The following is a 57,671-nucleotide window of genomic DNA, read 5'->3' as shown; positions in this document are numbered from 1 at the left end:
TAGCGCGCCACGTTCTGCTGCTGCCGCGGCAGCGCATCGAACTGCTCGGCAATGCGTTGCATCAGTTGTTCCACACCGCTGGTTTTTGTCATGTGTCCTTACCCAAGAGCCACCGCGTCGCGTCGCGGCAAGGTGCCTGTTATGCATCGAATGGAATATTTATTCCACTTTTTTTTATTGTGCAATGCAAATTGCAAATTGAAAAAAGGGGGTTCATCCTCGCCCCAGCTTCGCACCGCCTCGCCTGTCAACAGGCATGGCCCGATCTGAACCGAGCCGGCTAACCCGGCCCACGCGACTGGAGAGTGGTATGCAACTTCGGAAAATTTCCCTCTGTTTGGCAACCCTGCTGGCCGGCGTCACCCTGGCGCCGGCGCTGATGGCAGCCGATGGCCCGCACGCCAACGAGCGCTATGTGATGGTCAGCCACGGCGCCGATTCCGATTCGTGGTGGAACACGATCAAGAATTCCGTGAAACAGGCGGGCGAAGACTTCGGCGTGCAGGTCGACTATCGCAACCCGCCAAACGGCGACCTCGCCGATATGGCCCGCCTGCTTGAGCAGGCCGCTGCGCGCAACTACGACGGCGTCGCCTACGACATCGCCGATTACGACGTGCTGGCCAAACCCGCGGCGCGAATCACCGCCAAAGGCATTCCAACCGTTACGTTCAACTCCGGCACGATTGAAGAGAGCAAGAAGCTCGGCGCCATCATGCATATCGGCCAGCCCGAATATGCCGCAGGCAAGGCTGCTGGCGAACGCGCCAAGGCGCTGGGCATCAAGTCCTTCGTCTGCGTCAACCACTACGCCACCAACCAGGCCTCGTTCCAGCGCTGCAAAGGCTTTGCCGATGCGATCGGGGCGGACTTCAAAAGCTCGATGATCGACAGCGGCATGGACCCGACCGTGGTCAACAGCAAGGTCACCGCCTACCTGCGCAATCATCCGAAGACTCAGGCCATTCTCGCGCTGGGACCGAACGCCGCCGAGCCGACCGTGCAGGCCCTCAAGGCGATGCATTTGAACGGCAAGATCTACTTCGGCACCTTCGATCTGTCGCCGGGCATCATCAATGCGATCAAGGACGGCACGATCAATTTCGCCATCGATCAGCAGCCGTACCTGCAGGGCTATATGTCGATCGCCGCCGTGGTCATCGCGCACGAAGACAAGACGATGGACAAGGACAAGATCATCGCCACGCTGAAGGCCAATCCGAAGTTTCAGATGCGCCTGAAGATGTATGGCCTGTCGCCGGTCTATAACGCCGACGGCGTCAGCTCAGGCCCGGCTTTCGTGACCAAGGACAACGTGGCCACCGTCGAGAAATACGCCGGCCAGTACCGCTAAAGCGCTTCGACCGGCCGATCGTCTTGCGGCGATCGGTCGGTCAATAGCCGCACACATCATCCCTCGCGCAAGCGCCGGAGACTTCATGAGCACCACGACTTCCGATATGGCCATGACCCTCGCCAAACCTATTCCCTCGAACGCCAGTCTGAAGCCGCCTGGCGCCGATCATTCCGCGCCCAGCGACGAGCGCGTGCGCCGCATCTCGCCCTGGCGGGCCTTGTTGAATCGGCCCGAGCTGGGCTCGATCGCCGCCACCATTCTGGTGTTCATATTTTTCGGCGTTTTCGCCGGCAACTCGGGCATGTTCAACCTCGACGGCATCATGAACTGGTCGCAGGTTGCCGCGTATCTGGGCATCATCGCCGTCGGCGCCTGCCTGCTGATGATCGCCGGCGAATTCGACCTTTCGCTGGGCTCCATGATCGGCTTCGCCGGCATGATGATGGCGGTGCCCTCGATGTTTTTCGGCTGGCCGATGTGGCTGGCCGTGCTGTTCGCGTTCGGCGGCTGCATGGCGCTGGGTTGGTTGAACGGCTATCTGGTGATGCGCACCAAGCTGCCCAGCTTTATCGTCACGCTGGCTTTCATGTTTATCCTGCGCGGTCTCACCATCGTGCTGTCGACGCAGTTCGCGGGCAGCACCATCGTCAGCGGCGTGGGTGACAAGATTGCGCAGGATCCGATCACGCATGCCCTGTTCCAGGGCACTGCGCTGCAGGGCCTGTTCACCTGGATGGCGCACGCCGGCATCATCGACAAACTGCCCAGCGGCGAGCCGGTGGTTGCCGGTCTGCCGAAGGTGCTGCTGTGGTGGGCGCTGGTGGCCTGCGGCGCCGGCTTCGTGCTGTCCAAGACGCGTTTCGGCAACTGGATCTTCACCGTCGGCGGCGACGCCAACGCGGCGAAAAACGTCGGCGTGCCGGTGCGTCGGGTCAAGATCAGCCTGTTTGTATTGACCGCGTTCTGTGCCTGCCTGTTCGCGGTGCTGCAGGTCTCCGACGTGGGCTCGGCCGCATCCGATCGCGGCCTGCAGAAAGAGTTCGAGGCGATCATCGCCGCGGTCATCGGTGGCGCCCTGCTCACCGGCGGCTATGGCTCGGTGCTCGGCGCCTGCTTTGGTGCACTCATCTTCGGCGTGGTGCAGATCGGCATTTCCTACACCAACGTCAATTCCGATTGGTACCGCGTGGTGCTGGGCGCGATGCTGCTGCTCGCGGTGCTGTTCAACCATTACATCCGCTCGCGCGCAACGACCGGCAAGTGAGGATCGACTGATGGATACCGCAATCAAAAACGCCAGCGGCAGCGACGATTACATCCTGCAGCTCGAGGGCGTCAGCAAATTCTTCGGCACCGTGATTTCGCTGAAGGACGTGACGCTGCGCCTGCGCCGAGGCGAAGTGCACTGCCTGCTCGGCGACAACGGTGCCGGCAAGTCCACGCTGATCAAGACCCTCGCCGGCGTGCACAAGCCCAGCGAAGGCCGTTATCTGATCGAAGGCGAAGAGGTCAGCTTCAAGTCACCGCGCGAGGCGCTCGATTGCGGTATCGCCACCGTGTATCAAGATCTGGCCCTGGTGCCGCTGATGAGCGTGGCGCGCAATTTCTTTGCCGGACGCGAGCCGACCAAGAAGCTGTTCGGCATGATTCCCGTGCTCGATATGCAGCTGGCGGCCAGCACCGCGGTGGACAAGCTGGCCGAGATGGGCATCCACGTGCGCTCGCCGCACCAGCCGGTGGGCACGATGTCCGGCGGCGAACGCCAGTGCCTGGCGATTGCGCGCGCGATCCATTTCGGCGCGAAGGTGCTGATTCTCGATGAGCCGACCGCCGCGCTCGGCGTCAAGCAGAGCTGCAACGTGCTCAAGCTGGTGCATAAGGCGCGCGAGCGCGGCATCTCAGTGATCTTCATCACCCATAACGTGCATCACGCCTATCCCATCGCCGACAGCTTCACCGTGCTCAATCGCGGACAGTCGATGGGCACCTTCGCCAAGAGCGACATCAGCAAGGAGGAAGTGCTCGACATGATGGCCGGCGGCACCGAGATCCAGAGTCTCGTTGACGAGCTCGAAGGCCGTCAGGCCGCCTGAGCCAGCGTCGTACTGCCCTCCCCTATCGCCACCCCGAGTTTTTGCACCATGACCGAACATCGCTACGATCTGATTTGCCTGGGCCGACTCGCTGTCGACCTCTATGCCCAGCAGCACGGCGCACGGCTGGAAGATGCGTCCAGCTTCGCCAAATATCTCGGCGGCTCCTCCGGCAATGCCGCGTTTGGCGCCGCGCGCCTGGGCCTGCGTTCGGCCATGCTGACGCGCGTGGGCAACGACCATATGGGCCGGTTCCTCACCGAAACCCTGAGCAAGGAAGGCTGCGATGTCAGCCATGTCGTCGTCGACCCGGCGCGCCTCACCGGCATGGTGCTGCTCGGCATCAAGGATCGCGAAACCTTTCCGCTGATTTTCTATCGCGAAAACTGCGCCGACATGGCGCTGTGCGAAGACGATATCGATGAGAATTTCATCGCCTCGAGCAAGGCCCTGGCGATCACCGGCACGCATCTGTCCACACCAGGCACGCTGGCCGCCAGCCGCAAAGCGCTGGCGTTCGCGCGGCAGCATGGCGTACGCACCGTGCTCGATATCGACTACCGCCCCGTGCTGTGGGGACTGACGAATCGCGGCGACGGCGAAACGCGCTTCATCGCCGACGACGGCGTCACGGCGCACCTCCAGCGCGAGCTGGGCCAGTTCGACCTGATCGTCGGCACCGAGGAAGAATTCCATATCGCCGGCGGCAGCAAGGATTTGATCGCAGCACTGAATGCCGTTCGCGCGGTGAGCAACGCCGCGCTGGTGGTGAAGCGCGGCGCACAGGGCTGCAGCGTGATCGAGGCCGCCATACCCGCAAAGATCGACGATGCGCCAACCTTTCTCGGCACGCGGGTCGAGGTGCTCAACGTGCTGGGCGCCGGTGATGCGTTTATCGCGGGCTTTCTCTCCGGCTGGCTGCGCGACGAGCCGATCGAGCGCTGCTGCGCCTATGCCAACGCCTGCGGTGCCATTGTGGTGTCCCGCCACGGCTGTGCGCCGGCGATGCCGAGTCGCGCCGAACTCGACTATTTCCTCGCCCACGCCGAGCGGCTGCAGCGCCCGGATCGCGACGAGCAGTTGGCCCATCTGCATCGTGTCAGCGTGGCGCGCACGCACTGGGACGATTTGCATATCTTCGCGTTCGACCATCGCAGCCAGCTGTTCGAGCTGGCGCGCGAAGCGGGCGCCGACGAGTCGCGTATTCCGCCGCTGAAGCAGCTGCTGGTGCAGGCGGTGGCGCGCACGGAGAAAAATCTCGGGCTGACGCAGCGCATCGGCATGCTGTGCGACGGTCGTTACGGCCAGGATGCGCTCAACGATGCCACCGGCCGCGGCTGGTGGGTGGGGCGTCCGGTCGAACTGCCCGGCTCGCTGCCGCTGGAATTCGAAGCCGGCCGCGCCCTGGGCAGCGAGCTGATCCAGTGGCCGCTCGAACAGGTAGTCAAATGCCTGGTGCCGTTCGATCCCGACGGCACGCCGGAGCAGCGGCTGGAGCAGGAAACCCAGCTGCATGCCCTGTATACCGCAACCCGCGCCAGCGGACACGAGCTGCTGCTGGAGGTGATTCCGCCGGCCAACCCGTCGGTGCAGGCGAGCCAGGGCGAGCGCGTGCTGCGTTCCCTCAAGCGTATCTACAACCTCGGCATCCGACCCGAGTGGTGGAAGCTTGCGCCGCTGCCGGCGCAGGACTGGACCGCACTCGACGCGCTGATCGCCGAACGTGATCCGCATTGCCGCGGCGTGCTGCTGCTCGGCCTCAACGCGCCGTTTGCCGAACTGGCCGCGGGCTTCGCCGCCGCCGCGCACAGCCACAGCTGCCGCGGCTTCGCCGTCGGCCGCAGCATTTTTGTCGAGCCGGCGCGCGCCTGGCTTCGCGGCGACATCGACGATGCGACCCTGGTCGAACGAGCCAGCCACCACTTCGCCGAACTGGCCGCGCTGTGGCGACAGGCTCGCGGTGAGCGCGTCACGAGTCCACCTGCCGTCGAAAAAACGCATGGGGTGGAGGCCACCGCATGAGCAACACCGTTCGACTGACGATGGCGCAGGCGCTGGTGCGCTATCTCGCGGCACAGCAGGTTCTCGATGACGATGGCCGAACCGTTCCGCTGTTCGGCGGCGTGTTCGCGATTTTCGGTCACGGCAACGTCGCTGGCCTGGGCGAAGCGCTGTACGCGCAACGCGACAGCCTGCCGACCTATCGCGCGCACAGCGAACAGGGCATGGCCAATGCGGCGGTCGCCTATGCCAAGGCGCATATGCGTCGGCGCATGATGGCCGTGACGAGCTCGATCGGACCGGGTGCGACCAACCTGGTGACCTCCGCCGCGCTGGCCCACGTGAATCGGCTTCCGGTACTTTTGCTGCCTGGCGATATCTTCGTCTCGCGCGCGCCCGATCCGGTGCTGCAGCAGCTGGAGGATTTTTCCGACGGCACGGCCAGCGTCAACGACTGCCTGCGTCCGGTATCGCGCTATTTCGATCGCATCGTGAAACCCGAGCAGCTGCTGAGCGCACTGCCGCGGGCGCTGCGCGTGCTGACCGATCCCGCCCTGTGCGGCCCGGTAACCCTAGCGCTTCCGCAAGATGTGCAGACCGAGGCCTACGACTGGCCGGAACGTTTTTTTGCGCCGCGTATCCACAGTTTCCGCGCGTTGCCCGCCGCGGAGGACGACATCGCCGCGGCAGCCTCCGCGCTGCGTGCAGCAATGCGTCCCGTCATCATTGCCGGCGGCGGCGTGCTTTACAGCAAGGCCAGCGCGGCGCTGCGGCGCTTCGCGGAAGCCCACGGCATACCCGTGGCCGAGACGCAGGCCGGCAAAGGCGCGATGGCCTGGGATCATCCGCTGCAGCTGGGACCGGCTGGCGTCTGCGGCTCCACCGCGGCCAATGCGCTGCTGGCCGAGGCCGATGTCGTACTTGCCGTCGGCACGCGCCTGCAGGATTTCACCACCGGCTCCAATGCGCTGTTCAACGATGCCCAGATGATCGCCCTGAACGTCAACGGCTACGACACGCTGAAAGGCGGCGGCCTCGACATTCTTGCTGACGCCAGCCTTGGGCTGGATGCGCTGTCCCTCGCATTGCAGGACTGGAGCGCTGGCCGCGATTGGCAGGAAAACGCCAAGCGCCAGGCCAACGAATGGCGCGACATCGTCAGCCAAGTCACCGGGCAACGCGAGTTGCCCAGCGGCACCCTGCCCTACGATGGCGAAATCATCGGCGCGGTGCAGCGCTCCGATCCGCAGTCGATGCAGAACGATATTGTGGTCTGCGCCGCCGGCACACTGCCTGCCGAGCTGGAAAAACTCTGGCGCACGTCTACGCCGGGCGGCTACCACATGGAATACGGCTACTCCTGCATGGGTTACGAGATTGCCGGCGGTCTGGGCGTCAAGATGGCCAAACCCGATCGCGACGTGATCGTGATGCTGGGCGACGGCAGCTATCTGATGCTCAACGCCGAGATCGCCACGTCGGTGATGCTGGGCCTGAAGCTGATCATCGTGGTGCTGGACAATCGCGGCTACGGCTGCATCAACCGACTGCAGCAGGCCTGCGGCGGCGCCCCGTTCAACAATATGTGGGACGACTGCCTGCAAGGTGCCGACGGCGCACCGGCCATCGACTTCGCCGCGCACGCGCGTGCGATGGGTGCCGAAGCGGAGCACGTCGGCAGCATCGCCGAGCTGGAGCAGGCGCTGACACGCGCACGCTCGGCGAAGCGCACGTACCTGATTTCCATCGATACCGATCATCGTCGTACCACCGAACACGGCGGCACGTGGTGGGAAGTCGCGGTGCCCGAAGTCTCGACTCGCGCTAGCGTGCTTGACTCTCGACGCGATTACGAAACAGCCAAACAGCGGCAGCGGTCGACCACCGCGCCCGTCCATTCAACGCAGGTGAAATCCGATGTCTAACCGTCTGGAAGTAAAGATCGGCATCAATCCGATCAGCTGGAGCAACGACGACCTGCCCTCGCTTGGCGGGGAAACGCCGTTGTCCACCGCCTTGAGCGAAGGCCGCGAGATCGGCTATCAGGGTTTCGAGCTGGGCAACAAGTTTCCCAAGGACCCCGCCGCGCTGCGTGAGCTGATGGCCGGCTACCAGCTCGACGTGGTGTCGGGCTGGTATTCCGGCCGACTGGCCACGCGATCGGTGGAAGAGGAAATCGCGTCGGTGGAATCGCACCTCGATCTGCTGGCAAAGAACGGCTGCAAGGTGATGGTCTACGGCGAAGTGGCCAACGCCATCCAGGGCGAACGCAGCGTGCCGCTGTACAAGCGTCCGCGCTTCGACGACGAGTCGTTCAAGCGCTACGGCGAACGGCTGACCGCTTTCGGCAAACATCTGCTGACGCGCGGCGTGCGGCTGGCCTACCACCACCATATGGGCGCCTATGTGGAATCGCCGGACGATATCGACCGCGTGATGGCCTACACCGGCGAGGATGTGGGGCTGCTGTTCGATTCCGGCCATGCGTATTTCGGCGGCGGCGACCCGCTGACGATTCTGGGCAAGCACATCGGCCGCGTCTGCCACGTGCACTGCAAAGATGTCAGGCCGTCGATCATTCGCCACGCGCGCAACCGCCAGTGGAGCTTTCTGGATTCCGTGTTGAACGGCGTGTTCACCGTGCCCGGCGACGGTGCGATCGATTTCGCCGGCATCGTCGAACTGCTGCGTGAGAACCACTACAAGGGCTGGCTGATCGTCGAGGCCGAGCAGGATCCGGCCGTCGCGCCCAGCTATGCCTACGCCAGCCTCGGCTACCGCACCTTACGCGGACTGGTCGACAACGTGCGTACGAAGGAGGCCGCATGAGCCTGCTAGTCAAAGCTGCCCCTAAGGGACGCGCCATCGTCAAAGTGACGCCGGAGTCGGCCGGCTGGAAGCACGTCGGTTTTGAAGGCGTGCGGGTCGGCGCCGGCGAGTCGCTGCATCTCGATCTGCCGTCCGATCGCGAAGGCTGTCTGGTGGTGCTGACCGGCAACGTCGACGTCAGCATCGGTGACGAATCCTGGAAAAGCCTCGGCGGCCGCGCCAGCGTGTTCGAGGATCGCTCGACCGACGCGGTGTACGCACCGCCGGGATCGACGTTCGTCATCCACGCGCATGATGAGGCAGAGCTCGCGCTGGCCAGCGCACCGGCCACCGGAAAATATCCCGCGCGGCTGATACCCGCCGCCAGCATGAAGCGCATGGTCCGCGGCCAGGGCAGCAACACGCGCTACGTCTGCGACGTGTTGCCAGAGACGGAAAACGCCGAGTCGTTGCTCGTGGTCGAAGTGGTCACGCCGGCGGCCAACTCCTCCAGCTATCCGCCGCACAAGCACGACACCGACAACCTGCCGGTCGAGAGCTCGCTGGAAGAAACTTATTACCACCGCATCGATCCGCCGCAGGGCTTTGCCTTCCAGCGCGTGTACACCGACGAGCGCGACCTCGATGAATCGATGGCCGTAGGCGACCACGACGTGGTGATGGTGCCGCGCGGCTATCACCCGGTGGTGATGCCGCACGGCTATCGCGGCTACTACCTCAACGTGATGGCCGGCCCGCATCGCGAATGGCATTTCAAGAACGATCCGGCACACGACTGGCTGATGCCGCGCTGAGCGATTCGCGCGTCGACACCAGCCCCGATCCAACTTTTCGATTGATACGGAACCACCGACCATGTCTGCACAACTCTCTCGCTCCCCTGCTCCGGTCAATATCGGCCACTACATCGGCGGCCGCCATCAGGCCGGCAAAGGTTCCTCCGCGCCCAGCTACAACCCGGCCACGGGTGACGTGATCGGCGCCGTGGCGCTGGCCGACGCGAAAGAAGTCGACCTCGCCGTGCAGTCGGCACTGGCGGCATTTCCTGCCTGGTCACAGACGCCGCCGCTGAAGCGCGCACGCGTGATGTTCCGTTTCAAGGAGCTGCTCGAGCGCGACATGGACAAGCTCGCCGCCGCCATCACGCGCGAGCACGGCAAGGTCGTATCCGATGCCAAGGGCGAACTGGTGCGCGGCCTGGAAGTGGTGGAATACGCCTGCGGCATTCCCGAACTGCTCAAGGGCGACTACACCGAACAGATTGCTAACGGCATCGACGCCTGGACCATGCGCCAGGCGCTGGGCGTTTGCGCGGGGATCACGCCGTTCAATTTCCCCGCGATGGTGCCGATGTGGATGTTTCCGATGGCGATCGCCTGCGGCAATACCTTCGTACTGAAGCCATCCGAGCGCGATCCCTCCACCGCGCTGCTGCTCGCCGAGTTGCTGACCGAAGCGGGCCTGCCCGACGGCGTATTCAATGTCGTGCAGGGCGACAAAGGCGCGGTCGACGCATTGCTCGATCATAAGGACGTTCGCGCCATCAGCTTTGTCGGCTCCACGCCGATCGCCGAATACATCTACGCGCGCGGCACCTCGCAAGGCAAGCGCGTGCAGGCGCTGGGCGGCGCGAAGAACCATATGATCGTGATGCCCGATGCGGATATGGACAAAACCGTCGACGCGCTGATGGGCGCGGGCTACGGCGCTGCCGGCGAACGCTGCATGGCGATCTCTGTCGTCGTTGCCGTGGGCGAAGCGACCGCCAACACGCTGGTGGAAAAGCTTGCACCGAAAGTGCGCGCCCTGCGCATCGGTGACGGCATGGACGACACCATCGAAATGGGCCCGGTCGTCACCAGCCAGCATCGCGACAAGATCACCGGCTATATCGACGACGGCGAAGCCGCCGGCGCCGAACTCATCGTCGATGGCCGCGGCCATCAGGTCGCCGGCTGCGAGCAGGGTTTCTTTCTCGGCGGCACACTGTTCGATCGCGTCACGCCTTCGATGCGCATCTACAAGGAAGAAATCTTCGGACCCGTGCTGTGCGTGGTGCGCGTGCCGGATTTCGCCAGTGCGCTCGCGCTGGTCGATTCGCATGAATACGGCAACGGCACGGCGATCTTCACGCGCGACGGCCACGTGGCGCGCGAGTTCGCGCATCGCGTGCAGGTCGGCATGATCGGCATCAACGTGCCCATTCCTGTACCGATGGCGTTCCACAGTTTCGGCGGTTGGAAAAAAAGTCTGATGGGCGATCACCACGCACACGGTCCCGAGGCAGTGCGCTTCTACACGCGTCAGAAGGCCGTAACTCAGCGCTGGTTGGCAGATAAAGAAAGTGCTGGCGCCGAATTCGCCATGCCCACGCACTGAAAGACGTTTGCTTCGCCGCAATAGATTGTTTTTACTTCATAGCAGCACGTTTTTTGCCCCGCAGCGCAACACGAAAAAACACAATAGGCCTCGGGTGTTAGTCAATTGAGCGTGATGAGCATCCGTCCGAAAATGCCGAGTAATAAAAAAAACATAAAAGATACGAAAAGAACTCGTATTCATTTTTCGCTTGAAAAATGCTGAACGTTTAACGAACGCACCAGTCGCTTCACCATTGGGAGAGAGGGAATCATGGCTTCAACATTTCGGAAAAAATCACTCGCTTGCGCGCTGACTATCGCAGGTCTCGGTTTCGGCATGGGCCTGGCGGCACCGCAGGCGCACGCAGCGGATGACCTGACCACCAGCCCTTATCTCTTCGGCGACTGGAACGGTGAGCGCACCCGTCTGGCCGACGAGGGCATCAAATTCGATTTCGGTTACGGTGGTGAAGCGGCGCATAACTTTACCGGCGGCACATCGCACCTGACTCGCTACACCGATCAGTGGAAAGGTGGCGTGGCGCTGGATCTGGACAAACTGTGGGGCTGGCACGGCGCCACCTTCCGCATGATGATCACCGATCGTAACGGTCGCAACCTGGGCGCCGATGCCCACATCGGCAACAACCAGCTGATCCAGGAAGTCTACGGCCGCGGCCAGACCTGGCATCTCACCGAATTCTCGCTCGAACAGAAATTCTTCGACGGCGCCTTGGTGGTCAAAGCCGGTCGTTTGCCCGTCGGTTCAGATTTCGCGGCGTTCTCCTGCGACTTCCAGAACCTGACCTTCTGCGGCTCGCAGCCGGGCAATATCGTCGGCGGTTACTGGGTCAACTGGCCGACCAGCCAGTGGGCGGCCAACATCAAACTCAACACCACGAAGGAAACCTACGTGATGTTGGGCGCCTACCAGGTCAATCCGAACTACGTCAACGACAGCTACGCGGCGCACAAAGGCCTGATTCCGGACTTCCCGGGTGGCACCACCGGTGCGCTGATTCCGTTGGAATTCGGCTGGACTCCTACCGCCAACGGCCTGCCCGGTGCGTATAAGTTCGGTGTTTGGTACAACACCTCCAAGGGCAAGGATCTGTACTACGACATCAACCACGATCCGGCAGGTGAAACCGGCCTGGCAGCGCTGAACCGCGACGGCCAGTACGGTGCGTACATCAATTTCATCCAGCAGGTAACCGGTGACGCCGGCGGCAAAGGATTGTCGATTTTCCTGAACGCATCGCAGGCCGATCGCAACACCGCGGCCACCGATGGACAGGTCGCACTGGGTCTGGAATACAACGGTCCGTTCGCCCGTCCCAACGACATGATCGGCTTCGCCGTCGGCGAAACGAACTCCAACAGCCGCTATGCCGATTTCGTCAAGCAGAACAACGCGCGCACCGGTGAAAACGTCATCGTTGGCGACGGCAGCGAGTACGTGACCGAAGTGTTCTACAGCTGGTCGCCGATTCCGTCGATCTACTTGCGCCCGAACCTGCAGTACATCCTGCATCCGGGTGGCACCAGCCAGAACAGCAACGCGTTCGTGGCCGGCCTGAAGATGGGCTTCACGTTCTAATAGCGGTGCCGAGTTGCTGCGCTAACAACAGCAACACATCAAACATCCCGGCCCTTGTGCCGGGATGTTTTTTTATGATGGTCGATTCGTACATGAAGAATTCTTATCCAGCATTTTGGAGCATGGAACGAATGGTTTTCTTCCACGCTCGCACCTAGAGACGTTCGATTCCTCTCGCATCACATCGCATCCCTTATGCTTGCACTTCCCCTCCCCCAAGGCCGCGAATTTTCATGACGCGCATCGTTGTTGTCGGCAGCATCAATATGGATCTGGTTACTCTGGCGCCGCGCTTTCCCGCGCCCGGTGAAACCCTGATGGCCGAAAGTTTTCACACCATTCCCGGTGGCAAAGGCGCCAATCAGGCCGTGGCTGCCGCGCGTCTGGGCGCCGAGGTGTCCCTGATCGGAGCGCTCGGCAACGACATATTCGGCAGGCAGCTGCGCCAGGGGCTGATCGACGAAGGCGTCGATATCACCCACGTGCAGAGCCTCGATGATTGCGCCAGCGGCACCGCGTCCATCACCGTGGCGCAGGGCGACAATCACATCCTCGTCGTGCCCGCCGCGAATGCGCGCGTCACGTCCGAGCAGGTCGAACTTGCCAAAGATCTGATCGAACGCGCCGACGCCGTACTCGTGCAGATGGAGATTCCGCTGGCAACGGTCGAAGCCACGGTGCGACTGGCGCACAGGCTAGGTGTGCCGGTGATTCTGAATCCCGCGCCTGCGCAGCCGCTGCCGACCGACTGGCTCAAGCTCGTGCGTTACGTCACGCCCAACCAGCACGAGCTGGCGATCCTGCTCGATGCCGACGGGAACGACGATTTTCATGCGCTGATGCAGCGCGCACCCTGCCCCGTCGTGCTGACGCGCGGCGAGGAAGGCGCGTGGTATCGCGAAGACGGCAGCCCCATACATCAGTCCGGTTTTCATGTGGATGTCGTCGACACGACCGGTGCCGGCGATACCTTCAACGCGGCGCTTGCCGTGTTTCTGCACGAAGGCCTGCCGATCGCAGTAAAAAAGGCCTGCGCGGCGGCAGCACTTTCCGTCTCGCGCCTCGGGGCACAGGGCGGTATGCCGCGCCTGTCCGAAGTCAAGGCGCTGCTGGAGCGGCAGTCGTGAGGCGCGCCGGACTCCTGCACGCCGAACTCAGCCGCGTGATCGCCGCGATGGGGCATACCGATACACTGGTGATTGCCGACGTCGGCCTGCCCGTGCCGCGCGGCGTGCCGTGCATCGATCTGGCCCTGCTACCCGGACTGCCCTCGTTCGCGCAGGTATTCGACGCCATCTGCGACGAACTCGCCGTGGAGTCGGCCACCTTTGCCGAAGAAATCCACCAAAAGAATCCCGCTCTGGTGGCGCTGGCCGATCGACTGAAGCATAGCGGTATGCCAGTGGACGAAATCAGCCACGCGAATTTCAAGCAGCAATGCGCTCATGCAGTCGCCATCGTGCGCACCGGCGAAACCTCGCCCTACGCCAACGTGATCCTGCACGCGGGGGTGACGTTTTGAGCGCGCCGCTGCAAGCTGTACCGTATGACCCAGCCACCGCCATGCCACTAGTCAGCATGCACGGTATCCAGAAGGCGTTCGGCCCGGTAAAGGTGCTGGAAGGCGTGGATTTCGAACTGCGGCCGGGCGAAGTCCATGCGCTGATGGGCGAAAACGGCGCGGGCAAATCCACTCTGATGAAAGTGCTGACCGGCGTACACAAGGCCGACGCCGGCGATATCAAGGTGGACGGCCAAACGGTATCGATTCATTCCACGACCGATGCCGAAAAGCACGGCATCGCCATCATCCATCAGGAACTCAACCTGATTCCCCATCTGAGCGTGACGGAGAATCTTTTTCTCGGTCGCGAATTGAGCACGCTCGGTGTACTGCATCGGCGCGCCATGCGCAAACGCGCGCGCGAATGGCTGGCCCAGGTCGGCATGCAGTCGATCGATCCGGATATGCCGGTGGCACGCCTGTCGGTAGGCCAGCAGCAGATGGTCGAGATCGCCAAGGCCTTGGGCCAGAACGCCCGCGTGCTGATCATGGACGAACCCACCGCGGCGCTGAGCGAGCGCGAGACGGACACGCTGTTCGCGCTCATCCGCGAACTGCGTCAGAAAGGCACGGGCATCGTCTACGTGTCGCATCGCATGGAAGAAATCTTCGTACTGTGCGATCGCATTTCCGTACTGCGCGACGGTCATTTCGTCGGCACGCGCCCGATTCCCGGGCTCAGCCTGGACGAGGTCGTGCAGATGATGGTGGGGCGCAGCCTGGAGGCGCGCTTCCCCACCCGCGACGTGACACCGGGCAAGGTGCTGCTCAAGGTCGAACATCTCGGCGACAAGCAAGTGCACGACATCAGCTTCGAACTGCGCGCCGGCGAGGTGCTGGGCGTGGCCGGTCTGATGGGTGCCGGTCGCACCGAGCTGGCGCGCCTGCTGTTCGGACTGGACAAGGCCAGCGAAGGCCGTGTGCTGCTCGACGACGAGCCCATCCATACCCGCACGCCAGTGCAGGCGATCAAGGCCGGGCTCGGCTTTGTCACCGAAGACCGCAAGGCGCAGGGCCTGGTGCTGGATCTGAGCCTGCGCGAGAACATCAGTCTGCCGCGCGTGCCCGCGCATGCGGGTGTCATCGATCGCGCTACGGAAAAGCGCCAGACCAAGGGCCTGATCGAGCAGTTGAAAATCCGTACGCGCGACATGGAACTGCCAGCCCGCGCGCTGTCCGGCGGCAACCAGCAGAAGGTGGTGCTGGCGAAATGGCTGGCGCTGAAGCCGCGCGTGCTGATTCTGGATGAGCCTACTCGCGGGGTGGACGTCGGCGGCAAGGCCGAGATCTATCAGATCATCAACCAGCTGGTAGCCAGCGGCGTGGCGATTCTGATGATTTCCTCCGAACTGCCCGAAGTGCTGGCGATGAGCGATCGCATCCTGGTGATGCACGAAGGGCGCGCCAGCGCCCTGCTGGATGCCGCCACGGCGACCCAGGAAACCGTAATGCTTGCCGCTACCGGCGGCCACTGACCATGACGAGTACGAATGCAATGACGAGCAGATTTTCTTTTGGCAACGGCGCCGCGCTGCTGCAGCGGCTGGGCTCGGTGATCGGACTGCTGCTGCTGATCATCGCCCTGAGCGTGCTGAGCCCCGACTTTCTCAATGCGGGCAACCTGCTCACCGTGCTGCGCCAGGTGTCGATCAACGCGTTGATCGCCTTCGGCATGACCTTCGTGATACTGGCCGGCGGCATCGATCTGTCGGTGGGCGCGATACTCGCCTTCACCGGCGCGATCACCGCAGGCGTGATGGCGGCAGGCCACGGCATGGCGTTGGCGATCGGCGTGGGCCTCGGGCTTGGTCTGCTGCTTGGCGTGATCAACGGCGTGCTGGTGTCGTGGGGTCGCGTCGCCCCGTTCATCGCCACGCTCGGCACCATGACACTGCTACGCGGACTCACCCTGTCGTACACGCAGGGCCAGCCGATCGGCGTCAGCAACAGCAGCTTCGCCCTGCTCGGCGACGGCTACATCGCGCACCTGATTCCCAATCCGGTGGTGTGGATGTTCCTCGTGTTTGTCATCTGCGCATTTCTGCTGCGTGGCACCGTGTTCGGTCGCCACGTGTTCGCGCTGGGCGGCAACGAGGAAGCGGCGCGACTGTCGGGCGTGCGCATCAACGCGATGAAGCTGGGCGTCTACGGTTTATCGGGCCTGCTGTCGGCGTTTGCCGGCATCGTGCTCACCTCACGCCTGTATTCCGCCCAAGCCACCGCCGGCAGCGGCTACGAACTCGACGCCATTGCAGCGGTGGTGCTAGGCGGCACCAGTCTGGCCGGTGGCCGCGGCTGGCTGTTCGGCACCCTGGTCGGCGCGCTGCTGATCGGATTTTTGAACAACGGCCTCAACCTGCTCGGCGTCTCATCGTTTTATCAGCAGGTGGTCAAGGGCGCGGTGATTCTGATCGCCGTGCTGCTGGATCGCCGTAAGTAATCGTACTGGCCCCTCGTTTCGTCAACGGCGCGCCTGTCGCGACCGCTGAAGTTCCATCCCGCTTTTTCTGACCACCCTCGGAGCACCTCCCATGAATAAACTCGGATTTCTTGCTGTATCCACCCTCACTCTGCTCGCCGCCGCCTGCAGCAACCAGGGCCCGACCGATGCAGCGTCGACGCCTGCCGCCGCGTCCACGAGCCCCGCGCCGGCTGCCAGCAACAAAACCATCGGCCTGGCGCTGTCGACGCAGAACAATCCGTTCTTCGTCGCGCTGAAAAACGGTGCGCAGAAAGAGGCGGCGGCAGATGGCTACACCCTGACCGTGGTCGACGCCCAGGACGATCCGGCCAAGCAGATCTCCAGCGTCGAAGACCTGATCCAGAAAAAGGTCTCGGTGATCCTGCTCAACCCCACCGACTCGTCGGCGCTTGCCGGCGCTGTGAAAGAAGCCAATGACGCGCACATTCCGGTGATCACCCTCGATCGCTCGGTCGACGGCGCCCAGGTGGTCGCTCATATCGCGTCCGACAATGTGGTCGGCGGCAGCGAGGCGGCCAAGTTCCTGATCAAGGCGCTCAACAACAAGGGCAACGTGATCGAACTGCAGGGCGTGCCGGGCACCTCCGCCGCGCGCGACCGCGGCCAGGGCTTCGATGACGAGATCAAGACCTCGGGCCTGAAAATCATCGCCCAGCAGCCGGCCAACTTCGACCGCGCCCAGGGCCTCAGCGTCACCGAAAATCTGCTGCAGGCTCACCCCGACGTGCAGGCTATCTTCGCGCAGAACGACGAAATGGCGCTTGGCGCCGTGCGCGCGCTCGACGGCGCCAAGCGCGCCAACGTGCTCGTGGTCGGCTTCGACGGCACGCCCGATGGCATCCAGGCGGTGAAGGACGGCAAGATCGCCGCCATCGTCGCGCAGCAGCCTGACATGATCGGCCAGCTCGGCGTCAAGAATGCCAAGAGCGTGATCGACGGCGAGAAAGTGGAAGCCAAAATCGCCGTGCCGCTGAAGCTGGTGACCAAGGACAACGCGCAGTAAGTTTCAGCTGATGGGCTTGTGAAATAAAAACGGCAGGCCCAAAAGCCTGCCGTTTTTTTGTCTCTGGGATAACCACGACTTCTGACCAAGGCAACAGGCTGAACCACCACCGGTCGGGAACCGTTTTCTCCCCTCGCTCGTGCGCCACGAAAGCTCGGAAACATCGGCATCGGAGCCGAGCGTCGCCTTGGCTCAGGCTCAGCCCCGATTCGAACCCGACAGCACATCGACCCACACGGCCAGCGCAAGAATCACGCCCTTGATGATCATCTGCCACGAGTTGTCGACATCCATCAGCTGCATGCCGCTGTCCAGGCTGGCCATGACCAGCGCGCCGATCAGTGCGCCGTAGACCGTGCCCGAACCGCCGCGCATGGACGTACCGCCGATGAAGCAGGCCGAGATCGCATCGAGCTCACCGCCGGTGCCCGCCGAGGGCGAACCCGAACCGGTACGCGCCACGGTGATGATGCCGGCGAACGCGCACATCAACCCCATCAGCGCAAACACCACCAGCTTGACGCGCGCCACGTTGACGCCCGACAGGCGCGTGGCTTCCATATTGCCGCCGACGGCGTAGATATGGCGGCCGAACACCGTCTGCGTCGATACGTAGGTGAACACCGCGAGCAGGCCGAGCAGAATCATCACCGGAATGGGAATGCCGTTGGCATCGTTGAGAATGCGTACGAAACCGAAGATCAGCAGGCCGATCGCCAGCACGCGCGCGATATCGATCCATAGCGCACCCTGCTGCAGCCCCAACTTCGCCCGACGCACGCGGCGACGGGCCGTCAGCACGGCCATGCCCAGGAAGATCAGCGCACCGATCCATCGCGAAATCGACGGTGGCACGAAGCCCTGTCCCAGCGAGATCAGATCATCCGGCGCCGGCGCGATGGTCGAGCTGCCGGTGATGTAGAGCACCACACCGCGAAATGCCAGCATGCCGCCCAGACCGACGATAAACGACGGCACGCGCATCTTGGTGACCACGAAACCGTTGAACGCACCGATCAGCAAGCCCAGCACCAGCACCGCACCGATGGCCGGCCAGGTGCCCCAGCCGTGGTTCACGGTAAGCAGGGCAACCACGCCGCCGAGCAGGCCGAGCTGCGACCCGACCGATAGATCGATCTCGCCCGCAATGATGACGAACACCATGCCGCAAGCGAGCATGCCGGTGATCGACATTTGCCGGAACAGGTTGGACAGGTTGCCCGGCGTGATGAACGCCGAATCCGTCTTGATGTGGAAAAAGATCCAGATGATCGCCACCGCGATAAGCAGCGCGAGAATCTTGTAGCGCACGAACAGTTGCTGGATTTGCTGCGACTGCATGGAAAACTTCCGTAATAACGTGGACGTGGACGTGGAGGATAAACGGATCAGGCCGCGTGCGCGGGACTCTCGGCCGCATGCGAGATCGCCGCGGCGAGCACCTGCTCCTGAGTGAGGCCGACATTGGGGAAGTTGCCCTGCAACTTGCCCTCGCCCACGACGAGGACGCGATCGCTGACGCCCAGCACCTCGGGCATTTCCGAGGACACCATGATGATGGCGACGCCCTTGGCGGCCAGCTCGAACATCAGCTTGTAGATGTCGTACTTGGAGCCGACGTCGACGCCTCGGGTCGGCTCGTCGAGAATCAGCACCTTCGGCTGCGGCAGCAGCATCTTGATCAGCACGGCCTTCTGCTGGTTGCCGCCGGACAAGCCGGCGATGGCTAATTCCGGACCGGCCGTTTTCACGCGCAGGCGCTTGATCTCGGCGTCGACAGTCTGCAGCTCCGCCTGACGATCGATCTGCCCCGCATGCGCATACTGCGCGAGCGTGGCGAGCGTGATGTTGTCGCCCACGCCGAGCATCGGCACGATGCCCTGGCGCTTGCGATCTTCCGGCACCAGCGACAGCCCGGCCTTGATCGCCTGCTCGGGCGAGCGGATTTTCATCAGCTTGCCTTCGAGAACGACTTCCGCTTCGTAGCGGCCCGGGTAGGCGCCGAAGATGGCCGAGACCAGCTCGGTACGCCCGGCGCCGACCAGGCCCGCGATGCCGACGATCTCGCCGCGGCGCACCTCGAACGAAATATCGTCCACGCGCTTGCGGTTAGGATTGGACACATCCCAGCAGGTGACGTGCCTGGCTTCGAAGATCACCTCGCCGACGTCGTGCTCCATCTTCGGGAACAGGTTTTCGATTTCGCGGCCGACCATCGCGGTAATGATGCTGTGCGTGGTCATCTCGCTCATCGGCTTGGTGACGATGTGCTTGCCGTCGCGAATGACGGTGACCGTATCGCACACGCGAGCGACTTCTTCGAGCTTGTGCGAGATGTAGACGCAGGCCACGCCGTCTTTTTTCAGATCTTCGATGATCGACAACAAGGTGTCAGTTTCGGACGAGGTCAGCGACGACGACGGCTCGTCGAGAATCAGCAGACGCGCATTCTTGGCCAGCGCCTTGGCGATCTCGAACAGCTGCTGATAGCCGCCACCGTAATTGGAAACGCGCGCGGCGACATTCACGTCTTTCAACTTCAGGCGGGCCAGCAGCGCCTCGGCCTTGGCGTACATGGCGTCGTAATCCATCACGCCGCCGAACTTGCGGATCTCGTTGCCGAGGAAGATGTTCTCGGCGACGGACAGCTGCGGCACCAGCATCAGTTCCTGATGGATGATGACGATGCCGGCGTCCTCGCTGTCGCGCACCGAATGCGCGCGCAGCGGCTTGCCGTCGAACAGGATTTCGCCTTCCCACGTGCCATACGGGTACACGCCGGAGAGGACTTTCATAAGGGTAGACTTGCCCGCGCCATTCTCGCCGCACAGGCCGACGCATTCGCCGGGCCGCACGGCCAAGTCGATGCCATTGAGCGCGCGCACGCCGGAAAATTCCTTGACGATCTGGCGCATCTCGAACAGGTATTCGCTCACGGTATTCCTTCAATCGCGGAACGGCGCCCCGCGGATGCAGGGCGCCGTTATCTTACGCGTAACGCGGCTTATTGGCCGATCTGAGCCTGGGTGTAGAAACCGTCCTTCACCACGAGATCGACGTTCTGTTTGGTCAGCATGGTCGGGGTGAGCAGGATGGTGGGGATGTCGGCCTTGCCGTTGTTCATCTTCGAGGTGAAGCTAGGCGTTTTGCCCTGCGCCAGATCGACGGCGAGGTTGGCCGCATCGGTGGCGATCGTCTTGATCGGCTTGTACACCGTCATGGTCTGGGTGCCGGCCTCGATGCGCTTGATGGCGGCCAGATCGGCGTCCTGACCGGACACGGCCACCTTGCCGGCCAGCTTCTGGCCGGTCAGTGCGGCGATGGCGCCACCGGCGGTACCGTCGTTCGACGCCACGATGCCCTGGATATTGTTCTTGTTGGCGGTCAACGCGTTCTCGATGATCGACTGCGCATTGGAGGCCAGCCACTCGTTGGTCCACTGCTGGCCGACGATCTTGATGTCGCCCTTGGCCACCAGCGGCTTCAGCACCTTATACTGGCCTTCGCGAAGAATCTTCGCGTTGTTGTCGGTCGGTGCGCCGCCGAGCAGGAAGTAGTTGCCCTTCGGTGCCGCGTTGACCACGCCCTGTGCCTGCATCTGACCGACCTTGTCGTTGTCGAACGAGATATACGCGTCGACATCGGCGTTGAGGATCAAGCGGTCGTACGAGATGACCTTGATGCCGGCCTTCTTCGCTTCGGCCACCACGGTGGTGAGCGTCTTGGCGTTGAAGGGCACGATCACGATCACGTCGACCTTGCGCGAGATCAGGTTTTCGATCTGCTGAATCTGCTTCTGTTCGTTCGCGTCAGCCGACTGCACCGAGACCGTCGCGCCCTTGGCTTCGGCAGCAGCCTTGAAATAGTCGCGATCCTTGGTCCAGCGCTCGACGCGCAAATCGTCGATCGAAAAACCGATGACCGGCTTTTCCTTGCTGGCGTGTGCCGGCATGGCGGCGAACGTGCCGGCCAGCGCCATCGCTGCAGAGAGCGTAAGCGTGCGGAGCGTCTTGCTTTTCATTGTTTTGGTTTTCATGAGTCCCCATCCTGTGTGACGTACAACGTTAGTTGACAGAATCAGCGCCGGTTTCAGCGCCAGCGAAAAGCGGGTGCAACTGCGGATACAACTTCTGGAACAACGGATACCTTTGTTCGCGATAAAACGCACGTCGCGACGCAACAGGAATGAAGTTCGCGACCAGCGACGGCGCGGGACAAACCTCGTCGAGCATGGCGCCCTGCTCCACGGCCAGATGAGCAAGCCGTGCCGCGCCCAGCGCGGGTCCCACGTCACCGCCGGAGCGCTGCTGCAGCGGCTTGCCGAGAATGTCGGCGAGCATCTGGATCCAGTACGCGCTGCGCGAGCCGCCGCCGATCACGGTGATCTCGTCGGAAACCAGACCCGCCGCCTCCACCGCCAGCAGACCATCGAGCAGCCCGAAGCCGACGCCCTCCAGCGTGGCATTGGCCAGGTCGGCGCGCTGCGTGCTGCCGCTCAATCCGACAAACGCGCCGCGGGCGTGACTGTCGTTGTGCGGCGTGCGTTCGCCGCTCAGATACGGCAAAAAGAACGGGCTGCTGCCATGGATAGCGTTCGATGCTTGCGCGTCGCCAAGCAGGGCCGGTACGTTCTCGTACGCGGTCAGCCGCGCGGTGAAGTCCAGGCAGCTGGCGGCGTTGAGCATCACGCTCATCAAATGCCAGGTATTCGGCAGCGCATGGCAGAAGCTGTGTACGGCCTGTGCGGGCCGCGACAGAAAACCGTCGGAAACGGCGAAGAACACACCCGACGTACCGAGCGACAACATCGCCTGCCCAGGCTTGACGATGCCGACACCGACCGCGCCGGCCGCATTATCGCCGCCGCCGGCTGCCACCGGCACGCGTGCGATGCCCCAGCGTTCGGCCAGTTCGCCGCGCAATCGGCCCGTGATCTGATTGCCTTCATGCAACGACGGCATCTGCTCGCGGTTCAGCCCGCACGCGTGCAGCATCTCGTCGCTCCACGCCCGCTTGCCGACATCGAGCCACAGCGTGCCGGCGGCATCGGACATGTCGCTGGCATAATCGCCGGTGAGCTTCAGCCGCAGGTAATCCTTCGGCAGCAATACCTTGGCGATACGCTCGAAAATGCGCGGCTCGTGCTTGCGCACCCACAGCAATTTGGGCGCCGTAAAACCCGGCATCGCCAGATTGCCGGTGATGGCGCGGAAGTTCGGCACCTGTTCGAGTTCGGCGCACTCGATATCGCAGCGGCCGTCGTTCCACAGAATCGCCGGCCGCAGCACGTTGTCGTCGGCGTCGAGCAAGGTCGCGCCATGCATCTGACCGGACAGCCCGATGCCGGCAATAGCGCTCGCGGCAAGGCCGAGTTTCTTGGCCTCGCCGAGCAAAGCGTCGACCGAATCCAGCGTGGCCTGCCACCAGGCTGCAGGGTCCTGCTCGGACCAGCGCGGCTGCGGCTGCGAAAGGGTCAGCGCGGCCGAGGCGCTGGCACGCACCTCGCCATTGCGGTCGACCAGCACGGCCTTGACCGACGATGTCCCCAGATCGATTCCGATAAACATGCGTCGGCTTACCCCGGCGACCGTGCGGACATCGACCGACGATCAACCGTAGACATAGCGATTGACCAGGTTCTCCAGCGCTTCCTGCTGGCCGGACACATGCTTCGGCTGCAGATCGCGTTTCGCTGCCTCGGCGGCCAGGGCCTCGAGGGTGAAGTTGCCGGTCAGCACCTGCTGGCCGAACTCGCCATCCCAGCCCGCGTAGCGCGCTGACTTCATCTTGGCCAGCGTGTCGCGTTCGATCATCTTGGCCGCACGCTCCAGCGCCAGCGCCAACACATCGATCGCGCCGATATGGCCGTGGAAAAGATCGGCCGGATCGCTGCTCTGACGACGCACCTTGGTATCGAAATTGAAGCCGCCGTTCACAAAGCCGCCCGCACGCAGAATCTCGTAGACGACCAAGGTCATCTCTTCGACGCTATTGGGGAACTGGTCGGTATCCCAGCCGTTCTGCATATCGCCGCGGTTGGCGTCGATGCTGCCGAATAAACCCAGCGCGATCGATGTGGCCACCTCGTGCTGGAACGAATGTCCGGCCAGCGTGGCGTGGTTAGCCTCGAGGTTGACCTTGACCTCGTGCTCCAGGCCGAAGTCTTTCAGGAAGCCGTACACGGTCGCCGTGTCATAATCGTACTGATGCTTGGTCGGCTCCTGCGGCTTGGGCTCGATCAGGATGGTGCCGTCGAAGCCGATCTTGTGCTTGTGCTCGACCACCATCTGGAAAAACCGGCCCAGCTGCGCGCGCTCGCGTTTCAGATCGGTATTGAGCAGCGTGTCGTAACCTTCGCGGCCACCCCACAGCACGTAGTTGGCGCCGCCCAGGCGCTTGGTCGCGCCCATCGCGTGGAACACCTGCGTGGCGGCGTAAGCGAATACTTCCGGCTGCGGGTTGCTCGCTGCACCGGCGGCATAGCGCGGGTGGCTGAACACGTTGGCCGTGCCCCACAGCAGCTTCATGCCGGTTTGCGCCTGCTTGGCTTCCAGCACGTCGACCATGGCGGAAAAATTGTTGGCGTACTCTTTCAGGCTATTGCCTTCCGGCGCCACATCGGTGTCGTGGAAGGTGTAGAACGGCACGCCCAGGCGGCTGAAAAAATCGAACGCCGCATCGGCCTTGGCCTTGGCTTGCTGCATCGGCTCACCCGGCGCATGCCACGGCCGTTCGAACGTGCCGGCACCGAAAACGTCGCTACCCGGCCAGACAAACGTATGCCAGTAGCAGGCGGCCAGACGCAGGTGCTCGGCCATGCTTTTGCCCAGAATCTGGCGCTTGGCGTCGTAGTGGTGAAAAGCCAGCGGATTATCACCAGAAGCCCCCTCGTAGCGGATCGGGGCGATGGCGTCGAAATAAGACATGGTGAACTCCACGGATGATGGCATTGAAAAAGATGTCAGCGCCGATCGGCAGCTGCTTGACCTAAAGAAAGGGCCAGCGATGGCCGCACACGCGACCACCGCAATCCTCGAATGCTGCCCATTCCCGACCCAAGGGGGCAATTGCGAAATCTGGTGCGGGACTGATCATTTTCCCTGTGGCGATGCCGCATGCCAGCAGGGCTGGCGCGTGATAGCGTCTGCACTCTGCCGAGTGATCATCGTCCTGCGCGCAAGCCGCCTGCTCATGTAGGGTGGGTTCCGCGCGGTACTCTGGTGATCCCGCCATACCGGATTAACGAAACGCCCATGGGACTCTCCCCGCCGCCGCACCGCATCGCGCTGCTGTTCAACGCCAACAAAGGCTATGACCGTGAGGTGATCGCGGGCATCGGTCAGTATCTCAATTCGACCCGCGTCGAATGGGATCTGTATCTGGAAGAGGATTTCCGCAGCCGCATTCAGGGCATCGAACGCTGGCACGGCGACGGCATCATTGCCGATTTCGACGACCCGGAAGTGGTGGCTGCATTGAGTCAGTCCGCCCTGCCGGTGGTGGCCGTGGGCGGTTCGTATGCCGATGCGTCGCTGTATCCCGAGCGTATTCCGTATATCGCGACCGACAATGCCAAGCTGGTGCAGTTGGGCTACCGGCACCTGATCGATCAGGGTCTGTCGCATTTCGCCTTCTACAGTTTGCCGCCGGCGCCAGGCAACGCGTGGGCGGCCGAACGCGAGGTCGCTTACGCGCAGCTTCTGCAGGCGGACGAACTGCCGGTCACCATTTTCCGCGGCCAGCCCACCAGCGCCGGCGGCTGGGATCACGCCTCGGAACAGCTGGTCGAATGGCTGCAGGAGCTGCCCAAACCGGTCGGCATTCTGTGCGTCACCGACGCGCGCGCGCGGCAGCTGGTGCAGGCGTGTCAGCTGGCCCGCATATCCGTGCCCGAACAGATTGCCGTGGTCGGTATCGACAACGATTCACTGACCCAGATGCTCACGCGCATTCCGCTGACGTCGGTGATTCAGGGCACCGAGGAAATGGGCCGCACCGCAGCGCATCTACTGCATCAAATGCTGCGCGGTGCCGACCATACGCAGACGCGCATCGTGGTGCCGCCGGTCGGTATCAACGTGCAGTCGTCGAGCAAGCATCAGCCGCTGCGCAGTCCGCTGGTGATGCGCGCGCGTCACTATATTCGCCAGTACGGCTGCCTCGGCGTCAAGACCGAACAAGTGGCCGATTACGTCGGCGTGTCGCGCACCGCACTGGAAGAACACTTCCGTCGCGAACTGAAGCAAACCGTGCATCAGGCTTTGCTGCAGCACAAGCTGGAGCACGCCGGCGAACTGCTGACCAGTTCGTCGCTGCCGCTGGCCGATATCGCGGTGCGCTGCGGCTTTACCTCCTTGCAATACATGTACGCCGTGTTCCGCCGCGAATACAACCTCACGCCCAAACAGTTTCAGGCGCAGCAGCGCGGCATCGACATCACCGAATCCACCGACAGCTCCGCATCATGAACTCCCTCACGTATCCCAATGCCGCCCACGTACCTCACGCCGTTCGCTGGGGAACGCTGGCCGATGGCCGCAAAGTGCACCGCTGGACGATGCGCAACGCGCAGGACATGCGCGTGGACATCAGCGATCTGGGTGGAAGCCTGCTGAGTTGGCACACACCCGATCGTCATGGCCGTATCGAAGGCGTGGTGCTCGGTCATGCCGACCCCATCGCCTACGCCAACGCCCTAGGCTATCTGGGCGCGCTCGTCGGGCGTTGGGGCAACCGTATTCGCAACGGACGTTTCGAACTGGACGGCGTGAGCTATCGGCTCGACCGCAACAACAACGGTCACCACCTGCACGGCGGCCACGACGGCTTCCATCAGGCGGTCTGGCATGTCGACACCGACGGCAATGGCCTGCTGCTGACCCTGCACTCGCCCGATGGCGAAGGCGGCTTTCCGGGCAATCTCGACGTGCAGGTGCGCTACGAATTGCAAGACGACGGCACGCTACGCCTGGACTATCAGGCGCGCACCGACCAAGCTACGCCGATCAATCTCACCGCACATCCTTACTTCAACCTCGGCGGTGCGCGCGGGGATATTCGCGATCACCTGCTGTGGATCGACGCCGAAGATTTTCTCGCCGTCGATGCCGGCATGATTCCCGCCGGCAAGGAAAGCGTCGCCGGCAGCGCCTTCGATTTTCGTCACGCCGCACCGCTGGGCTCGCGTCTTACCTGGCCGCATCCGCAGCTGGCTGTCGCCAAAGGTTTCGATCACTGCTACTGCCTGCGTGAACCGCACGGCCAGCCGCGCAAGGTCGCCCAGGTGATCGATCCAGCCAGCGGGCGTCGACTTACCGTCATCACCGATCAGCCAGGCCTGCAGCTCTACACCGGGCAGTATCTGGGCGAGTCACCCAAACGCAGTGCGGGCTTCTACAAAGCGTTCGACGGCTTATGTCTGGAGGCGCAAGCCTTCCCGGATCAGATCAACAGCGCCACCGCCGAACGCGTCGTGCTTCGACCGGGTACCGTGTACCGCCAAAGCACCGCGTATCAGATCGATACGCTTTAAAAACGGCAAGCGCAGCATTTAGTCGTTGACGGGCTGGCTCGTCGTCTCCGATTCAGTCGAGCGGCGCTGGCGATCGCGCACGCATCGAACCAGCGCCAACAGCAGCGCCAGCGCCGGTACCAGCACGCCGGGGTTGCCGACTTTCGCCGTGGCGAATCCGCCAGCGCAGGCGCCGATGGCGAAGCTGCAGCACACCATCACGAACAGCCGCGCCTTGTGCAGTGCCAAGGCGTCACCGGGCGGGAAAAGCCCGGTGAACAGCAGCTCGGCGGTGCGCCGCAGGTTGCCGGTGGTCATCACCGAGCTGTAGGGCGAGCCCTCGACCTTGGCAAAGCTGGTGCTCTGCAGCGCCGCGAGAAACGCCACGCCCAGCACGATCGGCAGATCCGGAAAATCGCGCGGCAGTACCGCTACGACAAGCAGAAAAGCGATTTCAATCGCGAGGCTGAGCAAGGCTGTGCGCTGCATCGACCGTCGCGACTCGTGCAGGCGAAGTCGAAAGGCCACAAACACGCCGATGAAAAACGCCAGGATCGGCGGCACGTGACGCAGCGACTTTTCCCACTGCCCCGACGCTGCGTAGATGCCCAGCAGTACGACATTGCCGGTTTGCGCGTTGGCAAACACGCCGCCGTGGCCGAGCCAGGTAAACGCGTCCAGAAATCCGCCTGCGCCACTGAGCAGCATCGCCACCCCGACGGTTTCTTCGGGGCGCGCGGCCGCGTCCTTCCCATGACCTTTCAGCGTGCGAACAAGTGCCTGGATCGACGTTTTCAGAATCTGCTCCCGGCCGCGTCACACGAACCTAAAGACCGCGCGCCGAGCCTGACATACCTCGCGCATCCCGCTCAAGCCAAAGGCGGCCGCCCCGAAAATTCCTGCGGCCCTCACCGATGCGTGTTTCTCTGCGATCATGCGCGGGTTGCCGCTTCTGCCAGGCTGCCAGGGCGGTGTGGCACTTAGCATTCCCTCCATCGCCGTTTCGACTCTCCGCCGTGGTCTGCCACATGACTGACACCACCTCTGTTGATCGATTCCCGTTTATTGGCGGTGGCTCCGAGATGGCCGCGACGATTCGCGCCTTCGACTGGAGCCGCACCCCGTTGGGCGATATCGACGGCTGGCCGGACACGCTGAAGACGGCGACGGCGCTGATTCTGCGCTGCGACGCGCCGATGACCATTCTGTGGGGCGAACCGGGTTATCTGATCTACAACGACGGCTATGCCAGGCTTGCCGCGGCCCGTCACCCTGCTCTATTGGGTATGGGGGTGCGCGAAGGCTGGCCCGAAGCCGCCGATTTCAATAGCCACGTGATCGAACAGGTGCTTGCCGGCAACAGCCTGGTCTACCGCGACCGGCATATGGTGCTGCTGCAAACGGGCAAGCCGGAAGATGTATGGCTCGATCTCCTCTACAGCCCGCTGGTCGACCTCGACGGCGTCGCGCGAGGCGTGCTGGCCCTGGTGCGCGATACCACCCAACAGTTCCAGGTCGAGCAGCGCTTGCGCGTAGCCCAGGAAGCGGGTGGCGTAGGCACATTCGAGTGGTATCCGGACGAGGGCCGAATGGAAGTGTCCGACCAGTACCGGCGGGTGTGGGGGCTCGCACCGAACGAACCGATCAACGACGCGCTGCTGGTCGACATGGTGCATCCGGACGATCGGCATCTGGTCGGGCCCAATCGCTTGAGCTCGTCCAATCCAATCAGCTATTCCGAATTTCGCCTGGTCCATCCGAAGACCGGCGAAATCCGCTGGATTGCGCGACGGGGTGAAACGCTGGCACTCGATGGATCGGGCCGTGCGCCCCGCTACATCGGCATCGCGATGGACATTACCGATCGCAAAAAAGCCGAAGAGGCCGTGATCGAGAGTGAAGCCCGCTGGCGCAACCTGTTCGCGGATATGCAGGAGGGCTTTTTCATCGGCCGCGCTGTGCGCGACGACGCCGGACGCATGGTCGATTTTCTCATCACCGAGCTCAATCCGGCGTTCGGCAAGCAGACTGGCCTGAATGTGCGCGCGTCGATGGGTCGCTCCATTCGCACCTTGGTGCCCGATGTACCGCTATCGGTCATCGATGCCTATGCGCTGGTGCTCGATTCGGGCGAAGCCTCGCAGATGGAAGTGCATATTCCCACGCTGGAAAATCGCTGGTTCGAGGCGCGCGCACGAAAGATCGACAAAGAGCGCTTCGCCGTACTGTTCATGGATATCTCCGAACGCAAGGCGATCGAAGATGCCATGCGCGAGAGCGAGGCACATTTCCGCACCCTGGCGCAGTCGTTGCCGAACCACGTCTGGACCACCGACGGCGAGGGCAATATCGAGTGGTTCAACGATCGCCTCTATGCCTATGCTGGCGTCGAGCCCGGCTCGATGGAAGGCGACAAGTGGTTCGCCCTCGTGCACCCGGACGACGTACAGCCGACCGTCAAAGCCATGCGCAAGGCGCAGGAAACGGGCGATAACTACCAGACCGAACTGCGCCTGCGCCGGCATGACGGCGAGTACCGCTGGCACTTGGCGCGCGCCGTTCCCATCGCCGGTCGCGACGGCGAACCCATACGGTGGCTGGGTACCAGCACCGATATCGACGACCAAAAAGCGGCCGAGGCCGCGCTGAGCAATCTGGCCGCCACGCTTGAAGAGCGCGTCAGCGAGCGCACAGCCGAACTGATCAAGACGCAGGACGCGCTGCGCCAGAGCCAGAAAATGGAATCGATCGGCAACCTCACGGGGGGCATCGCGCATGACTTCAATAATCTGCTGCAGGTGGTCAGCGGCAACCTGCAGCTGCTGGGCAATGACGTGGCCGGCAACGAGCGCGCCGAGCGCCGCGTACAGAATGCGATGGCCGGCGTCACGCGGGGATCGAAGCTGGCTTCGCAGCTGCTGGCGTTCGGCCGACGTCAGCCGCTGGCACCGAAAGTGGTCAACGTGGCGCGCCTCATTCGCGATCTCGACGAACTGCTGCGCCGCTCGCTGGGCGAAGGGATCGAGCTGGAAACGGTGATCGCCGGCGGCCTCTGGAACACGCTGATCGATCCGGGCAATGTCGAGAACGCGCTGCTCAATCTGGCGCTTAACGCACGCGACGCTATGGACGGCCAGGGTCGGCTGACGATCGAAGCGGGCAACGCGACACTCGATCAGGATTACGCCTATCGGTATCCGGAAACGACGCCCGGCCAGTATGTGATGATCGCAGTCAGCGACACCGGCTGCGGCATGACGCCGGACATTATCGAGAAAGTCTTCGAGCCATTCTTTACCACCAAACCCGAGGGCCGCGGCACCGGCCTCGGCCTGTCGATGGTGTACGGCTTCGTCAAGCAGTCTGGCGGTCACGTCAAGATCTACAGCGAGCCCGGTCACGGCACGACGATCCGGATGTATCTCCCGCGTTCGACGCAGGCCGAAGATCCCTTGCTCGATACGGAATCCGGCCCGATCGTCGGCGGCGACGAAACGATTCTCGTGGCCGAGGATGACGACGCGGTGCGCGATACCGTCGTCGCCCTGCTCGGCGAGCTCGGCTATCGGGTACTCAAGGCCAAGGACGCGCAAGGCGCACTCACCATCATCGAAAGCGGCATCGCCATCGACCTGCTGTTTACCGATGTGGTGATGCCCGGCGATCTGAAAAGCCCCGAACTGGCCAGCCGGCTGCGCGAGCGCCTGCCGCAGCTGGCGATTCTCTTTACGTCTGGCTATGCGGAAAACTCCATCGTCCACGGTGGCCGCCTCGACGAAGGCGTGGAGCTGCTGAGCAAACCCTATACGCATGAGGCGCTGGCGCGGCGGCTGCGTCAGGTGCTTGATGGACGGCAGCCGCGCAACACAGCGGGCAGCGCTGCGCCCGCCCCGGCGCAGCGCACAAGCAACCGCCGACTGCCCGCGCAAGCCGCGCGGCCGCTGCATATTCTGCTGTGCGAAGACGACGATCTGATTCGCATGAGCGTGGCAGAAATGCTCGAATCTCGCGGCCACCTCGTGCTCGAAGCCGACAGCGCCGCGCGCGCGGTGCAAATCCACGGCAAACAGCACGTCGATCTTCTGCTGACAGACATCGGCCTGCCCGACGCGTCCGGCATCGAACTCGTTCAAGCACTGCGAACCCTCTCCCCCGACCTTCCCGTGCTGTTCGCCACCGGTCAACTCGACACCGGCGACATTCCCAAAGATGCGCGCACCGCATCGATACTCAAGCCTTATGGCGTCGAGGCGTTGCTGCAGGCGATCGACGGACTGCGTCTGGCGACCTGAGTCAGCGCCCGAAGATAATTTCCTTACCCTCGTGATCGCGATCCCAACCGCGCAGTTGGTCGCGGATATGGGCGATGCGCTGACGACCGAGGGCGTTGCGCTCTTCGTCCAGCACATGACCATCCAGGAGCTCGGCCAGGCGCTGCGCGGTGGGCAGCATCGCGTCCCAGGCGTCGAGTGCGCAGAGCGGACCCGGCAAGGTCATGAAGAAGCTGACGCCCGGCGTGCGCAGCGCGTCGAGGCGCACCAGATCGAAATTGCCCGGCTTGAGCATATTGGCAACGCTGAAGATCGGGCCGAGTTCGCGCTTGCCCTCCAGCAGGCGGTGATAGATGCCCATGTCGCCGAATTCGAGACCGGCCTTTTCGGCGGCCACCACCAGGTTCGGCCCGTTGAAGTGCTCGCCCTCGCGAGCCACTACGAACAGCGTGACGATCCGCTCGACCGCCAGCTGCGCCGGGCGTCGACCGAGGTCGGAGCGCGGCGGGATTTTGGGCGCGGGGGCCGCCGGAGCCGGTGCGGGCGCAGCCGCGGGCACCGGTGCCACCGAGATCTCCGGCTGCGGTAGAGCACTGCCTTCGTTGGGAACGCTGGGTGCGCGCAGCGCGTCGACGATGGAGGCCGCGTGCCCCACCAGCTTCGACGGCATCGGCTTGCTGCTCGAACGCTCGCCGGACAAGGTGGCGCCCAGACGCTCCAGTTCGGCACGCATGCCCACGTCCAGCTCGCCCTGCTTCGGCTTGAGCGGCATGTCGAAGGCATCGTCGTAGGAGGCATCGCGCGCGCTGAAAGAGGGCGTGTCGTCGTCGATGTCGTCATCCCCAAGCCGGGGCTCGCGACGTTCGCCTGACGACGCACTGGGTACCACACGGCGCTTGCCCTGCTCTTTCTTCGGCTGTCCGAACAGCCAGATCAACGCCAGGATGATGATGGCAACGATCAGCAGCGGAACACCGACGGCGGGGTTCCAGGCAAAAGCGAGCACGGGTTGCATGGTCATCGTAAATTCCTCAAGCGGCGCCTGCGAGTTTAGCCGCTTCCGCAAGATCCACCTGCACCAGTCGCGACACGCCAGGCTCGCGCATGGTCACGCCGCACAGCTGGGTGGCCGCTTCCATCGTGGCCTTGTTGTGGCTGATGAAGATGAACTGCACTTTTTCGCTCATTTCGCGCACCAGGCTCGAGAAGCGGCCGACGTTGGCTTCATCCAGCGGCGCGTCGACCTCGTCCAGCAGGCAGAACGGCGCCGGGTTGAGGCCGAAGATGGCGAACACCAGCGCCACGGCCGTGAGCGCCTTTTCGCCACCGGACAGCAGGGTGATATTGGACACGCGCTTGCCCGGCGGGCGCGCCATGATCGCCACGCCGGTATTGAGCAGGTCGTCGCCGGTCAGCTCCAGATACGCATGGCCGCCGCCGAACAGCCGCGGAAAAAGCTCCTGCACGCCCGCATTGACCTTGTCGAAGGTCTCCTTGAAACGCTGGCGGGTTTCGCGATCGATCTTCTTGATCGCCCCTTCCAGAGTTTCCATCGCACTGACCAGATCGGCGAGCTGATTGTCCAGATAGGTCTTGCGCTCGCTCTGCTCGGCGTGTTCCTGGATCGCGGCCAGGTTGACCGGCTCCAGCCGCACGATCTTCTGGCCCAGTTCGCCGAGCTGCTGGCGCCACTGATTGGCGTCGATGTCCTCCGCCAGTTCGGCCAGCAGCGTGTCGAGTTCCAGACCGGATTCGCGGATCGCCTCGGCCAGCTGCTCGGCGCGCATCTGCAGCGCCTGCGCCGCCAGCCGCTTTTGCGAAAGCCCTTCGCGCAGCGCGCTGAGGCCGTGTTCGGCGCGCTGGCGCTCCTGCTCCAGGCGACGAAATTCGCCGTCGCAGTCGTCCAGCGCGCGGCGCGCTTCGACCAGTTGCTTGTCGACCAGCAGGCGCTGGTCGAGATAGGTCTGTCGCTCAGCTTCGAGTTCGGCGATCGGATCGGAACCGGCGGCCAGCTGTTCGACGATGTCGGCGCGACGCGCGGCGATCTGCGCCAGCTGCGCGTCCATGCGGGCGAGCGACTGTTCCAGCGACGACAGCGATGAACGTCGCGACTCCAGACCCAGCGCCAGCGCGTGCGACTGGTCGGCCGCCTCGCGCGCATTCATGCGCGCTTCTTCGCGCGCTTCGAGCAGGGTGCGCCGTTCGTTTTCCAGCGCGCGGCGTTCGTCTTCCAGATCGCCCATCAAGCCGACGGATTCGTCCAGACGGGCGCGAGCTTCCCGGGTCTGGCCCTGCAGCTCGTCGAGCTGGTTGGCCAGATCGTCGAGTTCCTCGCCGACCTTGGCCGCGCGCGCGCGCGCGGTTTCCAGCTTGCCGCGATGGCTTTGCAGCTGACCGGCCAGCTCGGACTGCTTGCGATGCGCGTTGTAGAGCTCGCGCTGGGCATCGTCGCGCGCCCGCTCGACCTCGAACTTGCCGGTACGCAGGCTTTCCAGCCGCTCACCGTCTTCTTCGAGCTGCGCTTCCAGCGTGGCGATCTGCTCGGCCAGCAGGCGCAGCTCGCGCTCGCGCGCCAGCACGCCGACCTGATTGCCCTGCGCGCGGCGCACGCGCGCCCACTGCGGCGCCAACCAGTCGCCGTCGCGGGTGATGATGGATTGCTCGGGGCGCAGCGACGCCACGCGGCGGCTCGCCTCCTCCAGCGTGTCGGCCGTCTGCACGTTTGCCAACAATTGCAGCGCGGCAGCCGGGCCGTGCACGCGAGCGGCCAGCGTGTCGGCGGCGCCCTGGCCGCCGTCGGCGGACGCCAGCAAGGCGATATCGGCCTCGCCCAGGCTATCGAATTCCGACACCAGGCCCAGCGGGCTGTCGACCAGCACACCGTCGAGCAAGCCGGCCAGCACGGTTTCCACCGCCGTTTCCCAGCCCGCGTCGACCTGCAAGGCTTCGCCCAGCCGGCGCGACTTGTTCAATCCCAGCCGGCTGAGCCAGCCGCTGGCGGCGCTCTCTTCCTGGCCCAGGGCCGCGTGCTGCAGTGCCTCCAGCGACGCATGGCGCCCGCGAGCCGACTGCAGCTGCTGGCGCGCCTCGTTGAGGCTGGACTGGACCTGACGCTCTTCGTCGAGCACCTTTTCATGGCTGAGCTTGTGCTGATCGAGGAGGCTGCCAAGCGTTTCGACACGCTCGCGCTGGGTGTCGTGATCGGCATGCAGCTGTTCGCCGGCCGCGTCGAGCGCGGCGACGTCGGTCGCCTTCTGCTCCGCTTCCAGCGCCTCGCGGCGCTTGGACAGATCGACGCTCTGGCGATCCAGGTAATTGAGCTTGGTGCGCTCGACTTCGGCCGCGCGGCTGGATTCGCCGGCATGTCGGGTGTGGCTGTCCCAGCGCTGCTGCCAGTCGGCCAGCTTGGCTTCGGTTTCGCGCTGGGCTTCGGCGGTGTCGTCCTGCAACTGCTGCAGCGCTTCGAGCTTGGGCTCACCTTCGGCCAGCGCGGTGCGCAGGGTTTCGACCTGTTCGCGGTCGGTAGCGATGTGCGCGGCCAGCTCGGCGTGCTCGCGCTCGGCGTCGGCCTGGGCGCGCTGAAGGCGATCGGCGGTCTCGCGGCTGTAGCGCACCTGCTGCTCGACGCGGGCGATCTCGGCGCCGACCTTGTACACCTCGGCCTGCACGCTGTTGAGATGTTCGCTGGCGCCGGTATGGCGCTCGCGCACGGTTTCCAGTTGCGCCTCTATCTGGCGCTGGCCGGCCAGCTGCTTCTCGATTTCGGTTTCCGCTGCCGACAGGTCGGCACCTTCGCCATCGTGCTGGCTTTTCAGGCCGCGGTATTCCAGCGCGCGCAGCTCGGCTTCCTTGCGCGTCTGCTCCTCCTTCAAGGCTTTCCAGCGCTCGGCGGCGCGGGCCTGCCGATTGAGATGATCGAGCTGCTTGTCGACTTCGTCGCGCACGTCGCGCACGCGGTCGAGATTCTCGCGAGTGGCCTTGATGCGGCTCTCGGTTTCCTTGCGCCGCTCCTTGTACTTGGAGATGCCGGCCGCCTCTTCCAGATGCGTACGCAGTTCTTCCGGATGCGCCTCGATGATCTGGCTGATCATGCCCTGCTCGATGATCGAGTAGCTGCGCGGACCCAGGCCGGTGCCGAGGAACAAATCGGTGATGTCGCGTCGACGGCAGCGCGTGCCGTTCAAATAATAGGCGGACTGGCCGTCGCGGGTGACCTGGCGCTTGACCGAGATTTCGGCGTACTGGCCGTATTCGCCCTGCACCGAACCGTCGCTGTTGTCGAAGATCAGCTCGACCGTGGCTTGACCCACCGGCTTGCGCGAATTGGAGCCGGAAAAGATGACGTCCGTCAGCGAATCGCCGCGCAGGCGGCTGGCCGCGCTCTCGCCCATGACCCAGCGGATCGCGTCGATGATATTGGACTTGCCGCAACCGTTCGGACCCACCACGCCGATCATGTTGCTCGGCAGCTGCAGGGTGGTCGGGTCCACAAAGGACTTGAAACCGGCAAGTTTGATCGTGGTCAGGCGCATGCGGTCATCAATAGATTCATCAGGTAACGCCTTCAGTGGTCGGGCTTGTCACTGTGCCAAACCACGAACGGGGCTGCAATGCGCTCGCAGTGCAGAAACAAGCTTAGATAATAATCTTATCTTATTGTTATAAATAACTATTTATCACCAGCATCGATCGAAAGCGCGTGGATGCCGTTATCCATCAACCCCTCCATCGCCGCATAAACCATACGGTGACGCTGCAGCGGCAGCTTGCCGGCGAAGGCCGCGCTGACGATGCGCACATGGAAATGCCCCTTGCCGGCGTTGCCGTGCGACGCGTGCTTGTAGCCCTCGTCCAGCACTTCGAGCGCGGTCGGCGCAAAGGCGACCTCCAGGCGGCGGCGGATTTCATCCAGCATTGGAGTCATGGCTGGCGCGCCGCTCACGCGCTGGGCAGCGTCTTGCGGAACGGCCGCACTTTGACGTCAGCGTAGACGCCGGCGGCCATATAGGGATCGGCCTTGGCCCAGCTCTCGGCTTCTTCCAGCGAAGCGAATTCCGCGACGATCAGGCTGCCGGTAAAGCCGGCAGGGCCCGGATCTTCCGAGGCGATCGCCGGAAACGGGCCAGCCAGAAGTAAACGGCCTTCGTCGTTCATCTGCTGCAGCCGCGCCAGATGCGGCGGCCGATTGGCGACGCGAGCTTCAAGCGAATGGGGGACGTCATTGGCAACGATGGCAAACCACATCTCAGGCCTCCGGGCGCATATAGGGGAACAGCAGCACGTCGCGGATCGACGCCGATCCGGTCAGCAGCATCACGAGTCGATCGATGCCGATGCCCAGGCCGCCGGTGGGCGGCAAGCCGACTTCCAGGGCGCGGATATAGTCGGCATCGAAGTGCATGGCCTCGTCGTCGCCGGAATCCTTGGCGTCGACCTGCGCCTGGAAGCGCGCGGCCTGATCTTCCGGGTCGTTCAACTCGGAAAAACCATTCGCCAGCTCCTTGCCGTTGACGAACAGCTCGAAGCGATCGGTGATGCCCTTGTCGGTATCGCTCTCGCGCGCCAGCGGCGACACCTCGACCGGGTGATCGGTGATGAAGGTCGGCTGGATGAGGGTGTGCTCGACCGTCTTCTCGAAGATCTCCAGCAGCAGCTTGCCCCAGCCGTAACCCGGTTTGACCTGCACTTTCAGGCGTGCGGCGTGTGCCGCCATGGCGTCGCGATCGCGTAGCTCTTCGCGCTTGATCTCGGGGTTGTGCTCCAGCACGGCGTCTTCCATGCGCCAGCGGCGGAAGGCCGGGCCGACGTCGATCTCGGCGCCGTCCCAAGTCAGCTGCGTCGTGCCGAGCACGCTCTGCGCCGTATCGCGGATCACCGATTCGGTGATGTCCATGATCTCATGGTAGGTGGCATAGGCCTGATACAGCTCCAGCATGGTGAACTCGGGATTGTGCCGGGTCGACACGCCCTCGTTGCGGAAATTGCGGTTGATCTCGTATACCCGATCGAAGCCGCCGACGACCAGTCGCTTCAGATACAGCTCCGGCGCCACGCGCAAGTACAGGTCCATGTCCAGCGCATTGTGATGCGTGATGAACGGCTTGGCCGTGGCGCCGCCGGGAATCACGTGCATCATCGGCGTTTCGACTTCCATGAAGCGACGCGGCGGCGCTTCCAGCCACTGGCGCATGAAGCCGATGATCTTTGAGCGCGTGACGAACGTACGCCGCGCCTCTTCCGTCACGATCAAGTCGACATAGCGCTGGCGGTAACGCTGCTCCACGTCGGCCAGGCCGTGAAACTTGTCCGGCAGCGGACGCAGGCTCTTGGTCAGCAGACGCAGGCTGTCGGCACGTACGGACAGCTCGCCGGTCTTGGTGCGCATCAGCACACCTTCGGCGCCGATGATGTCGCCGACGTCCCAACCCTTGAACGCCTCGTATGCGTCGCCCACCGTGCCCTGATGGATGAACAGCTGGATGCGCCCGGTGTAATCCTGCAGCTGCACAAAGCTGACTTTGCCTTGCACGCGCTTGAGCACGATGCGACCGGCCACCTTCACCCGCCGCGCCGCCGCCTCGATCACTTCGGCCGTCTGAACGTCCTTGTCGGCGAACTCGGTTTGCAGGTCGCCGGTAAAGCTGTCGATCTTGAAGTCGTTCGGAAACGCGATGCCCTGCCCGCGCAGCGCGGTCAGTTTCTCGCGACGCTCGGCGATGAGGCGGTTTTCGTCGACGATTGGCTCGGCGGGGTCAGTTATTTGATCGGTCATTTCGGGATTTCAGATCGGGATTTCAGAAAGGGGCGAGGGACGAGTAGCGAGGGCGCATCACTGATGCGCCGCCTCAAGTTTGTTGTCCAGGGATTTACGCAGTCCCCGAAGAATACGACCTAGCTCATCACAGCAAGAAAGAGTCTGATCCAACTGCCCAGCTTCGGTCATTTTCAGACGCGACATAAGCTCAAGCTGGGTTTCCAGTTCAGCCAGTGAACCTCGAGCGATAGCGATGTAGCGAATGAACTCCTTTGTCGACTCACGCGCATGCCCTTCGGCAATGTTGGAAGGTATCGAGACCGCCGATCGGCGAAGCTGGGATGCCAGTCCAAACCGCTCGTCCGCCGGCAACAACGAAACCAGGGCGTAGACCGATTCCACCAGCCGCATCGCCTGCTGCCAAGCCACCAGATCGCGATATGACCGGATCGTCGCGCCCTCGCTACTCATCCTTCGCCCCTACTCGCCGCGACATTATGCGTCACTGCGCTTGGAGCCCGCTTCCAAGCCGGACTTCAAACTCGCCTCAATGAACTCATCAAGGTCACCGTCGAGCACCTTCTGCGTGTCGGTGCGCTCGATACCGGTGCGCAAATCCTTGATGCGGCTCTGGTCGAGCACGTAATTACGGATCTGGCTGCCCCAGCCGATGTCGGACTTGGTTGCTTCCAAGGCATCACGCTCGACGTTGCGCTTTTGCACTTCCAGCTCGTACAGCTTGGCGGCCAGCATCTTCATCGCGGTGGCGCGGTTGGCGTGCTGGCTGCGGCCGGTCTGGCAGGCCACGACCGTATTGGTCGGAATATGCGTGATGCGCACCGCCGATTCGGTTTTGTTGACGTGCTGACCACCGGCGCCGGAGGAGCGGTAGACGTCCGTCTTCAGGTCGGCCGGATTGATATCGATATCGATGTCGTCATCGACTTCGGGCGAAACGAAGACCGAGGTAAAACTGGTGTGGCGGCGATTGTCCGAATCGAACGGCGACTTGCGCACCAGGCGATGCACGCCGATCTCGGTTTTCAGCCAGCCGTAAGCGTAATCGCCTTCCACGCGGAAGGTGGCGGATTTGATGCCGGCCACGTCGCCGCCGGAGACTTCCATCAGCTCGGTCTGCCAGCCGCGCGATTCGCACCAGCGCAGGTACATGCGCAGCAACATTTCGGCCCAGTCCTGCGCCTCGGTGCCGCCGGCGCCAGCCTGGATATCGACGAAGGCGTTGGTCGCGTCCATCTTGCCGGAAAACATGCGCTGAAATTCCAGCTTGCTGATCTGTCCATCGAGTCGCGCCACGTCGGTCACGACCGACTGTGCGGTTTCCTCGTCGCCGTCGGCAATGGCCATCTCCAGCAGTTCACCGGCATCGGTGAGACCGGCGGTGAGGCTATCGATGCCGCTGACGATATCGTCCAGGCGGGCGCGTTCGCGGCCCAGCTCCTGCGCGCGCGCCGGGTCATCCCAGATGGTGGGGCTCTCCAGTTCGCGGGTTACTTCTTCGAGACGCTCACGCTTAGTGGCGTAGTCAAAGATACCCCCGAAGCGACTCGACGCGGCCGCTGAGGTCCGCAATCTGCGCGAGGATGGGATTGGTTTCGATCATGGGTTCGCTCTTACCGGTTTTTCGACCCACCATAATAGCAGACGACAACCGGCGGTCAGCGCTGCCGGCTTGGCCTCAGCGCTCGGCCAGCGCCATGGTTTGGTGCGAAATGACGGGCTAACCGGACGGCGCGCAGCCTAAAGCACTGGCCCGGGATACATCAGTCGTCAAACGCCTCGACGGTTTTGCGATGCCCGAGCAGAAATGCGTCGGCCACCAGGCGCAGCGGAGCCGTATCCACATCGCTACGACCGTTCTGGATCAGCGCCGCAAAGTGCGCATATAACCCGGCGTACTCACGATCCTCAGCGCGCTCGACGCCACTTGGCAGCTCCAGAACCGCGCCGCCGTTGGCGAGTTTCAACGTGCCGGCATCGGTCTCGACCACGATGTCCCAACTTTGCGGGCCGGTCTGGCGCCAGTCCAGATCCATCGCTATCTCGACGCCTGCGGTATCCGTGAACGTCATTTCGGCGGCGATCGGCGCCGCGCGATTGGACGGTGTCGAAAGGACGGCGGAGCGCAGAAAGAACGCGCGCGGCAGGATACGCGTGGCGATAGACAATGCATTGATGCCGGGGTCGAACACGCCCAGACCACCCGGTTCCCAGATCCACGTCTGTCCCGGATGCCACACGCGAACGTCCTCGCGCCAGATGATCGACACGCGCTCGATACGCCGATCGGCCAGCCACGCGCGCGCGCGCTCCACACCGGCGGCGTAACGCGAGTGCCAGCCGGCGAACAGGGTAAAGCCACTGATCTTGGCCTGCTCTTCCAGTGCCGCCACTTCGGCCAGCGTCGCGCCCGGAGGTTTTTCGAGAAAGACGTGCGCGCCCCGCGCCAGCGCTTTCGCGGCCAGCTCGTAGCGAACCTGCGGCGGCGTGCAAAGAACCACGGCATCGACCGCAAGGCCATCGTCGAACAGCGCTTCGAGGGTATCGAAACGAGCAGCCCCCTCGACGTTTGAGGTGCTACTTGGATCCACCAGGGCCGTGAGATGGAAGGCATCATTGCCTGCGATGGCGGGAAGATGCTGATCGCGGGCGATCTTGCCCAGGCCGATCACCGCCACTCGTATCGGACTCATCTCAAAGCGCCTTGATGCTGAATGTCTGTTCCGACGCGATCGCCAGCCGGTTGCATAGAGGTAAGGTGAACGGCGCCGCCTCGATCTCGAACTGATCGCCGACCTGCGTTTTTATGCCGTCGGAGAACGACAGCGTGGCGGTGCCAAAAAAATGCACATGGACATCGCCCGGCTGGCGAAATACGTCGTACTTGAAATGATGCGCCTCAAGATTGGCGAAACTGTGCGACATGTTTTCCTCGCCGGAAAGGAACGGCTTTTCCCACAGCACCGCGTCGCCGCGCCGGATACGGCTGGTGCCTTCAATCTGTGCCGGCATCGGACCGACCAGCAATTCTGGCCCCAGCGCCGCCTGCCGCAGCTTGGAGTGCGCCAGCCAGAGATAGTTGTGGCGCTCGGTGACGTGATCGCTGAATTCGTTGGCCAGGCACACGCCCAAGCGAAACGGTGTGCCGTCTTCACCAATCAGATAAATGCCCGCCAGCTCGGGTTCTTCGCCGCCGTCTTTCGCGAACGACGGCGACGTCAACGGCTGGCCGGGACCGACCAAGCCAAACCCGTTGCCCTTGTAGAACCATTCCGGCTGGCTGCCGACTTGGCCAGCAGCCGGCTTGCCGCCTTCGACACCTTCGAGAAATATCCGCATCGAATCGGTCTGCTTCTCGGCCGCTGCCGCCGCGCGATGCATCTTGTCGCGGCCTTCGGCAGATCCCAGATGAGTGAGGCCCGTGCCAGTCATGAACAGATGCGCCGGATCCGGGTGATCGATCGGCGCGAGCAGCCGGCCAGCGGCCAATTCGGCGGCAACGTCCACCGACTCGCCAAAGCCGCAATCCGCCACCGCGCCCGCGAGATCCGTGCCCATGGTGATCGCCAGCTGCGCGAGCGCGCGCACGCTGTCGACGCCAACCACAAAGGCGTCGCCGTTGCCGGTGGAGGCGATGACGGAGCGATGGCCGCTCTCGTCACGATGCTGCAGAAGGCGCAAGGTCATGTTGTTCCTTTCTTCATGGAGATGCGGCACTCGCCGATTTACGAAGTGCGGTAGGGCGTGGCATATGGGCGGCGATCATCCGTGCGTGGCAATGCCATCGAGCAGTCGCGGCAGGCCGGCGTCATCGCGCAGCACGGCGGGCAACAGCCGCGACGGGAAATTCTGGTAGGAAACCGGCCGCAAAAAACGGTCGATGGCCAGGCTGCCGACGGAAGTGGACCGCCCGTCGGAGGTAGCCGGATACGGTCCGCCGTGCACCATCGCATGCGTCACCTCGACGCCAGTCGGCCAACCGTTGACGACGATGCGCCCGCTGCGGCGTTCCAGCAGTGGCAACAGCCTAGAGGCCGTATCAATATCGGCATCGTCCATCTGCAGCGTGGTGGTCAGCTGGCCTTCCGCCGCTACCAGTACCGACTGCAGCTCGGCCTCATCGGCGCAGCGCACCAGCAAGGACGACGCGCCGAAGATTTCCTGCCCCAACGCCTTGTCGGACAAAAACGACCGGCCGCTGGTCGAGAACAGGGCCGCGCGTCCGGCGTTGCCACCGTCGCCCGCCGGGCCTTGGGCGACGGTTTGCACCTGCCCATGCTGCTGAAGCGCGTCGATCGATTGTTCGTAGGCCGAGTAAATGGCGCCGGTCAGCATCGTCTGCGCGGCGGCGCCCGAAATCGCTTCGGCGGCCGCCGACACGAAAGCATCGAGCCCCTCGCCCTCGATCGCCAGCAGCAGGCCGGGGTTGGTACAAAACTGGCCGGCGCCCATCGTCAGCGATCCGACAAAGGCCTTGCCAAGCTCCGCGCCGCGCGCGCGCAGTGCCTCCGGCAACAGCAGCACCGGATTGATGCTCGACATCTCCGCATAAACGGGAATGGGAACCTCGCGCGCCTGCGCCAGCTTGACCAGCGCCAAACCACCGGCGCGCGATCCGGTAAAGCCCACCGCGGCGATCGCGGAATGCTTGACCAGCGCCGCGCCGAGTTCGATGCCCGGACCGACCAGGTGCGAAAATACGCCCGATGGCAAGCTGCTGGCCTTCACCGCGGCATGGATGGCACCGGCAACCATGGCGCCCGTCGCCGGATGCGCCGGATGACCCTTGACCACGACCGTGCAGCCCGCGGCGAGCGCCGAAGCGGTGTCGCCACCGGCCGTGGAGAAGGCGAGCGGAAAATTCGACGCGCCGAATACGGCCACCGGTCCCAGCGGGATGCGCCGCAGGCGCAGATCAGCTCGCGCCGGCGTCGTCGTGCCCTGGGTTGCCGGGTCGATGCGCAGGCCCATCCAGTCGCCGCGTCGAAGTACACCGGCGAACAGCTTCAGCTGATTGACGGTGCGGCCGCGTTCGCCCTCCAGACGTGCGCGCGGCAGGCCGCTTTCGCGCATCGCGGTGACGATCAGATCGTCGCCCAATGCTAGAATTTCGGCGCCGATACGTTCGAGAAAAACCGCCCTGGCTTCGGCATCGGTCGCACGATAGGCGTCGAATGCGGCCTCGGCTGCCGAACAGGCCGCGTGGACTTCGGCAATGCCGTCTGTTTCAAAACGTGGGCCGAAGGGCTGGCCGGTCGTGGCATCGATCGAACGGAAATCCATTATCGCGTCGTCCGTCAGTTGGGTCTTGCCGTCGTTCGACATTATGCTCCACCACCATTAATTACTCAGACAATTAGGTTAAGGCGCGTATGCTGGTTTTGCAATGCCGACGGTTTCTTCTGACCTCCGAGCGCGTGCATGCCGTTCAACGTTGAAATTCGTTACCGAGGGGTGAGTTCTTGAGCAAGACAGTCACGCCAGCAGAACCCATCAAGCGCGCGCGCGAACCCCGCGGTACCGGTCGGCGCCTGTACGGCGCGATTGCCCACAAGCTGGGCGCTGCGATCCTGGCCGGGGAATATCTTCCAGGCGATGTGCTTTCCGGAGAAATCGTGTTCGCCGAATTGCTGGACGTATCGCGCAGCGCGTACCGCGAAGCGATCCAGGTGCTTACGGCCAAGGGTCTGGTCGAAAGCCGGCCCAAGGCTGGCACGCGTGTCCTGCCGAGAAACCGCTGGAATCTGCTCGACCCGGAAGTACTGGGCTGGGCCTTTGCAGGGCAACCGGACGTCGCCTTTGTGCGCAGCCTGTTCGAACTTCGCGCCATCGTCGAGCCCGCTGCCGCGGCGCTGGCGGCAGAGCGGCGCGACAAGGCCGCGCTCAAAAGCATGCGCGACGCACTGGCCGGCATGACGCGGCACACGCTGGCCAGCGAAGCCGGCCGCATGGCCGACCGGGATTTTCACAACGCGATTTTGCATGCCACCGGCAACGATGCGCTGATCGTTCTCAGCGCCAGCGTATGCGCCGCGGTGAGCTGGACCACGCAGTTCAAGCACCGCCAACGCGACCTGCCCCGGAATCCCATCCCCGACCATCGTCGCGTGCTCGATGCGATTGCCGCCAGCGACCCGGCCGCTGCGAGCGAGGCGATGCGGGTGCTGGTGGAACTGGCGCTGGAAGACACGCGCCAGTCGATGCAGGTCTGAGTCAATGCATACCGGACCGCTGTTTCTCAACGACCGCCGGTGCGGCGTTTGTTGTAGACGTCGAATGCCACGGCCGCCAGCAACACGAGTCCCTTGATCAGGGACTGGTATTCCGTGCCGACGCCGAGAATCGACATGCCGTTGTTCAGCAGTCCGATGATCAGTCCGCCGACGATGGCTCCCGTCACGGTACCGATGCCGCCGGTAACCGCGGCACCGCCGATGAATACCGCCGCGATCGAGTCGAGCTCGAAGCCAGATCCCGCGCTAGGGCTCGCCAGATTGAGCTGAGCGGTGAACACCAGCCCGGCCAGCGCCGAGATCACGCCCATATTGACGAACAGCAGAAAGGTAACGCGCTGCGTCTTGACGCCAGAGAGCGCCGCTGCGTGCAAGTTCCCGCCGATCGCATAGACATGACGACCGAAGACCGAGCGCGCCATCACCGCGGCATAGATGACGATGAGCAGGCCGAGAATCACCAGCACGATCGGCGTGCCGTTGTAGCTCGCCAGCAAAAAGGCGATATAGATGATCAGGAAGGCACCGAAAGCCAGCTTGAGCACGAACCACCAGAGCGGCTCGGACTCCAGCCCATACTTATGGCGCGCCCAGCGCTGGCGAAGCGAGCCGAAGATCAGCACGATCGAGGCGAGAACACCGAGACCGATCGTCAGCGGCTCATAGCCGCTGGTGCCGAAGCTGGGCAGAAAACCGGAACCCAACCGGCGGAAGGCCTCCGGAAAGGGCGATATCTGCTGATTCTGCAGCGCGATCTGCGCGGCCCCGCGAAACACCAGCATGCCGGCCAGAGTGACGATGAACGCCGGTATTCGAAAGTACGCAATCCAGAAGCCCTGCCAGGCACCGACCAACGCACCGAGGATCAGGCACAGAACGATCGCGATCGGCCATGCGATATGCCATTCGGTAATCATGACACCGGCCATCGCGCCGACGAAGGCCACGACCGAACCCACGGACAAATCGATATGACCGGCGATGATGACCATCACCATGCCGATCGCCAGGATCAGGATGTAGCTGTTCTGAATGACGAGGTTGGAGACGTTGATCGGGCGCAACGTGATGCCGTGCGTGGTGATCTGAAAAAACAGCACGATCACGATCAGGGCAGTAAACAGGCCTACCTGGCGAAGCTGACCGGTGAGATAGCCCAGTATCCTCCTTGCCTCGCCGACGGGTTTCGTCACTTCGTTAGACGTTGTCACTAGTGGATCTCTCCCGCTCTTTGGTCATGTGCTGCATAAGGATTTCGGCGGTCGCCTGCGAACGCGGAACATCGGCGGTGATACGTCCCTCGGCGAGGGTATAGATGCGGTCGCACATGCCGAGCAGCTCAGGCAGCTCCGACGAGATCATGATCACGCCTTTGCCCTCGTCGGCGAGCCGATGAATGATGGTGTAGATCTCGTACTTCGCGCCTACATCGATACCGCGCGTCGGCTCGTCGAGGATGAGCACATCCGGATCGGCGTACATCCACTTCGACAGCACGACTTTCTGCTGATTGCCGCCCGACAGTTTTCCGGTAATCGAGTCGACGCTCGGCGCCTTGATGTTGAGGCTCTTGAGGTACTTCCCGGCGACCGTCGCCTCCTTGTGGTCGTCGACGAAACCGAACAGGCCCGCCAGCTTGCTCAGCGCCGACCCCGAGACGTTGCGGGTGATGTCGTCGATCAAGTTGAGCCCGTAGCGCTTGCGATCCTCCGTCGCATAGGCAATGCCGTGCTGGATCGCCTTCGACACCGTACCGGTGTCGATTTCGACGCCGCGCTTGAAGACCTTGCCGCTGATCTTCACGCCGTAGCTCTTGCCGAACAGGCTCATCGCCAGCTCGGTGCGCCCTGCCCCCATCAACCCGGCGATGCCGACGATTTCGCCGGCGCGAACGGAGATCGAGGCATCCTTGACGATCTGGCGCGTCGTGTCGATCGGATGAAACACGTTCCAGTGTTCGACCCGAAGCAGCTCCTCGCCGATCATCGGCGTGTGATCCGGATAGCGGCTTTCGAGCTCGCGCCCGACCATGCCCTTGATGATCCGCTCTTCGCTGATCTCATCGGCATGCATATCGAGCGTCTCGATCGCGCGCCCATCGCGAATGATCGTCACAGCGTCGGCGATCGCCTTGATCTCATTCAATTTGTGGCTAATGATAATCGAGGTAATCCCCTGGCTCTGCAGCTGCTTGATCAGCTCGAGCAGATGCGCCGAATCCTCGTCGTTAAGAGCTGCTGTCGGCTCATCGAGAATCAGCAGCTTGACGCGCTTGGAAAGCGCCTTCGCGATCTCCACCAGCTGCTGCTTGCCCACGCCGATGTCGGTGATCTTGGTGATCGGATTGTCTTTCAGGCCGACCCGCGCGAGCAGTTTGGATGCCTCGAGGTTGGTCTTGTTCCAGTCGATCCAGCCCCTCGTCTGCTGCTCATTGCCGAGAAAGATGTTCTCGGCAATCGAGAGATACGGACTGAGCGCAAGCTCCTGGTGAATGATGACGACGCCGGCGGCCTCGGAATCGTTGATGTTCTTGAAATCGACCTTGGCATCTTCAAAGACGATCTGGCCATCGAAGCTGCCCGCGGGATACACGCCGCTGAGCACCTTCATGAGGGTCGATTTACCTGCGCCGTTCTCGCCGCAAATGGCGTGAACATGACCACGTTTGACGCCGAGCGAGACGTTTTGCAAAGCCTTGACGCCTGGAAACGTCTTCGTGATGCCCTGCATCTCGAGAATGTTTGTCGTCACGTTTTCTGCTTCTTCCTGGATGAGAAGAATGATGAGGAACCGAAGCGCCGGTCACGGGCAAACCGACGACCGGCGCTTCGGCGAGCGACAATTACTGCAGCTGTGCCGGCGTGTAGTAGCCGCTGTCGATGAGCACCTGCTGATAATTCGCCTTGGTGACAACCGTGGGCTGGAACAGATAGGTCGGCACGGTGATGACCTTGTTGTTGTAGCTCTTGTCGTCGTTCGTTTCCGGTTTCTTGCCAGTCAGGATGTCGTTGGCCATGACCGAAGCCTGGTCGGCAAGCTTGCGCGTGTCCTTGTAGATGGTGGAGTACTGCTGGCCGGCGATGATCGACTTGACCGACGCAGCCTCGGCATCCTGGCCGGTGATGATCGGCAACGGCTTGGCGGACGATCCGTAACCCGCACCCTGCAATGCCGAAATAATGCCGATCGACATACCGTCATAGGGCGAGAGCACGCCATCGAGGCTTGCGCCGTCGGAATACGACTTCGCAATCAGGTTCTGCATGCGGGCCTTGGCGGTCGCCGGATCCCACTGCAGCGTGGCGACCTGGGTGAAACCGGTCTGGCCGCTCTTCACGACGATGGAGCCGTCGGCGATATAAGGCTTGAGGGTATCCATCGCGCCGTTGAAGAAGAACGTGGCGTTGTTGTCGTCCGGGCTACCGGCAAACAGCTCGACGTTCAACGGGCCCTTCTTGTCGGTCTTCTTGCCATCGGCATCGAGCAGCCCAAGGCCGGTCAGCAGGCTGTTGGCCTGATCGACGCCAACCTTGTAGTTGTCGAACGAGACGTAATAGTCGACATTCTTGCTGCCGGTAAGCAGGCGATCATAGGAAATGACCTTGATGCCGGCCTTGGCAGCTGCGTCGAGCTGATCGCTGAGCGAGCCACCGTCGATCGATGCGACGATCAGAATCTTCGCGCCCTTGGTGATCATGTTGCTCACCTGGAGAACCTGCTGCGGAATCTTGTTGTCGGCGTACTCGAGGTCGACCTTGTAGCCGAGCTTTTCGAGGTCTTCCTTCACGGCGTTGCCGTCCTTGATCCAGCGCTCGGATACCTTGGTCGGCATGGCGACTCCGACCAGCGCACCTTTGTTATCGGACGACGCGGCTGCGCTATCCGAGCCTCCGCGGCCGCCGGAACAGGCGGCGAGCGAGAACGCCAAACCCATCGTTGCGATGCCGATCAGTAATGTTTGTGCCTTCACGGTGAGTACCTTTCAGTTGATTTCAGGACGTCTTCATCGGTGTAGTGCTGATCGGTCCGCATTGTCCGGTTGCGGAACGGTACGCCGCCCTGGAAACAGGCGGCCAGTTTTTCTTGTCATCATCGAAGCCAGTCTGCCATCCCGCTGCATCAACGGCTGGTTACCGACGGCAGCAGCCACGCTTTTTCATCGTCCCAGCCTGGCGCCGTTGGGAGGACGCAGCGCGCAGCATTTCGATCGCCTTTCGATGGATGGAATGTTCTTTACTGCGACGCGCATCATCGCTTATCTTGTCTGAGTAATAGACTATCCACGCAATCCTCATGCGTCAACGACCACTCGCGAAACCAAACAGGAGTAGATATGAGCATCTCGCTTAAGATCACATCCGCCGGCGTTTTAACCGTATTAATGGCGTGTAGTGGACACGTTTTCGCAGCAGAAGCAAGTCGCGCTGCAGCAGGACAGCTGAAAGACGGAACCAGCGTCGACGCGATTACACTGAGTAATTCACACGGCGTCAAAGCGAGGATCCTCGCCTATGGCGCCACGCTGCAATCGCTTGTCGCACCGGACCGCAACGGCAAGCCGGCGGACGTCATTCTGGGCTACGACGATCTGAGTTCTTACGTCGATCATCCCAACTTCTTTGGCGTGACCGTGGGACGCTACGCCAACCGCATTGCCGGTGGCCGATTTGCGCTGAACGGCAAGACCTATCAGCTGCCGCTCAACGACAAGACCAACAGCCTGCACGGCGGAGGCAACGGTTTCGATAAAGTCCTTTGGAAAGTTGTTTCAGTGAAGAGCGGCCCCGTTGCCAGCGTCGTTCTCTCGCATCACAGTGCGGACGGTGATTCGGGTTATCCCGGCAATCTCGATGCCACCGTTACATACACGCTCGACGAGAGCGGCAACCTCGCCATCCGGTTCGAGGCAAAAACGGACAAGCCCACCATCGTCAATATGACGAACCACGGCATCTTCAATCTCGCCGGCGAAGGTTCGCCCGGTGGCGCGATGAATCAGCGCCTCACCATTCCGGCAAGCGCGATCACGCCGGTCAATGCCACGCTGATACCGACCGGCCAGCTGCGCCCGGTTGCCGGCACGGTGTTCGACTTCCGCACGCCGCGCGTCATTGCCGATGGCCTTCGCGACGGTCGCGACGAGCAAATCGTTTTCGGCCGCGGCTACGACCACAATTTCGCACTCGACAAAGGCGTGACCAAGACGCCGCAGCTGGCCGCACGACTGGAAGACCCCGCCTCCGGCCGCGTGCTGGAGGTGTTGAGTACCGAGCCCGGCGTACAGTTCTATACGGGTAACTTCCTCGACGGCACCTTTATCGGCAAGCACAGCCACGTCTACCGGATGGGCGACGGCGTCGCGCTGGAGCCGCAGAAATTCCCCGACGCGCCCAATGAGCCAGGCTTTGTCTCGGCTCGCGTCGATCCGGGCAAGCCTTACGTGCACAGCATGATTTATCGCCTCTCCACGCTTCCTGAGTAATCCGCAGCCCACCATGAACAATCCCGCCCCACCCAAGCTTCGCTCGCGCGCCTGGTTCAACAATTCCGACAATATCGACATGACCGCGCTCTATCTGGAGCGCTATCTCAACTTCGGCCTGTCGTTGGAAGAACTGCGTTCGGGCAAGCCGATCATCGGGATCGCCCAGACCGGCAGCGATCTTTCACCGTGCAATCGCCACCACATGGTGCTGGCCGAACGCGTGCGCGACGGTATCCGCGAAGCAGGCGGCATACCGCTGGAATTCCCGGTGCACCCGATCCAGGAAACCGGCAAACGCCCCACTGCCGGCCTCGATCGCAACCTCGCCTATCTGTCCCTTGTCGAGGTGCTTTACGGCTATCCCATCGACGGCGTAGTGCTGACCATCGGCTGCGACAAGACCACACCCGCCTGCCTGATGGCGGCGGCGACGGTGAACATCCCGGCCATCGCGCTTTCGGTCGGCCCCATGCTCAACGGCTGGCACAAGGGCGAGCGCACCGGCTCGGGCACCATCGTATGGAAAGCGCGCGAGCTGCTGGCCACTGGCGCCATCGACGAGGATGGCTTCATCAAACTGGTGGCGTCGTCGGCGCCGTCGACCGGCTACTGCAACACGATGGGCACGGCGACGACGATGAACAGCCTGGCCGAAGCGCTCGGCATGCAGCTGCCCGGCTCGGCAGCGATCCCGGCGCCCTATCGCGACCGGCAGGAAATCGCGTACTACACCGGCAAGCGCATCGTCGAGATGGTGGCCAAGGATCTGAAGCCCTCGGACATCCTGACGCGCGAGGCATTCCTCAACGCGATCGTGGTCAATTCGGCCATCGGCGGATCGACCAACGCGCCGATTCATCTCGCGGCGATCGCCCGCCATATCGGCGTGGAATTGGCGATCGACGACTGGCAGACGTACGGCCATAAGGTACCGTTGATGGTCAACCTGCAGCCGTCGGGCGAATACCTCGGCGAGGATTTCTATCGCGCCGGCGGCGTACCCGCGGTCGTGGCGGAGCTGATGAAGCAGGGTCTGATTCACGAGGATGCGATAACGGCAAACGGCAAAACCATCGGCGACAACTGCCGCGATGCGACGATCGAAGACGATCGGGTCATCCGCCCGTTCGCCGACCCGTTGAAAAAAGATGCCGGCTTTATCGTGCTGCGCGGCAATCTGTTCGACAGTGCCATCATGAAGACCAGCGTGATCAGCCCGCAGTTTCGCGAGCGCTACCTCAGCAACCCGCAAGATCCCGAAGCCTTCGAAGGCCCTGCGGTGGTATTCGACGGACCGGAAGATTACCACCACCGTATCGACGATCCGGCGCTCGGCATCACCACCGACACCCTGCTTTTCATGCGCGGCGCCGGGCCGGTCGGATACCCGGGCTCGGCCGAAGTGGTGAACATGCGTCCGCCCAACTATCTCATCCGCGAAGGTGTGCACGCCCTGCCTTGCATCGGCGACGGTCGTCAGTCGGGCACCTCGGGATCGCCATCGATTCTCAACGCCAGTCCGGAGGCCGCCGTGATGGGCGGACTGGCGCTGATCCGCACCGGCGATCGCGTCCGCATCGACCTCGGCAAGGGCACCGCCAACGTGCTGATCAGCGATGAAGAGCTGGCCGAACGGCGGCGTGCACTGACCGAGGCCGGCGGCTACGCCTATCCCGCCTCACAAACGCCATGGCAGGAAATCCAGCGCAAGATCGTCGGTCAGATGGAAACCGGCGCCATTCTCGAAGGCGCTGAAAACTATCAGCAGATTGCTCAAACACGTGGACTGCCGCGGGATAGCCATTAGCCGATCGCGGTTGTAATGCGACCGGGTGCCGAAGCCTGCGTGCAGGCCTCGGCACTGAAGAACTCTCAGGCCAGCGCGTCGTCGTGTACGCCGCGCACCGCACGACCGGACGGATCCGCCGCGTGGGCAAACGCCGGGTCCCAGGCCAGCGCCGCTGGCGACGAGCAGGCAATCGACTTGCCGCCGGGCACGGTGGCGGCGCACGCCTCACCCGGAAAGTGCTGCTCGAAAATGCGGCGATAGAAATAGGCTTCCTTGGTGGCCGGCGTATTGAACGGATAGCGCGCAGCGGCGGCAGCAAATTCGCGATCGGTCACGGCCTGCTCTGCTTGCACTTTCAGTCCATCGATCCAGCCGTAACCCACGCCGTCGCTGAACTGCTCTTTCTGACGCCACAGGATTTTTTCCGGCAGCGCGCCGTCGAAGGCTTCGCGCAGTACGCCCTTTTCCATCTTGCGGTTGGATGGACCGCTCTTGTCGACCATCTTGTGCTGTGCGTCGATCCGCATCGCCACGTCGATGAACTCCAGATCTAGAAACGGCACGCGCGCCTCGACGCCCCAGGCCATCATCGCCTTGTTGGCGCGCAGGCAGTCGTAGCTGTGCAGTGCGTCGATCTTGCGCACGGTTTCCTCGTGGAACGCCTCGGCCGACGGCGCCTTGTGGAAATACAGGTAGCCGCCGAACAGCTCGTCCGAGCCCTCGCCCGAAAGCACCATCTTCACGCCCATCGCCTTGATGCGGCGCGCCAGCAGGTACATCGGTGTGGCAGCACGGATGGTAGTGACGTCATACGTTTCGATATGGCGAATCACTTCGGGCAGCGCGTCCAGCCCTTCCCAGAAGGTATAGACGAAACCGTGATGCACGGTGCCCAGCGCATCGGCGGCGACCTGTGCCGCGGCAAGATCAGGCGAGCCTTCGAGGCCAATCGCAAACGAATGCAACCGCGGCCACCAGGCCTCGCTGCGATCCTCGTCCTCGATGCGTTCGCGCGCAAAGCGGGCGGCGCACGCGGCGACCAGCGAGGAATCTAGACCACCGGACAGCAGCACGCCGTAAGGCACGTCGGTCATCAGCTGGCGGTGCACGGCCTGCTCGAACGCAAGTTTCAAAACTGCCGGCTCGACCGACGATCCCTGCGTATGCGCATAGTCGCGCCAAGGCTTCACGTAATACTGGCGCAGTTCGCCGCTGGCGCTGTCGTAGATATGCCCTGGCGGAAACGCCGCGACATCGGCACAAAGACCGACCAGCGATTTCATCTCCGAGGCCACACACAGACGCCCGTGCGCATCGTGGCCCCAGTACAACGGACACACGCCGATCGGGTCGCGCGCGATCAGGTAGCGCTGCGCTGCGCCGTCCCACAGCGCAAAGGCGAAGATGCCGTTGAGCTTGTTGACGAAATCGGTATCGCCATCGCGGTACATCGCGCTGATGACTTCGCAATCGGAACCGGTGGTGAAGTCGTAATCGCTGCCGGCACGCAGCTCGCGGTGGTTGTAGATTTCGCCGTTGACCGCCAGCGCCAGCGCGCCGTCGCGCGAGCGCAGCGGTTGCGCGCCGCTGGCCGGGTCCACGATGGCGAGGCGTTCGTGCACCAGGATCGCGCCCGCGTCCACAAACACGCCGCTCCAGTCCGGGCCGCGATGACGCTGCCGCAGCGACAGCTCCAACGCATGGCGACGCAACTGTGCCAGGTCATCACCGGATTGCAGGTCGAACATTCCGAAAATCGAACACATTGCATTTCCCCTTTTGCTGGTCTGATCAGAAATTTAGCCCTGCCGGGAATGGCTCCTGCATTTCCGGCATACCGGCCATCCCTGGCCCGCCGGAAATTACTCCTGCATTTCCGGCATACCGGCCATCCCTGGCCATAACGAAGAAGGCCCGCACTGGGCGGGCCTTCTTCGCGTGTCTTTCGTGAAATCCGAACTACGCGAAGGCCCGCCAACGGCTGGCGTTATTATTCGCGTTGTTATTGGTGTTGCCGGCAAGCACGACGAACTGCGCGACAAGCGCGTCGGGGGTCGAGTAGCTGACAATCATTGAAATCATGGCCCGACTAAAACAGATACGGCGTCCCAACGCAAGCGCGTTGATGCGACGGGCTGCGCAAATGTCGGCAACTAGACGCGCGGTGGCTCGCTGATCCAGCCGATCGCCTGTGCCAGTTCGACATTGCTGAACAGGCGGAATTCCGCGGGAATCGCAAAACCCATCGCCGTGGCCGTCATCCGCAGCCACTGCACATCGGTGACCAGCGCCACCCGATCCCAGCCGCTGAGGTGACGCATGCCGAGTTTGGCGTCATCCCACATGGCACCTGGATCGAAACCCGTGAACTCCGGACCGATGTGATAAATCAGACGCAGCTTGCGGTTCAATGCAAACGCCGCTTCGACATCCGGCACGATGATGCGCGCATAGTCGTCCGCTGTGACCTGGCCAATGGCGCGAAAGCCGAGCGTACCCGCCGGCAGTCCCTGCATCTGTTCGATCATCGCTTGCTCCTTGGAATAGTGAATGAATCAGAATCTAGCAGCAGCTTGCTTCGATCGTCGTGAATAACATACCCGACGTCGGTGGGCAGTCAGGCCACCTATCGTTTTAGATCGCTTCGATATGCCGCAACAGCAGCCGCGGCGTTTCGCGACCCTGCCAGTCGTTGATGGTCAGTTCGTATACCGCGCGCAAACGCGTCGGCGGTGGCATACCGTGGTAAGCGTTGAACATCACCGCATCGTGCATGGCGCCGTCGCGCGGATCGCGCAGCTGCAGACAAAGGTGGCGCTCGCCCATCAGCTTCCAGCTCTGGCACTCGAACGCATTGTCGAACAGCGGTTCCGGAAACGCCTGCCCCCACGGCCCGGCCTGACGCAGCTGCCGGGCCAGATGCAGCGACGCGGCGCCGGCAGGCAATTCGCCGTCGGTGTACAGCACGGCCTGCAGTTGATCCGCATCGATCAGCTCACGGGCCACCGCGTCGAACGCGTCAGCAAAACGCGGGTAGTCGCCGGTCTTCAGACTCAATCCGGCCGCCATCGCGTGGCCGCCAAAACGTTCGATCAAGCCCGGATGCCGTGCGTCGATGACGGCCAGCGCATCGCGGATATGGAAGCCGGAAATCGAGCGCGCCGAGCCGCGCAGCTCGTCGGTGTTGTCTTCACTCGCTGGCGCAAAAGCGATCACCGGACGGTGCAACCGATCTTTCAGTTTGGAAGCCACCAGCCCGACGACGCCAGCGTGCCACGACGGTTCGAACAGGGTCACGCCGACGGCATCGGTGTGCGCGGCAGCGTCTGCCATCTGTTCGGCCTCGGCTACCATCGATGCCTGCAGGTCGCGCCGTTCCAGGTTGATGGCGCTGAGCTGTTCGGCGTAGCGATACGCCTGCCCCACGTCGTCAGTGAGCAGGCACTCGATGCCCAGACGCATGTCCTCCAGTCGACCCGCCGCGTTCAAGCGCGGGCCGACGACGAACCCCAGATCGCTGGCGCACAGCGTCGCCACGCTGCGCTTGCCCGACTCGATCAAGGCCGTAATGCCGGCGCAGGCGCGACCGCTGCGAATGCGCTTGAGGCCCGCCTCGACCAGCACGCGATTATTGAAATCCAGCGGTACCAGATCGGCGACAGTGCCTAACGCCACGAGATCGAGAAGGACCGAAAGATCAGGCTCCGTTGCGCCGAATGTACCCAGCTCGCGCAACCTGGCACGCAAAGCCAGCAGCAAATAGAACATCACGCCCACGCCGGCCAGCGCCTTGCTGGGAAAGCTCTCGTTCAAGATCGCGTCGTGCGCGCAAACCTCGCACGGCGGGCTGCTGTGCCCGCATTGGTCGACGTAGACCAGATTGGGATTGACCATGGCGTCGGCGGCAGGCAGCTGCTCGCCGGGCAAGTGGTGATCGGTGACGATGACCTTGATGCCGCGCGCCCTGGCCGCCGCCACGCCCGCCACGCTAGCCACGCCATTGTCGACCGTGACGATCAGCTGCGGGGTCGGCTGCATCGATTCGACCAGCGCCGCGCTGAGCCCGTAGCCGTGGATGAAGCGATGCGGCACGGCGTAACTCACCCGCTTCGCGCCCAGCATGCGCAGGCCGCGCACGGCCACCGCGGTACCGGTGGCACCATCGCAGTCGTAATCGCCGGCAATCACGATGCGCCAGTCGTCGCGGATCGCTTCGACCAGGATCTCGATCGCCTGCGGCATGCCGCCCAGCGCCTGCGGCGACAGCATGCGCGCTAGGCGGTGCTCGACCTGATCGGGCGTCAGCACGCCACGCGCGGCGTAGATCTGCTGCAGCACGACGTGCACCGCATCGGGCCAGCCGCTGGGTACACCGCTGACCGCCCGCCGGCGCAGCTGCGGCGTCATCGACGGGCTGCCCGACGCCACAGGCGCCAACGGTGCCACGGCTTGCTCTGCCAGCGTTCGCCGCTGGCAAAGTGCAGACGCAACGAGTGGCGATGCATCAAGGCTTCGATCACCGGTAACCACGCGGATTCGATATCGCGTATCGGCAAATCCTGCAGATCGATCAGCCATCCATTCGTAGTGGCGGCAACGGCTGCTTCCGTTCGCGCAAGACATTTGATGCCAGCACGCGTGGCCAGTGCGGTGAGCAGCGAATCGTCGCTGATCACACCGGTCAATGTACTGGGCAGCGGCGGCGACAGCGCACCGCCGCCCCACAGCCACAGGCTGTTCACCGGCGCCAGGCCACGCGAGCGCCGCGCGCTATTGAGCGGATGCTGATGCAGCAGCACCTGGATATCGTTGATCAGCACGCGCCAGCGCTTGCCGTCGGCACCCTGCGGCAGGTGCTGCGAGAGATCCTCACCCAGCGCCTGCTCAGGCGCCGAAAACATCGGCAGTTGCGTATTCGGCGGCAGGCGCAGATGCCAGCGATCGGGCGTGGTGATTTCCAGCGCGATGCCCGCGTCGTCGAACGCCGGTTGCAACGCATCGGCAAAGGCGAGCGCTTCGTCCATCGTCAGCTGCAATTGCCCGCAGGCCAGCAGCCGCACGCCGTTCATTTCCGGTTGGACCCAGGCGGGGTCCGCCGACAGCCAGGTATCTGTACCGGCGTCGTGAGCCACATGTTCGCGAGTGATCGCAGCGGCGGCCAAAGCGTTATCGGCGCCAGCGAAGTAATCGCCCAGGCCGGTCAGATAACCGGCGCGTCCATCGCCAAGCCGATCGGCGCGGACCAACAGCGCTCGCAGCGCGCTCTCGGCCTCGGTCGCCGGCAAGACCGGCAACCACATATGCACGGTCGGCTCCGACTTACCCGTCATGCGAACTCATGCTTCCAGCTGCTCCTGCAGTTCCAGCCACTCGGTTTCCAGCGCATCTTTTTCCTTGCGCAGTTCCGTCTGCCGCTGGCCCAGGCGCATCATCTCGCCGGTCGGGCCGTTATACGTAGCGGGGTCGGCCAGCGTGGCTTCGAGCTTGGTCAGTTCGGCGTCGATGGTCGCCGTGCGGGTTTCGATTTTCTTCACGCGCTGCCGCGAGGCTTTTTCGTTCTCGCGCGCAGCGGCATGGTTGCGCTTGCGCTCTTCCGGCGACTCGACCTTGGCGACAACCGCCGGCTTTGCCGCGGCACCGGCCTTCGCGGCCTTCTTGTTGGCCGAACCGCGCGAGCGCAGCCACTTGGCGTAATCGTCCAGATCGCCGTCGAAACCTTCCACCACGCCGTCGGCCACGCGCCAGAAGCTGTCGCAGACCAGGCCGAGTAGATGGCGATCGTGCGATACCAGCACCAGCGCGCCGTCGAAGTCGGACAGCGCGTCGGCCAAGGCCTCGCGCATGTCCAGATCGAGATGGTTGGTCGGCTCGTCGAGTAGCAGCAGATTGGGCTTGTCCCAGGCGATCAGGGCCAGCGCCAGACGCGCGCGCTCGCCGCCGGAGAACCCGTCGACCGACTCGAATGCGCGATCGCCCGCGAAATTCCAGGTACCGAGGAAATCGCGCATCACCTGGGTCGCCACGCCCGGCGCCTTGTCCATCAGATGCTCCAGCGGGCTGGCGCCTTCGCGCAGGCTCTCGACCGTGTGCTGAGCGAAGTAGCCGATCTTCAGATCCTTGTGTGCCTTGCGCTCGCCGCTGAACGGATCGAGTTCGCCGACCAGAGTTTTCACCAGAGTCGATTTACCGGCGCCGTTGGGGCCGAGCAGGCCGATGCGGTCGCCGGCTTCCAGGCTAAAACGCACGTTGTCCAGAATGATGTTGTCCGGGCCGCCCTTGTCGTCGGGGTAACCGGTGACGATGTCCTCGAGCTGCAGCATC

Annotated in this window: 47 protein-coding genes (2 of these 47 cut by a window edge); 22 read left to right on the top strand and 25 right to left on the bottom strand. The window is 63.2% G+C overall.

Annotation, left to right across the window (positions count from 1 at the left end; genetic code table 11):
• Positions 1-92, bottom strand: partial view of a MurR/RpiR family transcriptional regulator gene (locus HDE76_RS00465; protein ID WP_218862539.1) — the 5' end (the start) only. 775 nt of this gene lie to the left of the window's left edge; 92 of the gene's 867 nt are visible here — the first part of the coding sequence; it begins with the start codon at positions 90-92; its stop codon lies beyond the left edge, outside the window.
• A gap of 218 nt (positions 93-310) precedes the next feature.
• On the opposite strand from HDE76_RS00465, the gene HDE76_RS00460 reads away from it, so the two are divergent.
• From HDE76_RS00460 to rbsB, 14 genes are all read left to right on the top strand, one after another.
• A complete protein-coding gene (locus tag HDE76_RS00460) occupies positions 311-1,354 on the top strand; it encodes a sugar ABC transporter substrate-binding protein (protein ID WP_184504713.1) in 1,044 nt (347 codons plus the stop codon).
• Positions 1,355-1,439: 85 nt separating this feature from the next.
• Complete coding sequence (locus tag HDE76_RS00455) at positions 1,440-2,621, top strand: ABC transporter permease (RefSeq protein WP_221262218.1); 1,182 nt, start codon at positions 1,440-1,442, stop codon at positions 2,619-2,621.
• Between the two features lie 10 nt (positions 2,622-2,631).
• On the top strand, positions 2,632-3,450 hold the full coding sequence (locus HDE76_RS00450) for an ATP-binding cassette domain-containing protein (protein ID WP_184504711.1): 819 nt from the start codon (positions 2,632-2,634) through the stop codon (positions 3,448-3,450).
• 48 nt (positions 3,451-3,498) lie between these two features.
• On the top strand, positions 3,499-5,472 hold the full coding sequence (iolC, locus tag HDE76_RS00445) for a 5-dehydro-2-deoxygluconokinase (RefSeq protein ID WP_184504709.1): 1,974 nt from the start codon (positions 3,499-3,501) through the stop codon (positions 5,470-5,472).
• Complete coding sequence (gene iolD, locus HDE76_RS00440; RefSeq protein WP_184504707.1) at positions 5,469-7,376, top strand: 3D-(3,5/4)-trihydroxycyclohexane-1,2-dione acylhydrolase (decyclizing); 1,908 nt, start codon at positions 5,469-5,471, stop codon at positions 7,374-7,376. Before iolC ends, iolD begins: the two co-directional genes overlap by 4 nt.
• Positions 7,369-8,280, top strand: coding sequence for a myo-inosose-2 dehydratase (gene iolE, locus HDE76_RS00435; protein ID WP_184504705.1), 912 nt, complete (start codon positions 7,369-7,371; stop codon positions 8,278-8,280). The genes iolD and iolE overlap by 8 nt, the downstream gene beginning before the upstream one ends.
• The gene (gene iolB, locus HDE76_RS00430; RefSeq protein WP_184504703.1) at positions 8,277-9,074 is read left to right on the top strand and encodes a 5-deoxy-glucuronate isomerase; all 798 of its coding nucleotides are present in this window, start codon (positions 8,277-8,279) and stop codon (positions 9,072-9,074) included. Before iolE ends, iolB begins: the two co-directional genes overlap by 4 nt.
• 61 nt (positions 9,075-9,135) lie before the next feature.
• Positions 9,136-10,659: a CoA-acylating methylmalonate-semialdehyde dehydrogenase gene (locus HDE76_RS00425; RefSeq protein WP_179482242.1), complete on the top strand. Its 1,524-nt coding sequence runs from the start codon at positions 9,136-9,138 to the stop codon at positions 10,657-10,659.
• 252 nt (positions 10,660-10,911) lie between these two features.
• On the top strand, positions 10,912-12,240 hold the full coding sequence (locus tag HDE76_RS00420; protein ID WP_179482244.1) for a carbohydrate porin: 1,329 nt from the start codon (positions 10,912-10,914) through the stop codon (positions 12,238-12,240).
• Between the two features lie 233 nt (positions 12,241-12,473).
• Entirely contained in the window at positions 12,474-13,367 is an 894-nt protein-coding gene (rbsK, locus tag HDE76_RS00415; RefSeq protein WP_179482246.1) for a ribokinase, read from the top strand.
• On the top strand, positions 13,364-13,762 hold the full coding sequence (gene rbsD, locus HDE76_RS00410; protein WP_179482248.1) for a D-ribose pyranase: 399 nt from the start codon (positions 13,364-13,366) through the stop codon (positions 13,760-13,762). Before rbsK ends, rbsD begins: the two co-directional genes overlap by 4 nt.
• Before the next feature lie 41 nt (positions 13,763-13,803).
• Positions 13,804-15,279, top strand: a complete 1,476-nt coding sequence (locus HDE76_RS00405) for a sugar ABC transporter ATP-binding protein (RefSeq protein WP_184504701.1) — start codon at positions 13,804-13,806, stop codon at positions 15,277-15,279.
• 20 nt (positions 15,280-15,299) lie between these two features.
• Entirely contained in the window at positions 15,300-16,244 is a 945-nt protein-coding gene (locus HDE76_RS00400) for a ribose ABC transporter permease (protein ID WP_179482252.1), read from the top strand.
• Positions 16,245-16,335: 91 nt separating this feature from the next.
• On the top strand, positions 16,336-17,289 hold the full coding sequence (gene rbsB / locus HDE76_RS00395; protein ID WP_179482254.1) for a ribose ABC transporter substrate-binding protein RbsB: 954 nt from the start codon (positions 16,336-16,338) through the stop codon (positions 17,287-17,289).
• 198 nt (positions 17,290-17,487) lie between these two features.
• On the opposite strand, the gene HDE76_RS00390 is transcribed toward rbsB, so the two are convergent.
• From HDE76_RS00390 to xylA, 5 genes are all read right to left on the bottom strand, one after another.
• Positions 17,488-18,630, bottom strand: a complete 1,143-nt coding sequence (locus HDE76_RS00390) for a sugar ABC transporter permease (RefSeq protein ID WP_179482256.1) — start codon at positions 18,628-18,630, stop codon at positions 17,488-17,490.
• A 47-nt stretch (positions 18,631-18,677) separates the two neighbouring features.
• The gene (locus HDE76_RS00385) at positions 18,678-20,225 is read right to left on the bottom strand and encodes a xylose ABC transporter ATP-binding protein (protein WP_179482258.1); all 1,548 of its coding nucleotides are present in this window, start codon (positions 20,223-20,225) and stop codon (positions 18,678-18,680) included.
• A 68-nt stretch (positions 20,226-20,293) separates the two neighbouring features.
• The gene (xylF, locus tag HDE76_RS00380) at positions 20,294-21,325 is read right to left on the bottom strand and encodes a D-xylose ABC transporter substrate-binding protein (RefSeq protein ID WP_255481364.1); all 1,032 of its coding nucleotides are present in this window, start codon (positions 21,323-21,325) and stop codon (positions 20,294-20,296) included.
• A gap of 28 nt (positions 21,326-21,353) precedes the next feature.
• Positions 21,354-22,856, bottom strand: coding sequence for a xylulokinase (gene xylB / locus HDE76_RS00375; protein WP_179482260.1), 1,503 nt, complete (start codon positions 22,854-22,856; stop codon positions 21,354-21,356).
• A 42-nt stretch (positions 22,857-22,898) separates the two neighbouring features.
• Complete coding sequence (gene xylA, locus HDE76_RS00370; protein ID WP_179482262.1) at positions 22,899-24,215, bottom strand: xylose isomerase; 1,317 nt, start codon at positions 24,213-24,215, stop codon at positions 22,899-22,901.
• On the opposite strand from xylA, the gene HDE76_RS00365 reads away from it, so the two are divergent.
• From HDE76_RS00365 to HDE76_RS00355, 3 genes are read left to right on the top strand one after another with little or no spacing between them, the layout of a single operon-like run.
• Positions 24,214-24,486, top strand: a complete 273-nt coding sequence (locus tag HDE76_RS00365) for a hypothetical protein (protein WP_179482264.1) — start codon at positions 24,214-24,216, stop codon at positions 24,484-24,486. The two genes, xylA and HDE76_RS00365, sit on opposite strands and share 2 nt — an antisense overlap.
• Before the next feature lie 56 nt (positions 24,487-24,542).
• Positions 24,543-25,757, top strand: coding sequence for a DNA-binding transcriptional regulator (locus HDE76_RS00360; RefSeq protein ID WP_179482266.1), 1,215 nt, complete (start codon positions 24,543-24,545; stop codon positions 25,755-25,757).
• Positions 25,754-26,821, top strand: coding sequence for an aldose epimerase family protein (locus HDE76_RS00355; RefSeq protein WP_184504699.1), 1,068 nt, complete (start codon positions 25,754-25,756; stop codon positions 26,819-26,821). The genes HDE76_RS00360 and HDE76_RS00355 overlap by 4 nt, the downstream gene beginning before the upstream one ends.
• 18 nt (positions 26,822-26,839) lie before the next feature.
• Here the strand turns inward: HDE76_RS00355 and HDE76_RS00350 are convergent, their stop codons facing one another.
• The gene (locus tag HDE76_RS00350; RefSeq protein WP_179482320.1) at positions 26,840-27,508 is read right to left on the bottom strand and encodes a YoaK family protein; all 669 of its coding nucleotides are present in this window, start codon (positions 27,506-27,508) and stop codon (positions 26,840-26,842) included.
• Between the two features lie 320 nt (positions 27,509-27,828).
• On the opposite strand from HDE76_RS00350, the gene HDE76_RS00345 reads away from it, so the two are divergent.
• The gene (locus HDE76_RS00345) at positions 27,829-31,092 is read left to right on the top strand and encodes a PAS domain S-box protein (protein ID WP_184504697.1); all 3,264 of its coding nucleotides are present in this window, start codon (positions 27,829-27,831) and stop codon (positions 31,090-31,092) included.
• A gap of 1 nt (position 31,093) precedes the next feature.
• Here the strand turns inward: HDE76_RS00345 and zipA are convergent, their stop codons facing one another.
• The 10 genes from zipA to HDE76_RS00295 form a co-directional block, all read right to left on the bottom strand.
• Positions 31,094-32,092, bottom strand: a complete 999-nt coding sequence (gene zipA / locus HDE76_RS00340) for a cell division protein ZipA (RefSeq protein ID WP_184504695.1) — start codon at positions 32,090-32,092, stop codon at positions 31,094-31,096.
• A gap of 10 nt (positions 32,093-32,102) precedes the next feature.
• Positions 32,103-35,603 (bottom strand): chromosome segregation protein SMC, encoded by a 3,501-nt coding sequence (gene smc, locus HDE76_RS00335; protein ID WP_184504693.1) that lies wholly within the window; start codon positions 35,601-35,603, stop codon positions 32,103-32,105.
• 137 nt (positions 35,604-35,740) lie between these two features.
• Positions 35,741-35,986 (bottom strand): BolA family protein, encoded by a 246-nt coding sequence (locus HDE76_RS00330; protein WP_179482276.1) that lies wholly within the window; start codon positions 35,984-35,986, stop codon positions 35,741-35,743.
• Positions 35,987-36,009: 23 nt separating this feature from the next.
• Complete coding sequence (locus HDE76_RS00325; protein ID WP_179482278.1) at positions 36,010-36,315, bottom strand: YciI family protein; 306 nt, start codon at positions 36,313-36,315, stop codon at positions 36,010-36,012.
• Position 36,316: 1 nt separating this feature from the next.
• A complete protein-coding gene (lysS, locus tag HDE76_RS00320; protein ID WP_184504691.1) occupies positions 36,317-37,843 on the bottom strand; it encodes a lysine--tRNA ligase in 1,527 nt (508 codons plus the stop codon).
• A gap of 57 nt (positions 37,844-37,900) precedes the next feature.
• The gene (locus tag HDE76_RS00315) at positions 37,901-38,296 is read right to left on the bottom strand and encodes a four helix bundle protein (protein WP_184504689.1); all 396 of its coding nucleotides are present in this window, start codon (positions 38,294-38,296) and stop codon (positions 37,901-37,903) included.
• A gap of 24 nt (positions 38,297-38,320) precedes the next feature.
• Positions 38,321-39,446 (bottom strand): peptide chain release factor 2 gene (gene prfB / locus HDE76_RS00310; RefSeq protein ID WP_184504687.1). Its coding sequence is split into 2 segments (ribosomal slippage): positions 38,321-39,370 and positions 39,372-39,446, totalling 1,125 coding nucleotides; the frame shifts between segments, so codons are not numbered across the junction.
• 160 nt (positions 39,447-39,606) lie between these two features.
• Positions 39,607-40,536 (bottom strand): Gfo/Idh/MocA family oxidoreductase, encoded by a 930-nt coding sequence (locus HDE76_RS00305; protein WP_179482286.1) that lies wholly within the window; start codon positions 40,534-40,536, stop codon positions 39,607-39,609.
• A gap of 1 nt (position 40,537) precedes the next feature.
• A complete protein-coding gene (araD1, locus tag HDE76_RS00300; protein ID WP_304624718.1) occupies positions 40,538-41,530 on the bottom strand; it encodes an AraD1 family protein in 993 nt (330 codons plus the stop codon).
• 75 nt (positions 41,531-41,605) lie between these two features.
• Complete coding sequence (locus HDE76_RS00295; RefSeq protein ID WP_184504685.1) at positions 41,606-43,168, bottom strand: aldehyde dehydrogenase (NADP(+)); 1,563 nt, start codon at positions 43,166-43,168, stop codon at positions 41,606-41,608.
• A 137-nt stretch (positions 43,169-43,305) separates the two neighbouring features.
• Between HDE76_RS00295 and HDE76_RS00290 the strand changes: the two genes are divergently transcribed.
• Positions 43,306-44,055, top strand: coding sequence for a FadR/GntR family transcriptional regulator (locus HDE76_RS00290; RefSeq protein WP_221262217.1), 750 nt, complete (start codon positions 43,306-43,308; stop codon positions 44,053-44,055).
• Between the two features lie 26 nt (positions 44,056-44,081).
• Here HDE76_RS00290 and mmsB read toward each other — a convergent pair whose 3' ends face one another.
• The 3 genes from mmsB to chvE form a co-directional block, all read right to left on the bottom strand.
• The gene (gene mmsB / locus HDE76_RS00285; protein WP_221262215.1) at positions 44,082-45,287 is read right to left on the bottom strand and encodes a multiple monosaccharide ABC transporter permease; all 1,206 of its coding nucleotides are present in this window, start codon (positions 45,285-45,287) and stop codon (positions 44,082-44,084) included.
• Complete coding sequence (gene mmsA / locus HDE76_RS00280; RefSeq protein ID WP_184504682.1) at positions 45,274-46,827, bottom strand: multiple monosaccharide ABC transporter ATP-binding protein; 1,554 nt, start codon at positions 46,825-46,827, stop codon at positions 45,274-45,276. Before mmsA ends, mmsB begins: the two co-directional genes overlap by 14 nt.
• A 91-nt stretch (positions 46,828-46,918) precedes the next feature.
• Complete coding sequence (gene chvE, locus HDE76_RS00275) at positions 46,919-47,908, bottom strand: multiple monosaccharide ABC transporter substrate-binding protein (RefSeq protein WP_304624832.1); 990 nt, start codon at positions 47,906-47,908, stop codon at positions 46,919-46,921.
• Here chvE and HDE76_RS00270 point away from each other — a divergent pair.
• From HDE76_RS00270 to HDE76_RS00260, 3 genes are all read left to right on the top strand, one after another.
• Complete coding sequence (locus HDE76_RS00270) at positions 47,907-48,344, top strand: hypothetical protein (RefSeq protein WP_184505754.1); 438 nt, start codon at positions 47,907-47,909, stop codon at positions 48,342-48,344. The two genes, chvE and HDE76_RS00270, sit on opposite strands and share 2 nt — an antisense overlap.
• Before the next feature lie 65 nt (positions 48,345-48,409).
• Positions 48,410-49,558, top strand: coding sequence for an aldose epimerase family protein (locus HDE76_RS00265; protein WP_184504680.1), 1,149 nt, complete (start codon positions 48,410-48,412; stop codon positions 49,556-49,558).
• A gap of 13 nt (positions 49,559-49,571) precedes the next feature.
• Entirely contained in the window at positions 49,572-51,368 is a 1,797-nt protein-coding gene (locus HDE76_RS00260; RefSeq protein ID WP_184504678.1) for an IlvD/Edd family dehydratase, read from the top strand.
• A gap of 65 nt (positions 51,369-51,433) precedes the next feature.
• On the opposite strand, the gene asnB is transcribed toward HDE76_RS00260, so the two are convergent.
• From asnB to HDE76_RS00235, 5 genes are all read right to left on the bottom strand, one after another.
• Positions 51,434-53,116 carry an asparagine synthase B gene (gene asnB, locus HDE76_RS00255; RefSeq protein WP_184504676.1) on the bottom strand — a complete coding sequence of 561 codons (1,683 nt, stop codon included), beginning with the start codon at positions 53,114-53,116 and terminating at the stop codon, positions 51,434-51,436.
• A gap of 387 nt (positions 53,117-53,503) precedes the next feature.
• Positions 53,504-53,878, bottom strand: coding sequence for an STAS/SEC14 domain-containing protein (locus HDE76_RS00250; RefSeq protein ID WP_184504674.1), 375 nt, complete (start codon positions 53,876-53,878; stop codon positions 53,504-53,506).
• A gap of 106 nt (positions 53,879-53,984) precedes the next feature.
• A complete protein-coding gene (gene recJ, locus HDE76_RS00245; protein WP_184505653.1) occupies positions 53,985-55,757 on the bottom strand; it encodes a single-stranded-DNA-specific exonuclease RecJ in 1,773 nt (590 codons plus the stop codon).
• Entirely contained in the window at positions 55,754-56,680 is a 927-nt protein-coding gene (locus HDE76_RS00240) for a phosphoglycerate mutase (protein ID WP_184504672.1), read from the bottom strand. The genes recJ and HDE76_RS00240 overlap by 4 nt, the downstream gene beginning before the upstream one ends.
• A gap of 6 nt (positions 56,681-56,686) precedes the next feature.
• Positions 56,687-57,671, bottom strand: partial view of an ATP-binding cassette domain-containing protein gene (locus tag HDE76_RS00235; RefSeq protein WP_184504670.1) — the 3' portion only. The gene runs 932 nt beyond the window's last position; 985 of the gene's 1,917 nt are visible here — the last part of the coding sequence; the start codon falls outside the window, past its right edge — the gene reads right to left on this strand; it ends in the stop codon at positions 56,687-56,689.

The organism is Rhodanobacter sp. ANJX3, assembly GCF_014200755.1.
GTDB lineage: Bacteria > Pseudomonadota > Gammaproteobacteria > Xanthomonadales > Rhodanobacteraceae > Rhodanobacter.
This window is presented reverse-complemented; position numbering and strand designations above follow the sequence as displayed.

What these genes read in the sequence shown, in the direction of transcription:
- xylA (WP_179482262.1), bottom strand. Translation starts at nt 24,215, where the DNA reads ATGTCTTATTTCGACGCCATCGCCCCGATCCGCTACGAGGGGGCTTCT.
- iolB (WP_184504703.1), top strand. Translation starts at nt 8,277, where the DNA reads ATGAGCCTGCTAGTCAAAGCTGCCCCTAAGGGACGCGCCATCGTCAAA.
- HDE76_RS00425 (WP_179482242.1), top strand. Translation starts at nt 9,136, where the DNA reads ATGTCTGCACAACTCTCTCGCTCCCCTGCTCCGGTCAATATCGGCCAC.
- HDE76_RS00250 (WP_184504674.1), bottom strand. Translation starts at nt 53,878, where the DNA reads ATGATCGAACAGATGCAGGGACTGCCGGCGGGTACGCTCGGCTTTCGC.
- HDE76_RS00360 (WP_179482266.1), top strand. Translation starts at nt 24,543, where the DNA reads ATGGGACTCTCCCCGCCGCCGCACCGCATCGCGCTGCTGTTCAACGCC.
- HDE76_RS00355 (WP_184504699.1), top strand. Translation starts at nt 25,754, where the DNA reads ATGAACTCCCTCACGTATCCCAATGCCGCCCACGTACCTCACGCCGTT.
- HDE76_RS00345 (WP_184504697.1), top strand. Translation starts at nt 27,829, where the DNA reads ATGACTGACACCACCTCTGTTGATCGATTCCCGTTTATTGGCGGTGGC.
- HDE76_RS00305 (WP_179482286.1), bottom strand. Translation starts at nt 40,536, where the DNA reads ATGAGTCCGATACGAGTGGCGGTGATCGGCCTGGGCAAGATCGCCCGC.
- HDE76_RS00330 (WP_179482276.1), bottom strand. Translation starts at nt 35,986, where the DNA reads ATGCTGGATGAAATCCGCCGCCGCCTGGAGGTCGCCTTTGCGCCGACC.
- chvE (WP_304624832.1), bottom strand. Translation starts at nt 47,908, where the DNA reads ATGCCGACCAAGGTATCCGAGCGCTGGATCAAGGACGGCAACGCCGTG.
- HDE76_RS00315 (WP_184504689.1), bottom strand. Translation starts at nt 38,296, where the DNA reads ATGAGTAGCGAGGGCGCGACGATCCGGTCATATCGCGATCTGGTGGCT.
- araD1 (WP_304624718.1), bottom strand. Translation starts at nt 41,530, where the DNA reads ATGACCTTGCGCCTTCTGCAGCATCGTGACGAGAGCGGCCATCGCTCC.
- HDE76_RS00295 (WP_184504685.1), bottom strand. Translation starts at nt 43,168, where the DNA reads ATGTCGAACGACGGCAAGACCCAACTGACGGACGACGCGATAATGGAT.
- lysS (WP_184504691.1), bottom strand. Translation starts at nt 37,843, where the DNA reads ATGACCGATCAAATAACTGACCCCGCCGAGCCAATCGTCGACGAAAAC.
- HDE76_RS00390 (WP_179482256.1), bottom strand. Translation starts at nt 18,630, where the DNA reads ATGCAGTCGCAGCAAATCCAGCAACTGTTCGTGCGCTACAAGATTCTC.
- HDE76_RS00455 (WP_221262218.1), top strand. Translation starts at nt 1,440, where the DNA reads ATGAGCACCACGACTTCCGATATGGCCATGACCCTCGCCAAACCTATT.
- rbsB (WP_179482254.1), top strand. Translation starts at nt 16,336, where the DNA reads ATGAATAAACTCGGATTTCTTGCTGTATCCACCCTCACTCTGCTCGCC.
- iolD (WP_184504707.1), top strand. Translation starts at nt 5,469, where the DNA reads ATGAGCAACACCGTTCGACTGACGATGGCGCAGGCGCTGGTGCGCTAT.
- HDE76_RS00325 (WP_179482278.1), bottom strand. Translation starts at nt 36,315, where the DNA reads ATGTGGTTTGCCATCGTTGCCAATGACGTCCCCCATTCGCTTGAAGCT.
- HDE76_RS00365 (WP_179482264.1), top strand. Translation starts at nt 24,214, where the DNA reads ATGGTGAACTCCACGGATGATGGCATTGAAAAAGATGTCAGCGCCGAT.
- xylB (WP_179482260.1), bottom strand. Translation starts at nt 22,856, where the DNA reads ATGTTTATCGGAATCGATCTGGGGACATCGTCGGTCAAGGCCGTGCTG.
- HDE76_RS00270 (WP_184505754.1), top strand. Translation starts at nt 47,907, where the DNA reads ATGGCGACTCCGACCAGCGCACCTTTGTTATCGGACGACGCGGCTGCG.
- HDE76_RS00260 (WP_184504678.1), top strand. Translation starts at nt 49,572, where the DNA reads ATGAACAATCCCGCCCCACCCAAGCTTCGCTCGCGCGCCTGGTTCAAC.
- smc (WP_184504693.1), bottom strand. Translation starts at nt 35,603, where the DNA reads ATGCGCCTGACCACGATCAAACTTGCCGGTTTCAAGTCCTTTGTGGAC.
- HDE76_RS00450 (WP_184504711.1), top strand. Translation starts at nt 2,632, where the DNA reads ATGGATACCGCAATCAAAAACGCCAGCGGCAGCGACGATTACATCCTG.
- HDE76_RS00265 (WP_184504680.1), top strand. Translation starts at nt 48,410, where the DNA reads ATGAGCATCTCGCTTAAGATCACATCCGCCGGCGTTTTAACCGTATTA.
- rbsK (WP_179482246.1), top strand. Translation starts at nt 12,474, where the DNA reads ATGACGCGCATCGTTGTTGTCGGCAGCATCAATATGGATCTGGTTACT.
- HDE76_RS00400 (WP_179482252.1), top strand. Translation starts at nt 15,300, where the DNA reads ATGACGAGCAGATTTTCTTTTGGCAACGGCGCCGCGCTGCTGCAGCGG.
- xylF (WP_255481364.1), bottom strand. Translation starts at nt 21,325, where the DNA reads ATGAAAACCAAAACAATGAAAAGCAAGACGCTCCGCACGCTTACGCTC.
- iolE (WP_184504705.1), top strand. Translation starts at nt 7,369, where the DNA reads ATGTCTAACCGTCTGGAAGTAAAGATCGGCATCAATCCGATCAGCTGG.
- HDE76_RS00420 (WP_179482244.1), top strand. Translation starts at nt 10,912, where the DNA reads ATGGCTTCAACATTTCGGAAAAAATCACTCGCTTGCGCGCTGACTATC.
- HDE76_RS00405 (WP_184504701.1), top strand. Translation starts at nt 13,804, where the DNA reads ATGCCACTAGTCAGCATGCACGGTATCCAGAAGGCGTTCGGCCCGGTA.
- zipA (WP_184504695.1), bottom strand. Translation starts at nt 32,092, where the DNA reads ATGACCATGCAACCCGTGCTCGCTTTTGCCTGGAACCCCGCCGTCGGT.
- asnB (WP_184504676.1), bottom strand. Translation starts at nt 53,116, where the DNA reads ATGTGTTCGATTTTCGGAATGTTCGACCTGCAATCCGGTGATGACCTG.
- recJ (WP_184505653.1), bottom strand. Translation starts at nt 55,757, where the DNA reads ATGACGCCGCAGCTGCGCCGGCGGGCGGTCAGCGGTGTACCCAGCGGC.
- HDE76_RS00460 (WP_184504713.1), top strand. Translation starts at nt 311, where the DNA reads ATGCAACTTCGGAAAATTTCCCTCTGTTTGGCAACCCTGCTGGCCGGC.
- iolC (WP_184504709.1), top strand. Translation starts at nt 3,499, where the DNA reads ATGACCGAACATCGCTACGATCTGATTTGCCTGGGCCGACTCGCTGTC.
- HDE76_RS00350 (WP_179482320.1), bottom strand. Translation starts at nt 27,508, where the DNA reads ATGCTGCTCAGTGGCGCAGGCGGATTTCTGGACGCGTTTACCTGGCTC.
- HDE76_RS00240 (WP_184504672.1), bottom strand. Translation starts at nt 56,680, where the DNA reads ATGACGGGTAAGTCGGAGCCGACCGTGCATATGTGGTTGCCGGTCTTG.